Here is a 57,671-nt window from a genome sequence, read left to right on the forward strand (position 1 = left end):
GGGCCTGCGCGAACTGATCAGCGGTATCGGTGATGGCGTCACGCAGATCGCCAGTGCTGCCGAGGAGCTGTCGGCGGTGACCGAGCAGACCAGTGCCGGAGTCAACAACCAGAAGGTCGAGACCGATCAGGTGGCAACCGCCATGAACCAGATGACCGCCACCGTGCATGAGGTGGCGCGCAATGCCGAGCAGGCCTCGGAAGCTGCGTTGATGGCCGACCAGCAAGCCCGCGAAGGCGACCGTGTGGTGGGCGAGGCGGTGGCGCAGATCGAGCGCCTGGCCGGCGAAGTGGTCAATTCCAGCGAAGCGATGAACCAGCTCAAGGCCGAAAGCGACAAGATCGGCAGCGTGCTCGACGTGATCAAGTCGGTGGCCCAGCAGACCAACCTGCTGGCCCTCAACGCGGCGATCGAGGCGGCCCGGGCCGGCGAGGCCGGGCGTGGCTTTGCTGTGGTGGCCGATGAGGTGCGCAGCCTGGCGCAGCGCACCCAGCAATCGACCGAAGAGATCGAAGAGCTGATTGCCGGCCTGCAGAGCGGCACCCAGCGTGTGGCCAGCGTGATGGACAGCAGCCGCCAGTTGACCGACAGCAGCGTCGAACTGACCCGCCGAGCCGGCAGTTCGCTGGAGACCATCACCCGTACCGTGTCTTCGATCCAGGCCATGAACCAGCAGATTGCCACGGCAGCGGAAGAACAGACGGCTGTTGCTGAGGAGATCAACCGCAGCGTGATGAACGTGCGGGATATTTCTGACCAGACCTCGGCGGCCAGTGAAGAGACGGCCAGTTCCAGCGTGGAGCTGGCGCGGTTGGGTACCCACCTGCAAGGGTTGGTGGGGCGGTTCAGGCTCTAGGCTGATGTGTAGGTCACCTGTACTGGCCTCTTCGCGGGTAAACCCGCTCCCACAGGTACCGCACAGTTCTCAAAATCTGTGCAGTACCTGTGGGAGCGGGTTTACCCGCGAAGAGGCCGGCGCAGGTGGAGTATTCCTACCTGTTGAAGTGAAATTTCCTACCTGATTATCAGGTCAAGTCCTACAGCTCCGCTGCCGATTGGCAAAGGTGTGATGCCAGCAATGCGCCTGCATCCTCGCCCCCAATCGCACGGAGATTCCTCATGCTCGGCTACCTCAACCGCAAGCTCGGCAACATCAGTGTCGCAGCCAAGCTCGCCCTCGGCTTTGCCGTAGTCCTGCTGCTTACCCTGGCCACTACCGTCAGTGGCTGGCGTGCACTGGATGACGCCATTGTGCGCTCGCAGCAACTCAGCGAAATCGGCCTGATCAACGACCTGACCAAAGACTTGCGCGCAGAGCGCATCACTTACCGCGTACTCAACGACAATGCCAGCAGAACGCGGATAGCCAACATTCTCGACCAGCTCAACAGCATGCTGAGCACCTTGCAACAACGTAGCAGCGTGGATGAATCCCGGCAGATGCTGACCGAAAAGCTGGCGTTGCTGCAGCGCCTGCGCGGCGATTTCAGCGCGCTGGAGAATACTGTCGCCAAGCGTATCGCCCTGCGCCAGGCCATGCAGGCCCATGAGCAGAAGCTCACCGAAGTAATCGACGATCTCCAGACCCAGGCCTTGCTGAGGATGCCTGCCGACAGCCAGCAAAGCGGTGTGCTGGGGCTGATGGACACGCTTGGCCGACATATCGACGGTGCCAACCAGCAGAGCCTGATTCCGGCCTATACCTTCTCCCCTGTGGAAAGCTTCGCCAAGGTCGGCGACACCTCCCTGGATGCCGCCGCCAGCAGCCTTGCGCAACTGCTCAAAGGCCTTGCTCCACTTGGCTTGCCCCATGCGCTCACCCAGCAGCCCGGAGAGCAGCTGGCCAAGTACCGCGCCAGCCTGGATGAGTATCGTCGGGCTGCGGTGCGTGTCGAACAGCTGCAAAACAACATGGAGAACATGGGCAACGAGCTGCGCGCGGTAAGCCTGGAACTTGGCAAACGCAAGATCGAGCAGCGCGACAGGGAAGCCCTTGAGGCCCGCTCGCTGCTGACCACTGTAGCCCTGCTGGCGTTGGTCGTAGGCGTCGTGGCCGGCTGGCTGATCACCCTGCAGATCACCCAACCTTTGCGCCAGACCCTGGCCGTGGCCGGGCGCATCGCCAAGGGCGACCTGAGCCAGGTCGAACCGGTGCAACGCCGCGACGAGATGGGCCAGTTGCAAACCAGCATGCGCGAAATGACCTTGAGCCTGCGCGAGCTGATCGGTGGCATCGACCAGGGCGTCAGCCACCTGTCACAGGCCGCCACACAGCTGGCGGCCAGCAGCGAAGACACCAAGCTGCGCATCAACCAGCAACGCGAGGAAACCGACCAGGTGGCCACGGCCATGAACCAGATGAGCGCCACCGTGCAGGAAGTGGCGCAGAACGCTGAACAGGCCTCGCTGGCGGCGACCAACGCCGACCAGCAGGCGCAGATCGGCGACCAGGTGGTGGCCGAAGCCATTGGCCGTATCGAACAGCTGGCCGGGCAGATGGACCATTGTCTGGCGGCCATGCAGCACCTGGCGGGCGAGAGCCAGCGCATTGGCAGCATCCTCGATGTGATCAAGTCAGTGTCCGAGCAGACCAACCTGCTGGCCCTGAACGCGGCGATCGAAGCGGCACGGGCGGGTGAAGCCGGGCGTGGTTTTGCCGTGGTGGCCGATGAAGTGCGCGGTCTGGCCCAGCGTACCTCGACGGCGACCGAGGAAATCGGCCAACTGATCGACAGCCTGCACAACGGCACCGACGAAGTGACCCGCCTGCTGGACAACAGCAAGAGCCTGACCGAGCAGAGCGTGGAGCTGAGTCGCAAGGCAGGCCAGGCCCTGAGCCAGATAACTGACACCGTGTCGAACATCCAGGGCATGAACCAGCAGATCGCCACGGCCAGCGAAGAGCAGAGCGTGGTCGCCGAGCAGATCAATCGCAGTGTGCTGAATGTGCGCGATGTGTCGGATCAGACCAGTGCGGCCAGTGAGCAGACGGCGGCGTCGAGCGGGGAACTGGAGCAATTGGGGCAGCAGTTGCGGGGGATGGTGGGGCGGTTCAGCATTTGAGATTGCGGGGGGCTGCTTTGCGGCCCATTCGCCGGCAAGCCAGCTTGCTCCCACAGGGACCGTACAGTTCTCAGTACCTGTGGCACTCCTGTGGGAGCCGGCTTGCCGGCGATTGGGGCGCAAAGCGCCCCCCTTCGGTTAAAGCACCTGGCGCAGGAACGCCTGCGCACGCGGGTCTTTCGGCGAGGCGAAGAACGCGGCCGGGGCCGAATCTTCCAGCAACTTGCCATGGTCGAAGAACAGCACGCGGTCCGCCACTTCACGGGCAAAGCCCATTTCGTGGGTAACGCAGACCATGGTCATGCCTTCCTGGGCCAAGGTCTTCATCACGTCCAGCACCTCGCCGACCATTTCCGGGTCAAGCGCCGAGGTTGGCTCGTCGAACAGCATCACTTTCGGGTCCATGGCCAGGGCCCGGGCGATCGCCACCCGCTGCTGCTGGCCACCGGACAGGCGCGACGGGTATTCGTTGGCTTTCTGCGCAATGCCTACCTTCTCCAGCAGCGCCCGGGCCTTGGCTTCGCGGTCGGCCTTGTTGCGCTTGCGCACCACCTTCTGTGCCAGGCACAGGTTCTCCAGCACGGTCATGTGCGGGAACAGGTTGAAGTGCTGGAACACCATGCCGACTTCGCGGCGGTAGGCGTTGATGTCGGTCTTCGGGTCGGCCAGTTGCAGGCCGTCGATGGCCACATGGCCTTCGTCGAAATGCTCCAGGCCGTTGAGGCAGCGCAGGAAGGTCGATTTGCCCGAGCCCGACGGGCCGAGCACCACCACCACCTCGCCCTTGGCGACCTGGGTGGTGACGTTATCCACAGCCCGTACCACGTGGCCACGGGTGTCGAAGACTTTCAGCAAGTCACGGACTTCAATCACTTTGCGCAAGCCTCCGCTCGAGCCGGCTGGCCAGGTGCGACAGCGGCAGGTTGATCAGCAGGTACAGGCCTGCCACGCAGAACCAGATCTCGAACGTCGAGAACGAGGTGGTAATGGCCTCGCGGCCGCTCTTGGTCAGTTCGGTGATGGCGATCACCGACACCAGCGAGGTGTCCTTGACCAGGCTGATGAACTGGCCGGCCAAAGGCGGCAGCACGCGCTTGAAGGCCTGCGGCAGGATGACGTGGCGCATCGACTGGCCTGCGTTCAGGCCCAGCGAGCGGGCCGCTTCGTTCTGGCCCTTGGCAATGGACTGCACGCCGGCACGAACGATTTCGGCCACGTAGGCGCCAGTGAACAGCGCCAGTGCAGCCACCCCGGCAAACTCACGGGACAGGTTGAGCACGGTACCGATGAAGAAGTAGAAGATGAAGATCTGTACCAGCAGCGGTGTACCGCGCACCAGCTCGACGTACACCGTCGACAGGTCCCGCAGCGTAGGGTTGCTGGACAGGCGGCAAAGGCCGGCGAACAGGCCGATCAACAGGCCCAGGGCACCGGATACCACCGAAATCCAAAGCGTGGTCCACAGGCCCCAGGCCAGCGGGCCGGCCGACCAGTGGCGGGTGACGCCAACCTGGTCGCCTTCGGAAACATCGTCGCCACGGGCCAGCTGCAGGCTGTCCTTGTCTACATCGAGCACCTGCTCGGCACCGCTCTCATCTTTCAGCGTGACACGGGCATTGTCGCCAGAGATGACGATGTCCTGCACGGTGCCGTAACCGGCGGCGCGCTGTGCTTCCTCGGCCTTGTAGGCGAAGTACTGCGGTACGCGGTTCCAGCGCCACTCGTAGGAAATCATCGAGGTGGCCATGTACAGGCTGAACGCCAGGCCAACCAGGACCAGGGCAGTCAAACCGTGCCAGGGCCACTGGGCTTTCTTGTGTTTGATCACGTGGGGTACTTCCGTAAATGCGAACGCGCAGGGTTTGCCTGCGCGTCGGGGTCATAAAGCCGGCTTGTGGCCTGGGCCTTATTCCATTTCCTTCAGCCAGTCCTTGTTCTTGAACCACTTGTCGTGAATACGATCGTAGGTCCCGTCATGCTTGATCTGGTGCAGGAAGTTGTTGATGAAGTTGATGCTGTCGTAGTCGCCTTTCTTCAGGCCGAAGGCCAGCGGCTCGTAGGTGAAGGGTTCTTCGAGGAACAGCAGCTTGCCGGCACCGGCCTTGTCCACTGCCACCACGTTGTACGGCGCGTCGTAGACGAAGGCGTCAGCCTTGCCGTTGACCACGTCCATCACCGCTTCCTGCTCGTTGTCGTAGCCGTGGTACTTGGCCTTGGCGATCAGCTTCTTGGAAACCATTTCGCCGGTGGTGCCGAGCTTGGAGGTGATGCGGTACTTCTCGTTGTTCAGGTCCTTGTACGACTTGATCTCGCCCGCCAGTTCCTTGCGGATCAGCAGGGTCTGGCCGACCACGATGAAGGGTTCGCTGAAGTTCAGGCGCAGGTTGCGTTCCTGGGTCAGGGTCATGCCGCTGCCGATCATGTCGAACTTGTCGGTCAGCAGGGCCGGGATGATGCCGTCATAGGCCGTGGATACCGGCTCGAACTTGACGCCCATGGACTTGGCCATTGCCTTGAGGATATCGACTTCGAAGCCGATGATCTCGCCACGCTTGTTGGTCATCTGGAACGGCATGTAGGTCGGGTCCATGCCCACCCGCAGGGTGCCGCGCTTGACCGCGTCATCGATCGCGCCCGCCTGGGCGGCCGTCACGGCGACCAGGGCGGTGACACCGACCAGCAGTCGCGAAAGGTATTTCTTGATCATCACCAAGTCCCCTAGCAAGAAAAGTAGCGAATCTTATTGTTGGCATGGCCGTCGTAGCCAATGCGTCATATCGGAGAGGGATGCTAACGCATGGCGGCTCGGGGACCTAGAGCCGGGGGGGACTTTGTTGGCCAAAATCGAGGGAGGGCCCTAAAAGCTTCGCGGGTGAACCCGCTCCCACAGGTACGGCGCACACCTTGAAGGCTGTGCTGTACCTGTGGGAGCGGATTCATCGGGGCGCCGAACCGCCGCGAATAGGCCCGATCAGGCGCCGACGAGTGCCGGTTGGCCTTCATTCTCCGGATGCAACGGCAACAGCGGCGAATGCGGGTCGTTCTTGATCGACGCACGCCACACGTCGATCCACGCCGCATTGTGCTCGGCCCAGACCTGCTCGTGCAGGCGGGTCAGCGCCACCGGGTCGCTGAGCAGGGCCAGGCGGGTATTGAGGTCCAGTCCTTTCGGCCCTACCTCCATCGCCTTGGCCACACGCTCGGCGCGCAGTGCCTCGATCGGCGCTGCCTGACCATGACGGGCAGTGGCCATGGCACAGGCCAGGGCGTTCTGCCGCGGGTCGACCACAGCCCGTACGAAGCCGTCATGCAGGGCATGCCAGCGGTTTTCGTGGGTGTACTGGTCGGTGGCCAGCAGCTCTTGCGGGGTGGCATATTCCTCGGGGATGAGGAACAGCTTCTCGTCCTTGGCGGCAAGGCCCAGGCGGGTACGGCTGGAGATCACCGAAACCGGGATCGACAGCACCAGCGAACCAACGATTGGCGCCAGCCACCACAGGAAGCTCGGGTTCAGCCAGGCGACCAGCGCCGCCCAGGCGATGCCCAGCAGGGTCTGCGGGCCGTGGCGGCGCACCGCTTCACTCCACGGCGTGGAGTCGTCGTCACGCTGCGGCGAGTTCCAGGTGGCGGCCCAGCCGAGGAACGCGGCCAGCACGAAGCGGGTGTGGAAGATCATGCGCACCGGCGCCAGCAGCATGGAGAACAGCATCTCCATCAGCATCGACAGGGTGACCTTGATGCGCCCGCCAAACTCGGTCGCGCCCTTGGCCCAGATCAGAATGACGCTGAGCAGCTTGGGCAGGAACAGCAGCACGATGGTGGTGGAGAACAGCGCCACGGCCTTCTCCGGGTGCCACTGCGGCCACAGCGGGTAGAGCTGGTACGGCTCGATGAAGTACTGCGGCTCCATCAGCGTGTTGGTGGCCAGCAGCGCGGTCGACAGCACCAGGAACAGGAACCACAGCGGTGCCGACAGGTACGACATCACCCCGGTGAGGAACACCGCACGGTGCACCGGGTGCATGCCCTTGACCAGGAACAGGCGGAAGTTCATCAGGTTGCCGTGGCACCAGCGGCGGTCGCGCTTGAGCTCATCGAGCAGGTTCGGCGGCAGTTCTTCGTAGCTGCCCGGCAGGTCGTAGGCAATCCACACGCCCCAGCCGGCACGGCGCATCAGCGCGGCTTCGACGAAGTCGTGGGAGAGGATTGCACCGGCGAACGCACCCTTGCCCGGCAACGGCGCCAGGGCGCAGTGCTCGATGAACGGCTTCATGCGGATGATCGCGTTGTGGCCCCAGTAGTGCGACTCGCCCAGCTGCCAGAAGTGCAGGCCAGCGGTGAACAGCGGGCCGTACACGCGGGTGGCGAACTGCTGCAGGCGCGCATACAGGGTGTCCATGCCCGAGGCCTTCGGCCCGGTCTGGATGATACCGGCGTCCGGGTTGGCCTCCATCAGGCGCACCAGGCTGCTCAGGCACTCGCCGCTCATGACGCTGTCGGCGTCGAGTACGACCATGTACTTGTATTCGCCGCCCCAACGACGGCAGAAGTCGTCGAGGTTGCCGCTCTTGCGCTTCACCCGGCGCCGACGGCGGCGGTAGAAGATGCGGCCGAAGCCTTTGGTTTCGCGGCACACGTCCAGCCAGGCCTGTTGCTCGGCCACGGCTATGTCGGTGTCGTTGGTGTCGCTGAGCACGAAGAAGTCGAAGCGATCGAGGTTGCCGCTGGCGGCCACCGACTCGAACGTTGCGCGCAGGCCGGCGAACACGCGCGGCACGTCTTCGTTGCAGATCGGCATCACCAGCGCGGTACGCGCCTCGGGCGCGATCGGCTCGTTGCCTGCACTGCTACCCGAAATCTTGTACTTGTCACGCCCGGTGAGCAGCTCGAGGAAGCCCATCAGCGCGGTCCAGAAGCCCGCCGATACCCAGCAGAACAGGATGCCGAAGAGAACCAGGATGGACGTCTGCAAGGCATACGGCCAAACCTGCACCACGGTGTCCCACAGCGGCTGGTTGACGACTTCGTCAAAGTCCACGAACGACCAGCCCTGGTACGGCAGGATGCCCTTCATGTACCAGCCGGCAACGATGGTCTGGCCAATCATCAGCGCCAGCAGGATGTAACGGCGGATCGAACCGACCGTACGCCAGCGGGCTGGCGGCAGCTCGCGCTTGGGCGGCTGCGGGGCGTTGGTGCGGCCAGTCATGCGCCGCCACATGCGGATCAGCACGTTGGTACGCCATGGCTCGGGCACGACCTTGGTGCGCTTGATCGGCGGGGCGATCTTCAGGCACAAGCGGCCGCTGCCGTCGACGCCAAGCATTTCGGCGTCTTCCAGCTCGGCGGCGCTGCCTACGGTCAGGCGCGGGCCCACCGAGGCCTGTACGGCCTCGGTAGAGCTGGCGGCCGAGTTGGCCGCCAGGCGTTGGTGCAGCTCACTGAATGACGTGCAGCTGGCGAGTTCCGCCCGTTGCTCGTCGCTCAGTGGTAGGTGGGCCAGGTACTCGCGAAGCGATTCCGGCCTTGCGCTTGAGTTACTCATCGGCAGGCAACTGATAGCTCCAGGTCTCGGTCAGCACCTTCTCGGTGGTGGCCGGGGTCCCGTTGGTGGGCGCCGCATCGGCGGCAGGTTGTTCGGCCTTGGCGGCTTTCTCGGCCTTGGCTTGCTTGGCTGCAGCCTTGTCCTGCTTGGCGTCCTTGGCAGGCTTGGCGGCTTCGACCGGCACGTCACGCACCAGCGCGGCACGCATTTCGGTCGATTTGTTGGCTTCCTTGACCTTCAAACGCAGGGTCAGGCGCCAGCCCTTGGTCTCAGGGTTATAGCGCAGGTTGTTCTCGACCACCTCGGCGTTGTCGCCCACGCTGATCTGGCTGCGCACGGCGGTGTCTTCCGGCAGGGCGGCCAGCGCCGGGCCAGCGAAGTCGACCAGGAAGGCCACGCTGCCGTCTGGCTGGCGGATCAGGTTGGACTGCTTGACGTCGCCGGTGGAACGCAGGGTCTGCTTGACCCAGCCCAGCTCGGGAGCCTGGAACTTCGGCTCGTCGATGGTCCAGTGCAGGCGGTAGGCGTACTCGAATGGCTTGCCTGGCTCAGGCAGCTTTTCCGGGCTCCAGAAGGCCACGATGTTGTCATTGGTCTCGTCGGCAGTCGGGATTTCGACCAGGTCGACGGTGCCCTTGCCCCAGTCCCCTTTCGGCTCGATCCAGGCGCTCGGGCGCTTCTGGTAGTTGTCGTCGAGGTCTTCGTAGTCGCTGAAGGCGCGCTGGCGCTGCATCAGGCCGAAACCACGCGGGTTCTCGACGCTGAAGTTGCTCACGGCCAGGTGTTTCGGGTTGTTCAGCGGGCGCCACAGCCATTCACCGTTGCCGGCATGGATCGACAGGCCTTCGGAGTCGTGCAGGGCCGGGCGGTAGTTGAGGACCTTGGACGGCTGGTTGGGGCCGAACAGGTACATGCTGGTCAGCGGGGCAATGCCCAGGCGGCTGACATGGTCACGCAGGAACACGCGGGACTGCACGTCGACCACGGTATCGTTGCCTGGGCGCAGGGTCAGCTTGTAGGCGCCGGTGGAACGCGGCGAGTCCAGCAGGGCGTAGATGACCAGGTGCTTGTCGGCCGGCTTTGGCTTCTCGACCCAGAACTCGGTGAAGCGCGGGAACTCCTCGCCCGACGGCAGTGCGGTGTCGATGGCCAGGCCACGGGCCGACAGGCCATATACATGGCCCTTGCCGACCACGCGGAAGTAGCTGGCGCCAAGCAGGGTCATGATCTCGTCCTGCTTGTCGGCCTTGTTGATCGGGTACAACACGCGGAAACCGGCGTAACCCAGGTTCTTGGTGGTTTCCGGGTCGTGTGGCACGTCACCGAACTCGAAACGGCTCGGGTCGTACTTGATTTCCTCGACCTTGGTGGCGGTGACCTCGTTGATCTTCACCGGGGTATCGAAGTGCATGCCCTGGTGATAGAACGACAGCTTGAACGGGGTCTTGTCCTTGGCCCACTCGGCCTTTTCCTGCAGGAAATGAATCTTCTGGTAGTCCGCGAACTTCATGTCGCGGAATACGGCCGGCAGGTTGCTTTTCGGTGCTTCGTACTTCTGGCCGGCCAGATCCTTTGCCTTGGCTGCAACATCGTCAAGATTGAATGCCCACAGCTGGCCCGCGCTCATCAGGCCGACCAGTGCAACACTGGCCATCAGGGCCTTGCGCAGCCCGGTACCGGGGATTCTTGATGCTTTTTGGGGACTAACAATCACGAGCAACCCTCGCCGAAAACAGATCATGAAACCAACGGCCAGCGACAAATGCCGGGTTGGCGAGCACTGTTCGGACCCCGTGAGGGCGTAATGATTCCCCAAACGGATCCAGACAATACTCGAGTCAGAGTGAAACGAACCTGCGAACGCAGGTCCATGCAGCGCGCGATTATCCAGCAGGTCGCGTGACAACGCATCAGGCTGGAACAACTATTTATCGTACAAAACCCCTTGTTTTCCTGTGAACAAGGGGTTTTTTACACTCACATTTGTAACATAAATGTTACGGGGCCATCATTGACCAGGTGCACCTGCATGTCTGCACCGAATTGCCCGCTTGCCACATCGGCGTGCCGGGCCTTCGCCTGCTGCAAAAGATAGTCGAACAACTCGGCGCCGAGGGCCGGTGGCGCTGCCGTCGAGAAGCTCGGGCGCATGCCGTTGCGGGTGTCTGCCGCCAGGGTGAACTGCGACACCAGCAACAAACCTCCCCCCACATCCTTGAGCGACAGGTTCATCTTGCCCTGCTCGTCGCTGAACACCCGGTAGTTCAACAGCTTGTGCAACAACTTGTCGGCCTGCTCACGGGAATCTTCAGGCTCGACGGCCACCAGCACCAGCAAACCCTGGTCGATGGCACCTACCACCTCCCCCGCTACTTCCACCCGCGCACCACGCACGCGCTGCAGCAGGCCCCTCATGCTTCTTCCAGGGGCAGATCGAGCAGGCGCCGGGCCATCTGGTCGGCGGCACGCACCAGGGCATCGGTGATGCCCGGCTCGGAAGCCGCGTGGCCAGCGTCACGGATCACCTTCAGTTCGCTGTTCGGCCAGGCCTGGTGCAGCGCCCAGGCGTTATCCAACGGGCAGATCACGTCATAGCGGCCATGCACGATCACGGCCGGCAGGTGGGCGATCTTTGGCAGATCGCGGATCAGCTGGTCCGGCTCGAGGAAGGCGTTGTTCATGAAGTAGTGGCATTCGATACGGGCGATCGACAGTGCACGCTGCGGCTCGGAGAAGCGGTCGACCACCAGCGGGTTGGGACGCAGGGTGGCGGTACGGCCTTCCCAGGTGGACCAGGCCTTGGCCGCGTGCATCTGGGCGATTTGGTCGTTGCCGGTCAGGCGCTTGTGGAAGGCCGTGACCAGGTCACCGCGCTCCTCCGGCGGGATCGGCGCGATGTAGTCCTGCCAGTAATCGGGGAACAGGCGGCTGGCGCCTTCCTGGTAGAACCATTGTATTTCCTGGGGCCTGCACAGGAAGATGCCGCGCAGGATCAGGCCATGCACCCGCTCGGGGTGGGTCTGGGCGTAGGCCAGGGCCAGGGTGGAGCCCCACGAGCCGCCGAACAGCACCCACTTGTCGATGCCAAGGTGCTCGCGGATGCGCTCGAGGTCCTCGACCAGGTGCCAGGTGGTGTTGTTCTCCAGGCTTGCGTGCGGCGTGGAGCGGCCACAGCCGCGCTGGTCGAAGGTGATGATGCGGTACAGGGTCGGGTCGAAGTAGCAGCGGCTCTGGGCGTCGCATCCGGCGCCCGGGCCGCCGTGGATGAATACCACCGGCAGACCTTCTGGCGAGCCGCTTTCGTCGACATACAGCACATGCGGCGCTTCCACGGCCAGATCGTGCCGGGCGTAGGGTTTGATCTGCGGGTACAGGGTCTGCATTGCGCACTCCGTGTGAGGATTATTCGGCCGTGGGCCATCATAAACCTGAATTGCGCTTTGAGCACTGCCCGCGCTGATGCCGCCGCACCTCAAGGGCACATATATCTACCTCCAGCAGCTCAGGCAGGCCCGCGATAGTCCCTCGCCCCAAATCAAGCAAGGGCCTCGCCATGCCAACTGCAGTCACTGCCGTGCCTAGTGTTCATTACGCCACCATCGAGCGCAGAATCCCCACCTGGCTCAAGCAGGCTCCACCAGAAACCCGACTTGCGATGCGCAACTGGCATCAACCCCCTGCCTGGCTGGTGACGGCACTCCAGCAACAACCGGAAGTCGCCAAGGCATGGCAGGAAGAGCACGCACGCCACCGCGAGCACCAGGTGCAGGTGCACAAGCTGTTCGAACAGCTTCCAACCCTGGAAACCTACGCCACCAAGGCACTCACCGAAGCCATCAAGCAGCGATTCAGGCTTGACCTGGATGTGCGCAACACCTACCTCGTCGATGCCCGCCTGATCGAAACGACCGACGCCATCGACAGCCGCCAGGCTGTCGACCGGGCTACACGCTCGCTGCTGCACTGCGCCTTGCACAACTTCGACCAGGCCGCCGCTGCCGAACATGGCATGGACGCGCCCGCCTCCCTGCTCAAGAGGTCGGTCATAGTCGATCACCGGCGCTTCATGGGCACCGTGCCGATCAACAATGCACTGGATATCGCCGCCGAAGATTTCGCCGACTTGTGTCGTACGCTGGATATCGGCGGCAAATACCATCAACAGGTACATGCCATCTACTATCCAGCGGCCACGCCGCCACTCGGCGCGGATGAAGCCGCACTGGCCGTTTATGAAACACTGGGGCGTGCAGAGGTCTCGGCATTCCGGCAATCACTGCATTTCGCCCGCCTCAAGGGGGATATCAGCGAGGCGCTATATTCCGCCGCTCTTGCCACGCCACTTGACCAGGCGCCATCGCCCTCTTCGCCGGTGACGTTCAGCCTGCTCGACTTGTGGGAAACCGAGCTGACCGGCGTTGTGCTCATCACCCTGCAAGCTGAAGAGCATCGGGCAGTGGCGCTGTACATCCCCGAAGACAGCACCACGCCCCTCAAGGAATTCGCCAGCCAGGAAGCCATGAACGAAGAGTTGCGCGACAGGCTCCAGGCCGATATCGGCTACCTGGACAGGCACCTCGCCGACCGTGACAAGGCGCTGATAACCACCCGTCTGAAGGACCGGCTAATGCCCCTGGCCTGGAGTGTCCGCGGCCTGCATGAGCGTGTTCCGGACCCGCACGCCACCCTGTATCCGGTCAAAAAGCCTTTCAGCCACGCCTTCCAGGGCGTGATGACGTTCCAGAAGACCCAGCGCCATGAGAAGGATGTGCTGTTCCACGCCACGCCAACCGAAATCGTCGATCGGCGCACCGCCCAAGCCCACCGAGAGCTGATTGCCGGCCGTGTGCTCACGACCTTGAACATCGCCGGCTTCTTCGTGCCGGGACTTGGCGAGGCAATGCTTGCTGTTTGCCTGGCCCAGCTGGCCCATGAGGTGTATGAAGGGATCGACGCCTGGAAAAACGACGAGCGTGATACTGCCTATGGCTATCTGGTCGATGTGATCGAAAACGTGGCCGTCATGGCCGCCCTCAGCGCAGCAGCCAAAGCTTTGAGAGGCTTGCACGGCAGCGAAACCGGCACCTCGCTGGAAGGGCCGGAGATTGAAGAGTCAGAGGATGAGGAGCCAGGGATAACCCGTATTCCGGTAGAAACGCCTTCATTCATCGAAGAACTGGAAGACGTGGAAACATCCGATGGTCAGACGCGGTTGTGGAAACCCGACCTCACGCCCTACCAGAGTCACGAGACGCTGCCCCATGACCTGGTACCGGACGAACTGGGCCTACGGCATCACCAAGGCAAACGCTGGCTGGTACTGCAGGGCAATCAGTACATCGTCAGCCAAACGCCAACGACTGGCGAATATCGTTTGCAACACCCTGCAAGCCCTCGCCGTTACCAGCCGCCAGTGCGGCACAACGGTGCCGGAGCATGGTTGCACGTTACGGATAAGCCACTGAGTTGGTCGGGCATGACACTCCTGCGCCGCATCGGCCACTTGAGTGGGCACTTCGACGAGCCGACGCTGCAACGGATTATCGCCGTCAGCGGCGTACACGAAGACGAGCTGCGCCGGGCCCTGGCCGACAGCCAGCGGCTGCCGGCCTTGCTGGAAGACACCCTGCAACGCTTCAAGCTGGACGAAACGGTCCGCCGGCTGGCGGACGAGAGCACTCGGCCCGCTGAGTTCGCCAGGGCCTACGCCAGCCTTTCGCGCGACCTGGCGCCGGGTGCCGAGGCCATCCAGAGGGCGTATCCGAAATTGCCGTCAGCAGTCGCCGATGAGCTGGCGCGCGAGGCCAGTGCCAACGAACTGCAGATACTCGACAACGGCAAGGTACCACTGCGCCTTGCCAAAGAGGCCCGCATCTACCAGCAACAAATTCGCCTTGCCCGCGCCTGCGAAGGGCTGTACCTGTCCAGCGTGCCGAGCTGGGATGGCGACCTGTTGATCATGCATACGCTCGAACACCTGCCAGGCTGGCCTGCACAGACCAGGCTCCGGCTGCTCCAGCGCATGTCCTGGCCGACCCAGGATCATGCCATAGGCACGCCGGGCACCCGCCCATACACGACCATCACCCATGCCCCGGCAGGGTACATCGTCCACGATGAAAGCCTGTCCAGTGCCGTGGTCAAGGTGTACCCAAGCCTTTACGCTGCATTGTACGAGGCACTGCCCGCGGCGATGGCGAGCATGGACGTCACCGATCAGCAAGCGCTGCAGCGCCTTGTACAGGAAAGCCCGTTACTACCCCGCCCGGCGCTGAGGGTGCTGCTGGGCATGCAGCCCGTACGCCCCGGCTACCGTTCTCCCATGCGCCTGGCCGATGGCCGCCTGGGCTACCGGCTCAGTGGCGGCGGCCCGGCCACCCACGGCATCACCCGTCAGCGCCTGCTCGAAGCTATCGAAGCCACAGGGCTCGCCACACGCACCGGCCGCTCGGCAGATCATATTCTGCTGGCACTTGCCAGCCGCGGCCGTACACAACTGCAGATATTCGAGCATTTGCAGACGCTGGTGGAGCAACGCAACGAGCTGCAAAGCAGCCTGGACGATTGGAGCGAAGCCATTTCGCCGGCAAGCGACCAGGCAGCCCACGACTACGACAGCCTGCGTGACTCGATCATGCAACATTGGTACGAGACTGCGCTGGAGGAGAGCGCAGAGCCCACGACCGAACTGCGTATCGCCCGCGTCCCACTTGCCGACGTACCCCTCACCTTGCCCGCTTTTTTCAACGCACGCGTGCGCAGCCTGAGCCTGATCGACTTACCGTCAGGGTCCTTGGCGGGCTGGGCGCAAAACGAGCGCCTGCTGCAACGCCTGCTCAGGCAGATGCCGCAGATCGAGTCGCTGGAAATCAGCCGTCCGTTTGACCCCAGGGCAACGCCCTCGCCCTTCCTGTTCAGCGTGCCCACCATCACCGAGTGCCTGCCAGGGTTGCAACGACTGGTGCTCACCAACCAGAACATGACGCTCTCCGAAAGCGACCTGAACCTGCTGTCAGGGCTTCGCCAATTGAGATACCTCGACCTGAGTGGTAACCGGCTGGCGCAGAGCAACAGGCCAAGCTTCCATGAATTGACCCTGGATTACCTGGGCCTGGACCAGATGCAATTGGCCCAATGGCCGATCGGGATTGGCAGCGACGCCCTGGCGCGCATTGCCCACCTGTCATTGCGCCACAACAATCTCAGGTCGTTGCCCACGTTCCTGCTTCATGAAGCGGACATGCTGACCACGCCACCGGTGATCTCGCTGGAAGGCAACAGCATCAATGAATCCCACCTGCAGCGCTTGTTGCTGAACGAGCACGTCGACACCTCGGGTATCACCACGGACCAGCCAGCAGCACTTTCCGAACAGCTCGCACGCATTCGCGATGAGCGACGGCAGATGCGCGATGCGATCGATGGCTGGGCCCAGGCATCCAGTTCGAGCAACCCATTGACCCAGGCCGCACTGGCGGACAGGCAACGTATCGCGTCAGCGATCGATCAATTCTGGGAACAGCAGGAGCAGGGCCAGTCATACCTGCGCCTGCAACTCGAGGACGTGGCCATCGAGCATTTCCCCAGGCGGCTTCCAGCGTTCTTCGGCGCCCGCGTACGTGCACTCAGCCTGACGCGGTTGCGAGGCAGCACCTCACAGCTCGATGAATTACTCAGCCGGTTCCCTAACATCAGCCGGCTGACCATCGATGCACACCAGGCCGCCATGCCCTCGCTGGCATCCGCCCTGGCTCGCCTTCCCCAACTCACCTACCTGGAGTTTCGCAACATGGGTCTGGAGGTCGACCAGGCCATGATGGACATTTTCGCAGGGCTGCGAAACCTGACCTCGCTGGACCTGTCGGGCAACCGGGCAGGCAGCATCGACCATGTGCCCGCATCGCTGGCCGGCAACCTGCAGTCACTCGCATTGACCAACATGAACCTGCAAGCCTGGCCCAGCTGGTGTGACAGTTTGCTGCCACTGGAACTTCTGGACCTGAGCTCGAACAACATCACCCAGTTGCCCGAGCACATCCTGACGAACCTGAACAATCCCATGCCAATCTCGTCGATCGCCTTGTTCGACAACCCACTGCCTCTTGAAACCATCCTGCGGGTACGCACCTTCTCGGACAGCCAGCACAGCTATTCCTTTGCCCTGGATATCCCCGACGACCTGATGTTCTTCGATTCTTCCAGCGAAGGGTCTCTCGACCACCCTCACTTCCCACTGCTGGGCGATGATACGCCCAGGCTGGAGGACTGGATGCTGGGTAGCGAAGCACAGAATGCCGCATTGCAGGACTGCTGGGAGCGACTCGAAGGCAGTGATCTGTTGCGTCTGGCGGGCCGTCTGCACAATGCCGCCCCATACGTTGACCCGAATACGCGAGCCACCTTCTGCGAACGGGTGCGCTTGATGCTGGTGGTGGCTGCAAGCAACGAAAGCGAACGCCCGATCATGGAGAGCATCGCCGCAGCGGCATTGCCAGACCCGGTAACCGGCTCGCAGACCTGCCATGACGGAGCGCTGCAGGAGTTCAACAATATTGAACTGTACCTGATGAGCCAACGCCTGTTGGTCGACGCCGGCGATTCCCTGCAAGCACTGCGTCGTCGCCTGTTGCAGCTTTTCCGGATCGAACAGCTGGAGCTGCTGGCCAACCAACGGACCGGCTCGGGTGACCTGGTCTCGGTACGCCTGGCCTACCGCCGGGAACTGGCCAGGGAACTGGACCTGCCGATCGCCGACAGCATGCGTTTTCGAGGTGCTGCGAACCTGGCGCGCGATGAGCTATCCAGTGTGCTGGAAAAGGTCCGGAAAAGTGAACTGAGCGATGCACTGGTCGACTACATGCTGGCGAATACGGACTGGACCACGCGCCTGCGCGCCGAGTGTGCCGACCGCTTCGCCGAAATAGACGCACGCTTCCGCCTGCGGGTGCTCGAGCTGGCCAGCAAGGACCACTCGCTTCAGGACGAGTTGAACTTGCAGCAAGGCCTGCAAGATGACAAGGACCAGGAAGAGAAGGAGCTACTGCGCGAACTTACCATCAAGCAGATCAACAACAACTGACCCGTAGTGACTGGCGACGCGCATGGCCTGCATCGCGTCGCCATTCTTACTGGCGAACTTCACCGCCCGTAATGCGCCTTGCCCCAGTCCAGCACTGCCTGCAGAAGCTGCTTCAACACCTCCTGTGTCGGCCGTGCCAGGTCTTCGCGGTAAGCGAACGGCTCGGCTTCTTCCATGTAGGTGCTCTGCGCCAGCTCCAGCTGCACCGCATGGATGTGGTTGGCCGGATCGCCGTAATGCCGGGTGATATGCCCGCCCTTGAAGCGGCCATTGAGCACATGGCTGTAGCCTTGGGCCTGGGCGCACACCTCTTTCAGCCGTTCGGCCAGAGCCGGGTCGCAGCTGGCGCCGTTGAAAGTACCCAGGTTGAAGTCCGGCAGCTTGCCGTCGAACAGGTGCGGGATCAGCGAACGGATCGAATGGGCGTCCCACAGCAGGGCGTAGCCGAACTGCTCGCGCAGCCGCGCCAGCTCGCGACGAATCGTGTCGTGGTAGGGGCGCCAGATCTGCTCCAGATACTGCTTGCGCTCCTCGCCTGTCGGCACCAGCCCGTCCTTGAACAATGGCTCGCCATCGAACAGCGTGGCCGGGTACAGGCCGGTGGTGGCACCAACGTACAGTGGCTTGTCGTCATCCGGCCGGTTCAGGTCGATGACGAAGCGGGAATACTCCGCCGCCACCACGCTGGCGCCCATGTCACGGGCAAAGACATACAACTGTGGAATATGCCAGTCGGTGTCCGGCAGGCTGCGCGCCTGGTCGACCAGGCCGTCTCGTACCGCCGGCGATAGTTGCAGGCCGGCATGGGGCATGCTGATCAGCAGCGGCAGGCGCCCCTGGTGAAAACTCAGTACCTTGTCCATCGTGCCTCACTCAGTTGGAAATCTCGTGGCCCTTGCGCACCACGCGCTTGGGCAGGTCGCCGCCCAGCCAGTAGGCCAGGTCGGCGGGGCGTTCGATCTGCCAGGCGACGAAGTCGGCGACCTTGCCCACTTCCAGCGAGCCGTGGCTGTCGCCCAGGCCCAACGCCGTGGCGGCGTGCACGGTGACACCGGCCAGGGCTTCTTCCGGGGTCATGCGGAAGCAGGTGCAGCCCATGTTCAGCATCAGCCGCAGCGACAACCCTGGCGAGGTGCCGGGGTTGAGGTCGCTGGCCAGGGCAATCTTCACGCCGTGGCGGCGCAAGGCGTCCATCGGCGGCAGCTGGGTTTCGCGCAGGAAGTAGAACGCGCCCGGCAGCAGCACGGCGACCGTGCCGGCTTTTGCCATGGCAATGGCGTCTTCCTCGGTCATGAATTCCAGATGGTCAGCCGACAGCGCCTGGTAGCGCGCCGCCAGGCTGGAGCCGTGCAGCGACGACAACTGTTCGGCGTGCAGCTTGACCGGCAGGCCCAGCTCGCGCGCCTTGATGAACAGCCGCTCGACCTGGGCCGGGGAGAACGCCAGGTGTTCGCAGAAGGCATCCACTGCGTCCACCAGGCCTTCGGCGGCCAGGGCCGGCAGCATTTCATCGCAGATGTGCGCGATGTAGTCGTCAGCCCGGCCGACGTATTCCGGCGGCAAGGCATGGGCTGCCAGGCAGGTGGCGCGCACCGCCAGCGGCAACTCGTCGGCCAGGCGCCGAGCCACGCGCAGCATCTTGCGCTCGTTGGCCAGGTCCAGGCCGTAGCCGGACTTGACCTCGATGGTGGTCACGCCATCGCGCATCAGCGCCTGGACCCGCTGGCGAGCACTGGCGAACAGCTCGTCTTCGCTGGCCGCGCGGGTGGCCCGCACGGTGCTGGCGATGCCACCGCCCTGTGCGGCGATTTCGGCATAGCTCACACCCTGCAGGCGCTGCTCGAACTCACCGCTGCGGTTGCCACCGAACACCGCGTGGGTGTGGCAGTCGATCAGCCCCGGGGTGACCCAGGCGCCGCCCAGGTCCACCGTATGCTCGGCATCGACCGACGCCAGCTCGACGCGTGGGCCGATCCACTCGATCAGCCCGGCGTTGGTGACGATGGCCGCGTCCTCGATGGCCGAGTAACGGCCCTCGGCCATGGTTGCCACATGGCAGTGCTGCCAGACGGTTCTCATACATTGACTCCTGTACTTAGCGGTGCAGTTCGGCCGGTTCCGCTACCGGGTTGCCCTGCCCTGCGCGCGGCTTGCACCACAGCAGGTAGGACGCCACCAGGAACACCACCCAGACCACGCCGACAAGCAGTGCCGCCTGGGTATCCGGGAAGTAACCGAGCACGCCAAAGATGAACACCATGAACGCAATGGCCATGGCCGGGCCGTAAGGCCAGAACGGTACCGGGAACTGTAATTGGGCCACTTGCTCACGGCTCATGCTGCGGCGCATGGCCACCTGGGTGAGCAGGATCATCAGCCACACCCACACGGTGGCGAAGGTAGCGATCGAGGCGATCAGCAGGAACACGTTCTCCGGGATCAGGTAGTTGAGCAGCACGCCGATCAGCAGCGCAGCCCCCATCACCACCACGGTCATCCACGGCACGCCGTGCTTCGACAGCTTGCTGAAGCCGCGCGGCGCGTGGCCTTGCTGGGCCAGGCCGTACATCATGCGGCCGGCGCCGAAGATGTCGCTGTTGATGGCCGAGATCGCGGCAGAAATCACCACGATGTTCAGCACCGCGGCGGCAGAGCCGATGCCCAGGTTACTGAAAATCTGCACGAACGGGCTGCCCTGGCTGCCGATTTGCGGCCATGGGAACAGGCACATCAGCACGAACAGGGTGAGCACGTAGAACAGCAGGATGCGCAGCGGCACGGCGTTGATCGCCTTGGGGATGACCCGCTGCGGGTCCTTGGCCTCACCGGCGGTGACGCCGATGATCTCGATGCCGCCGAACGCGAACATCACCACGGCAAAGGAAGCGATCAGGCCACCCACGCCATTGGGCATTAAGCCGCCGTGGTCGAACAGGTTGCTGACACCCACGGCCTGCCCGGTGCCTACCTGGCTGAAGCCGAAGGCCATGATACCGAGGCCGGCCAGGATCATCGCCACGATGGCGCCGACCTTGAGCAGCGACAGCCAGAATTCCATTTCGCCAAAGACCTTGACGTTGCACAGGTTGAGGCCGCCGATCAGGAAGACGATGCCCAGCACCCAGATCCAGCGGGCCACTTCCGGGAACCAGAAGCCCATGTAGATACCGAAGGCGGTGACGTCGGCGATGGCGACGATGACCATCTCGAAGGCGTAGGTCCAGCCAAGGATGAAGCCGGCCATGGGGCCGAGGTAGGTGCTGGCGTAGTGGCCGAACGAGCCGGCGACCGGGTTGTGCACAGCCATTTCGCCGAGGGCGCGCATGACCATGAACACGGCAGCGCCGCCGATCAGGTAGGCCAGCAGCACCGCCGGGCCGGCCATCTGGATGGCCGAGGCGGAGCCGTAGAACAGGCCGGTGCCGATGGCGGAACCGAGGGCCATGAAACGGATGTGGCGGGCACTTAGCCCGCGCTTTAGACCTTGAGCTTGTTGCATGTCACGTCCTTAAATTGTTTTTGTGGTCGTGAGATCGAAGGGGGCTGCCTTGCAGCCCTTTCGCAGCACAAGGCTGCTCCTACAAGGGAGCGCGTCGCCTTTGTAGGAGCAGCCTTGTGCTGCGAATGGGCCGCACAGCGGCCCCTGGGGGCATTACAGGCTTGGCAGCACACCAGCCGGCAGCAGGCCGGTCAGGCGACCCTTGGCCAACAGTTCCACGGCCTTTTCGATGTCGGGCGCGAAGAAACGGTCACGGTCGTAGTGCGGCACTTCGCTGCGCAGCGCCTGGCGCGCCTGCTCCAGCTTGGCCGAGGTCTTCAGGCCCTTGCGCAGGTCCAGGCCCTGGCAGGCGCCCAGCCATTCGATGGCCAGCACGCCACGGGTGTTTTCGGCCATCTCCCACAGGCGCTTGCCGGCAGCCGGGGCCATCGACACGTGGTCTTCCTGGTTGGCCGAGGTCGGCAGGCTGTCGACGCTGTGCGGGTGCGACAGGGCCTTGTTCTCGCTGGCCAGGGCAGCAGCGGTGACCTGGGCGATCATGAAGCCCGAGTTGACCCCGCCGTTTTCCACCAGGAACGGCGGCAGCTGGGACATGTGCTTGTCCATCATCAGCGAGATACGGCGCTCGCTGAGCGAACCGATTTCAGCGATGGCCAGGGCGATGTTGTCGGCGGCCATGGCCACCGGCTCGGCGTGGAAGTTACCGCCGGAAATCACGTCACCTTCGGCAGCGAACACCAGCGGGTTGTCCGACACGGCGTTGGCTTCGATGCCCAGTACCTCGGCGGCCTGGCGCAGCTGGGTCAGGCAGGCGCCCATGACCTGCGGCTGGCAGCGCAGCGAGTACGGGTCCTGGACCTTGTCGCAGTTCTTGTGCGACAGCGACACTTCGCTGGAGTCGCCCAGCAGGTCACGGAAACAGGCAGCAGTGTCGATCTGACCGCGCTGGCCACGCACTTCGTGGATGCGCGCATCGAACGGCGAGCGCGAGCCCAGCGCGGCTTCGACGCTCAGACCGCCGCAGGCGATGGCAGCGGCGTACAGGTCTTCGCCCTGGAACAGGCCACGCAGGGCATAGGCGGTGGACGCCTGGGTGCCGTTGAGCAGGGCCAGGCCCTCCTTGGCGGCCAAGGTCAGCGGCTCGAGGCCGGCCACGGCCAGGGCTTCGGTAGCTGGCAGCCACTGGCCCTTGTAGCGGGCCTTGCCTTCACCCAGCAGCACCAGCGACATGTGCGCCAGCGGGGCGAGGTCGCCGGAGGCGCCCACCGAGCCCTTCAGCGGGATGTGCGGATAGACTTCGGCGTTGACCAGGGCGATCAGCGCGTCGATGACTTTGCGACGGATGCCGGAGAAACCACGGCTGAGGCTGTTGATCTTCAGCACCATGATCAGCCGCACCAGGTCGTCATCCAGCGGCGCGCCGACACCGGCGGCGTGGGACAGCACCAGCGAGCGCTGCAGGTTTTCCAGGTCGTGGCTGGCGATGCGGGTCGAGGCCAGCAGGCCGAAACCGGTGTTGATGCCGTAGGCGGTACGGTCTTCGGCAATGATCTGCTCGACGCAGGCAACGCTGGCGTCGATGGCCGGCGCGGCGCTGGCGTCCAGTTGCAGGCGCACGGGCGCGGCATGGATGGCGCGCAGCTGGGCCAGGGTCAGGGTGCCGGGCTTGAGGGTCAATTCGGTCACTTCACTACTCCAATCGCGTGGAGCCGCAGGCCCGTTTGTGAGCCTGCGTGCTCCTTCTTGTTGTTCAGTATCACCCCTCGTGGGGTGCGATCCAAAGCGTGGCGATCAGCCAGTGATCATCGGCAGGTCCAGGCCCTGCTCCTTGGCGCACTCGATGGCGATGTCGTATCCGGCATCGGCATGACGCATCACACCGGTCCCTGGGTCGTTGGTCAGCACGCGAGCGATACGCTCGGCGGCTTCGTCGGTACCGTCGCAGACGATGACCATGCCAGAGTGCTGGGAGAAGCCCATGCCTACGCCACCACCGTGGTGCAGCGAAACCCAGGTAGCACCGCCGGCGGTGTTCAGCAGGGCGTTGAGCAGCGGCCAGTCGGAGACAGCGTCGGAACCGTCGCGCATGGCTTCGGTTTCACGGTTGGGGCTGGACACCGAACCGGAGTCCAGGTGGTCACGGCCGATCACGATCGGTGCCGACAGCTCGCCGCTGCGTACCATTTCGTTGAACGCCAGGCCCAGCTTGGCACGCAGGCCCAGGCCAACCCAGCAGATACGTGCCGGCAGGCCCTGGAAGCTGATGCGCTCACGAGCCATGTCCAGCCAGCGGTGCAGGTGGGCGTCGTCGGGGATCAGTTCCTTGACCTTGGCGTCGGTCTTGTAGATGTCTTCGGCATCACCGGACAGCGCCGCCCAGCGGAACGGGCCGATGCCACGGCAGAACAGCGGGCGGATGTAGGCCGGCACGAAGCCAGGGAAGTCGAAGGCATTGGCCACGCCTTCTTCCTTGGCCATCTGGCGGATGTTGTTGCCGTAGTCGAAGGTCGGAACACCCTGCTTCTGGAAATCGAGCATGGCTTGCACGTGCACGGCCATCGACTGCTTGGCGGCCTTGACCACTGCAGCCGGCTCGGTCTGCGCGCGGTCGCGGTACTGTTCCCAGGTCCAGCCGGCTGGCAGGTAACCGTTCAGCGGGTCGTGGGCGCTGGTCTGGTCGGTGACCATGTCCGGGCGCACGCCACGCTTGACCAGCTCTGGCAGGATTTCAGCAGCGTTGCCGTGCAGGGCGATGGAGATGGCCTTGCCTTCGGCGGTGTACTTGGCAATGCGTGCCAGGGCGTCGTCGAGGTCAGTGGCCTGCTCGTCGACGTAGCGGGTTTCCAGACGGAAGTCGATGCGGCTCTGCTGGCATTCGATGTTCAGCGAGCAGGCACCGGCCAGGGTGGCAGCCAGTGGCTGGGCGCCGCCCATGCCGCCCAGGCCGGCGGTCAGTACCCACTTGCCTTTCAGGCTGCCGCCGTAATGCTGGCGACCGGCTTCGACGAAGGTTTCGTAGGTGCCCTGGACGATGCCCTGGCTGCCGATGTAGATCCAGCTGCCGGCGGTCATCTGGCCGTACATGGCCAGGCCCTTGGCGTCCAGTTCGTTGAAGTGTTCCCAGTTGGCCCAGTGCGGCACCAGGTTGGAGTTGGCGATCAGTACGCGCGGGGCGTTGCTGTGGGTCTTGAACACGCCGACCGGCTTGCCCGACTGCACCAGCAGGGTTTCGTCGTCTTCCAGGCGGGTCAGGGTCTCGACGATCTTGTCGTAGCACGCCCAGTTACGGGCAGCGCGGCCGATACCGCCGTACACCACCAGTTCTTTCGGGTTTTCCGCGACCTGTGGATCGAGGTTGTTCATCAGCATGCGCAGTGGCGCTTCGGTCAGCCAGCTTTTGGCAGTCAGCTTGTTGCCACGTGGGGCACGGATTTCAACGTCACGGTATTTGTTGTTGTCGGTCACGGGAAAGGTCCTCTGCGGTCGTCCGCGGGCGGGTATGTCGTGGTAGATATACAAACACACCTTTACTTGTATGTACAAGCATGGACAACCAAAATAATTGGACTTTTCCGCTGAGCGGCCAAAAAACGCGGGGCCGCTGCGCGGCCCTTTCGCGACACAAGGCCGCTCCTACAGGGGACCGCGCCAGCCAAAGCATGCACGGTGCGTGTAGGAGCGGCCTTGCGTCGCGAAAGGGCTGCGCAGCAGCCCCCCGGCTATCTCAACGTGAAACGAGTTCGATCAGGCAGAACCGCCCCTGCACATCCAACCCCAGCAACTGGTCATTGCCCTCCAGCCGCAGGCAGTCATACAACCCCAACCGCTGCGTCTCGCGCCCGGCAATGCCAACCTCGACCTGGCTGCTGGCAGCGAACAGCAACACCGTCGTCGCTGAACTGTACAAACGGGCTGGTGCCATCGAACCACTGCAACCGTGCCCGGTAGCGCTGCGGTGCGTAGATCAGGTTGAAATCGCGGATCGCCCCGCCCAGCAGCTTGCAGCTGACCTGGCTCTCGCCACTGAAGGCGAAGGCATCGAACGGCAGCAACGGCCTGCTGGCCTGGCCGTCGACCAGCAGGCGCATGCCGTCACCCTGCAGCACGGTGATGATCCGCTGGTAGCCGGCGAAGGTGGAAAACCCGCCGGACTCCTCGATATCGGCAATCGACAGGCGCCAGCCAAAGCCGTCCAGGCCTTCGCCACTGTCGCGGGTAATCTCTTCGGTGAAACCGCCACCGTTCTTCCACGGCATGCGCGGGTAGCCCTGCGCACGCAACAACTGCAGCTGACTCATTTACTGAAACGTCCTTCCAGGCGATGACGGGAACCGGGGTGGATCAGCCGCGCGGCGGTCACCGGCTGGCGGCCGGACCAGGTGCGACGGCGGATCAGCAGGCAGGGCTCGCCCCGCTCGATCTGCAACAGGCGGCATTCTTCCGGCTCGGCCAGGATTGCCTCGACCACGTGCTCACCCTCGGTCAGCGGCGCCACCTGCGACAGGTAGGCGTAAGGCGTCTGCCGGGTGAAGTCCTGCTTGAGGTAGTCGGGGGCAATCGCCGCATTGACGTAGCGGTCCTCGATCTGCACCGGCACGCCGTTCTCGAAATGCACGATCAGCGAGTGGAACACCCGTTGGCCTTCGCGCATGTCCAGGGCCAGGGCCCGCTCGGAACCGGCCGTTTCCTCGGTGAGGGTGATCACCTGGCAGCTATGCTGGTGGCCACGCGCGGCAATTTCGTCGGCGATGTTGTTGACCTCGAACAGCGCCGAACGCCCCTTGGGCTCGGCCACGAAGGTACCGACCCCTTGCATGCGCACCAGCAGGCCTTCGGCAGTGAGCTCGCGCAGGGCGCGATTGATGGTCATGCGGCTGAAGCCCAGCTCGCTGACCAGTTCGCTCTCCGAGGGTACCCGGTGATGCGGTGGCCAGCTGCCGTTGTCGATCTGCTGGATGATCATCTGTTTGACCCGGGCGTACAGCGGAGCCGGGCCCTCGCCCATCTGGGCAACCAGCGCGGAGACAGGAGGTGTCGGCACGGCGTTGGATCCTTGTGCAAATGAAATGAGCGGTAGCTTGCCGCAGTTTACCCGGCAGGCAAACACCTGTATATGTATATACAAGTTAACAATAACAGGATTTTTACCGATGTCCGCCTACTTCGCCGAACGCGCCCTGCTGCCCACGGGCTGGGCCAGCCATGTCCGCATCGAGGTCACCAGTGATGGCCATGTGGCCCGCATCGAGTCGGGCGCCTCGGCCGAAGGCGCCGAGCGGCTGGCCGGCCCGCTGCTGCCCGGCATGCCCAATCTGCACTCGCATGCTTTCCAGCGCGCAATGGCAGGGCTGGCGGAAGTCGCCGGCAACCCCAACGACAGTTTCTGGACCTGGCGCGACCTGATGTACCGCCTGGTCGGCCAGATCAGTCCGGAGCAGCTTCAGGTCATTGCCCGCCAGCTGTACATCGAAATGCTCAAGGCCGGCTATACCTCGGTCGCCGAGTTCCACTACGTGCACCATGACCAGGCCGGCAGGGCCTACGCCGACCCGGCCGAACTGTCCCACCGCATCAGTGCGGCTGCAGCCGACAGCGGCATTGGCCTGACCTTGCTGCCGGTGCTTTACAGCCACGCAGGCTTCGGCGGCCAAGCCCCGAATGACGGGCAACGGCGCTTCATAAATTCCACTGAACAGTACCTGCAACTGCAAGCGCAGCTGGCCCCGCTGCTGGCCGCGCAACCCGCGCAGCAACTGGGTCTGTGCTTCCATTCGCTGCGCGCGGTGACGCCCGGGCAGATCGCCGAAGTGCTGGCAGCCAGCGACAAACAGTGCCCGGTGCATATCCATATCGCCGAGCAGCAGAAGGAAGTCGACGACTGCCTGGCCTGGAGCGGACTGCGCCCGTTGCAGTGGTTGTACGAGCATGTGGATGTGGACCCGCGCTGGTGCCTGGTGCACGCAACCCACGCAGAGCCGGATGAAGTCACCGCCATGGCCCGTAGCGGCGCGGTAGCCGGGCTTTGCCTGACCACCGAGGCCAACCTGGGCGACGGGATTTTCCCGGCAGTGGACTATCTGGCACAGGGTGGGCGCATGGGCATTGGTTCGGACAGCCATGTGTCGCTGAGCGTGGTGGAAGAACTGCGCTGGCTGGAATACGGCCAGCGGCTGCGCGACCAGCGGCGTAACCGCCTGTATCGCGGCGACCAGCCGATGGTCGGGCGGACGTTGTATGACGCGGCTCTGGCGGGCGGTGCGCAGGCGCTGGGCCAGGCGATCGGGGAACTGGCCGTGGGCAAGCGCGCCGACTGGCTGGTGCTCGATGGGCAGGACCCTTACATCGCCATGGCCGATGGGGATGCGATTCTCAACCGCTGGCTGTTTGCCGGCGGCGATCGCCAGGTGCGGGATGTGATGGTGAATGGGCAATGGGTGGTGCGCCAGGGGCGGCATGCGCAGGAAGAGCAAAGCGCGCTGGCGTTTGCCGAGGTGTTGCGACAGCTGTTGGGGTGAGTGTATTGGGGCCGCTTTGCGGCCCATCGCGACACAAGGCCGCTCCTACAGGAATGTGCGTTCCCCTGTAGGAGCGGCCTTGTGTCGCGATGGGCTGCAAAGCAGCCCCCAGAAATTCAGTGCATCTTGACGATCTGCTGGTCCGACGCGCGCCAGATCAGCCGGCTGGTGTCATAACCCTGCTGCCGGGCCTTGGACATCAGGTTCTCGCGCTCCCAGGCCGGTAGCGTCGGCGTACGCGACAGGATCCACAAGTGCTTGCGGTCCGGGCTGCCGACCACCGCCGTGCGGTAGCGATCATCCACATACAGAATCCAGTACTCGCCCCTCGCCACCCCTGGCACCAGCTTGGTGAACCAGTTGTCGAACTCGACCCACAACTTGTCGGTGTGCCCCGGCTCCTGGATGTTCGCATGCCCTTCGGCGCGCAGCCATTCGTCACCCATGGTGCGGCATCGGTTGAGCACGCCGAGGCTACCATCGAGCCGGAGGTTGTAGTGCGCTTCGGACTGCTCGCAGCCGGTCTGGTAGCGCATCGGCAGGCGCGCCAGCTCGTACCACTTGCCCTGGTAGCGCTTGAGGTCGATGTTGCCCGCGGTTTTCGGCGCCAGCGGGTCATGCACGGAGCCGGCACAACCGCCCAGCAGCAACGCCAGGCATACCCCCATCAGCAGATACAGGTGCCTCATTTGAGACCCTGCCCTGAATACATGAGCACCTTGTCAGCCGCGTACTGCACACTGATGAAGCTCTTCTCGTCCCCCCAGGTGCAGCTGCTCATCCCCAGCGCACCAGAGCACTCGGTCGGCGTGCCGAGCAACTGCTCGACCTCGGCCTTGTTCATACCGGCCTTGATCTTGGAATAGTTTTCCTGATTGATCTTGCTGCAGGCAGTCAGAACGACGCACAGCGACAACAGGGCGAGGGAACGCAACGACATGAAGGACACTCCTGGAGAGGGGATACAGGCGAGTGGCCTGCAGTGACCTTCGACGGTAAAAACCCTCCCAGGTTCCCTGCTCCCCCTCCTCTACCCCTACGCCATTGGTCGGATGGCCACTACTGTGCGATTAATCACAAAGAATTATCCCGCCCAAACAAAAAGGCCGCCCCTACGTACTGTAGGAGCAGCCTTGTGCTGCGAAAGGGCCGGTAAGGCCAACAGGGATGCATGGGCAGCGAGGGACACTTCGCAGCACAAGGCTGCTCCTACAATGATCCCGACAACCCTGGAATCAGAACCTGGACCCAGGCTCCAGCAAAAAGTCCATCTCTTCGCTGGTACTCGGCCGCTCCAGCACCAGATTGCGGTGCGGGAAGCGCCCGAAACGGGCAATTACCCGCTGGTGCTGCTCGGCATAGTCGAGAAAGCCTTCGAACAACCGGCGGTTGGCTTCGGGTTGCTCGTCCAGCAGCACCTGGTAGCGCTCGACGCACAGGTTCTGCCAGTCCAGCACTTCGGCATGTTCCAGAACCAGCAACACGAACACCCGCTGTATCGGCAGCAGTTGGTAATCCCAGTTCTTCTGCAAACCCTGCATCGCCACCACCTGGGCACGCCGGTCGCCCTCGAAGGCACGCGGCGTGTCGCGGTAGATCATGCGCGGCAACTGGTCCAGCAGGATCAGCAGGCCCAGCCAGCCCTGCGGGCTTTGCTGCCACTCGTCGAGCCCACCCGCCAGGGCATGCTCGACCAGATCGCCAAACAGCGCACGGGCGTCGGCGTCATGATGCTTGCCGAACCACAGCGTGCTCTTCTCGTCAGCCACGGCCTGGGGACTGGTGCCCCAACCGAACCACCACTCCAGCAACGGCTGCCAAGGTGCGAGCATGACTTACTCCTTGTGGTAGGCGGTGACGCGCTCGACCTCTTCCTTCGAGCCGAGGATTACCGACACACGCTGGTGCAGGCTTTCTGGCTGGATGTCGAGGATGCGATCGTAACCGTTGGTGGAGGCGCCGCCGGCCTGTTCGATGATGAAGGACATCGGGTTGGCTTCGTACATCAGGCGCAGCTTGCCCGGCTTGCTCGGTTCGCGGGCGTCACGTGGGTACATGAACAGGCCGCCACGGGTCAGGATGCGGTGTACGTCGGCCACCATCGAGGCGATCCAGCGCATGTTGTAGTTTTTCTTCAGCGGGCCGGTCTCGCCTGCCAGCAGTTCGCCCACGTAACGGTGAACCGGGGCTTCCCAGTGGCGCTGGTTGGACATGTTGATGGCGAATTCTGCGGTAGTTTCCGGCACGCGGATGTTTTCGTGGGTGAGGACGAAGCTGCCCAGTTCGCGGTCCAGGGTGAAGCCCTTGACGCCGTTGCCCAGGGTCAGGATCAGCATGGTCTGCGGGCCGTAGATGGCGTAACCGGCGGCAACCTGCTGGGTGCCTGGTTGCAGGAAGGCTTTTTCGTTCAGGGTTTCGTTCTGGCTCAGGTATTCGTTAGGGCAACGCAGTACCGAGAAGATGGTGCCGACCGAAACGTTGACGTCGATGTTGGACGAGCCGTCCAGCGGGTCGAAGACCAGCAGGTAGGCGCCTTTCGGGTACTTGCCCGGGATCTGGTAGGCGTTGTCCATTTCTTCGGAAGCCATGCCGGCCAGGTGGCCGCCCCACTCGTTGGCTTCCAGCAGGATATCGTTGGAAATCACGTCCAGTTTCTTCTGGACTTCGCCCTGCACGTTTTCAGTGCCCATGCTGCCCAGCACGCCACCGAGGGCGCCTTTGGACACGTGATGGCTGATTTCCTTGCACGCACGCGCCACCACTTCGATCAGGAAGCGCAGATCGGCAGGGGTATTGTTGCTGCGGGTCTGCTCAATCAGATAGCGACTAAGGGTAACGCGGGACATGTATGGCTCCGAAAGGATTGGGGATAAAAACCCCCGCAGTTTACAGGGAGAGTTGCGGGCTAGCGAGTGATGAGACTCGCCACGGCTCTCAGACGGCACAATAGGTTGGTAGTTCAGCGCGCGCCAGGCCGGTGGTCTGGTTGTGGACCCATTCGCGGGCACGCCCGCTCGCACAGGAGTTGCACAACCTTGGAAACCTTGTGCAGTCCATGTGGGAGCGGGCGTGCCCGCGAAGAGGCCGGCACAGGCCTACCTCAATCCAGCGCCTTCCAGATCTCGCTGGCATATTCCCGAATGGTCCGGTCCGAGGAAAACCAGCCCATCCGCGCGGTATTCAGCACCGCCATGCGCCACCATTCCTGCGGCGTGTGCCAAAGCTCCTCGACCCGTCGCTGGGCATCCCAGTAGGCATCGAAATCGGCACACACCAGGAAGCGGTCATGAGCCACCAGCCCGTCGATCAGCGCGCTGTAGCGCGACGGGTCGTCCGGTGAGAACACCCCGCTGCGAACAGCCTGCAACACATCGTTCAGGCGGCTGGACGCGGCAATCGCCGCACTGGCGCCAAAGTCCCCGTCGCGCCGTCTGGCCTCCACCTGCTGCGCGGTAAGGCCGAAGATGAACATGTTTTCGGTACCCACCTGCTCGCTCATCTCGACATTGGCACCATCCAGGGTACCGATGGTCAACGCGCCGTTCAGGCCGAACTTCATGTTGCTGGTGCCGGACGCTTCGTAACCGGCGGTGGAAATCTGCTCGGAAAGGTCCGCCGCCGGGATGATGCTTTCAGCCAGACTGACGTTGTAGTTGGGCAGGAACACCACCTTCAGCAGGCCGCGCACGGTGGGGTCGTTGTTCACCACCCGGGCGATGTCGTTGGCCAGCTTGATGATCAGCTTGGCCTGGTGATAGCTGGCCGCGGCCTTGCCGGCGAAGATCTTCACCCGCGGCACCCAGTCGGTACCGGGGTCGTTGCGCATGGCCTGGTACAACGCCACGGTGTGCAGCAGGTTGAGCAACTGGCGCTTGTATTCGTGGATGCGCTTGACCTGCACGTCGAACAACGCCTCGGGGTTCACCGTAACGCCCAGACGGTCCTGGATGATGCTGGCCAGGGCACGCTTGCTGTGCAGGCGCTGCGCGGCGAACTGCTTGCGGAAACCGCTCTTGTCGGCGAACGGTACCAGATTGGCCAGGCGTCCTTCGGGGTCGTCCAGCAGCTCAGGGCCCAGCGCCTCGATCAGCATCGCGGTCAGCTGCGGGTTGGACTGGTACAGCCAGCGGCGGAAAGTAATGCCGTTGGTCTTGTTGTTGATCCGTTGCGGGTAGAGCTTGTGCAGCTCGGCGAACACCGTGCTTTTCATCAGCTTGCTGTGCAGCGCCGACACACCGTTGACGCTATGCGAGCCGAGGAACGCCAGGTTGCCCATGCGCACCCGGCGGCCATTGTCTTCCTCGATCAACGACACAGCCCGCAACACGTCGAAGTCGTGCAGGCCTTTCGCCCGCAGCGCGTCGATGTGGTAGGCGTTGATCAGGTAGATGATCTGCATGTGCCGCGGCAGCATGCGTTCCATCAGCGCCACCGGCCAGGTTTCCAGGGCTTCGGGCAGCAAGGTGTGGTTGGTGTAGGCCAGGGTGCCGACGGTCAGCTCCCAGGCGGTATCCCAAGGGATCTCATGCTGGTCGACCAGCAGGCGCATCAGCTCGGCGACGGCGATCGACGGGTGGGTGTCGTTGAGCTGGATGGCCGCCGCATCCGGCAGGTTGAGCAGGTTGTCGTGCATGTTCAGGTGGCGGCGTAGCAGGTCCTGCAACGAAGCCGAGACGAAGAAGTATTCCTGCCGCAGGCGCAGTTCCTGGCCCGCCTCGGTGCTGTCGGCCGGGTACAGCACCCGCGAAATGCTTTCGGCCCGCGCCACCTCGGCCACCGCGCCCAGGTGGTCGCCGGCATTGAAACGTTCCAGGTGCAGCTCTTCCAGCGCCCGCGCACGCCACAGGCGCAGGGTATTGACGCTGGCCCCGCGCCAACCGACCACCGGGGTATCGTAGGCCACCGCCCGCACGGTCTCGCCCGGCCACCATACCTGGCGCTGCTGGCCGTGGGTGTCGTGCACCGTTTCGACGCTGCCGCCAAAGCTGATCGGGTAGATCACCTCGGCGCGCTCGAACTCCCAAGGGTTGCCGAAGTCGAGCCAGTTCTCGGTCTGCTCCTGCTGCCAGCCATCGACCATGGCCTGACGGAACAGCCCGTGCTCATAGCGGATGCCATAACCGTGAGCAGCGATGCCCAGGGTCGACATGCTCTCCATGAAGCACGCCGCCAGGCGGCCCAGGCCACCGTTGCCCAGCGCAGCATCGGGCTCGAGCAGGCGAATGCGCTCCAGGTCCACGTTCAGCCCTTCCAATGCGTCGCGGGCAATGTCGAGCAGGCCCAGGTTGCTCAGGCTGTCATACAGCAGCCGGCCGATGAGGAATTCGAGAGAAAGGTAATAGACCCGCTTCTGGCTGCGGCGATACGCCTGGCGGGTGTGGTCCATCCAGTGATCGACCATGTGATCGCGCGCGGCCAGGGCGATGGCCTCGAACCAGTCGTGGTCGAAGGCGTGCTCTGGGTCCTTGCCAACCGCGTAGGTCAGCTTGTCCAGTACAGCGGCGCGAAATTCGGCCACCTCGGCGTCACGAGCTTTGGGTTCCTGGGACATGCGGCATCCTCGGGCAAGTTGACGAAAACGGAGGGAGACTGTTGAGCCTAGACCCTTCGACAGGGAGTGACAGTTAGCGTTCGCAGTTTTCATGCCCACTTTGCGATTCCGGCAAAAGGTTGTTCATAAATTGAACAATTCCGGTATCATCGCGCGCCCCAAGACCGTGATACACCCCATAAAGATGAAAACGACCCTGATCGCCGCAGCCGAAGTCGACCGCCTGGAGACCTGGCAGCGCTACACCAGCAACATGTGCCATGGCTGCCATTCGACCTGCTGCACCCTGCCGGTGGAGGTGAAGATCAAGGATCTGATCCGTATCGGTGTGGTCGACGAGTTCGAGAAAGACGAACCGCCGAAGAACATCGCCAAGCGCCTGCAGAAGGACGGCATCATCGAACGCTTCAACCAGAAGTCGGGGATCTTCACCCTGACCCGGATGAGCAATGATGACTGCCTGTATCTGGATCGTAAAAGCCGGCTGTGCACCATTTATGACAAGCGGCCGGATACCTGCCGCAACCACCCCAAGGTCGGGCCGCGGCCAGGTTATTGTGCGTACAAGCCCAAGGTGGTCGGGCGCTGATCGCTAGCCTTCAAGGGCCTCTTCGCGGGCTTGCCCGCTCCCACAAGGGGCGCGCAAATCATGGGTTCAGCGACACACCTGTGGGAGCGGGCAAGCCCGCGAAGGGCCGCAAAGCGGCCACTGCTGGCCAATCATGTGCCAAGCCAGATTTCTACTTTCCGCCAGAGGGAAAGCTCCTGCACGCACCACCCTGCTCCGCCGGTGGATGTTCGGGATAGGTCTGCGGCAGCACGCTGACCGGGCTGGTCGCGATAAAGCCATCAGCAAACTTCGCTTCGACGAACTGCGCCTGCCATCCCACCGCCGGCGGCGTGCGCTGCAGGGTGAAGTTCTGCATGGGAGCGAGCGTCTCGGATTGGTAGCGCACCCCGCAGGCAAAACGGAAGTCGCGGTCCTGGCTGTTGCTCGCCGTCCACACCTTCACCGTCACTGGCGGCTCAGAGAAGTCGACGCTCATCTGCCCGGCATGCCCGCTGGCCGACACCTGCACGCTTGGCAAAGGTGTGCCATCGCGCAGGCGCGTCACCGCAGGTACCAAGGTACTGACTATCGCTTGACGCACCCCGCCATGGTCAGAGTTCGGCAATACCCTGAGGCTGGTCTGGCCCGGCAGGCGCTGCTGATAATCGGTGACCGGGTCAGGGGCGAAGAAATCGTCACCACTGGCGGACACCAGGTACTTGGGAATGGCCAGACGCTGCCTTTTCTCGTTCAGGTACTGCATCGGGTCCATCATCGCCATCAGCCGCTCGAATGCCGGGGTACCCAGCTGCTGCAGGACACCAGCCAGCTGGTAGGAACCCAGCGCCAAGGGCCAGTGACCACCATAACGCTTGCGCAATCCGGCCAGCATGTCCGAAGTATCCGCGACGTCGATCACACTGGGCACGATGGCCATCACCCGCTCATCGGCCAATGCCGTGAGCCATGCGCTCCAGCCGCGCTTGGAGGCGCCCGTGATAATGAAGCGGTCCACAGTGAGCCCTTGCCCTGCCAGCTCTTGCTCGGCCAGATCCATCGCCCGGCTTGCCGCCGCGGCCATCGGCACGTGCAGTGGCAATTCCGGCGCGGCGCCGCGAAGCGCATGAGCCCAGGTATGGGCCACGGCGTCATCCTCGCGCAAGGGCTTCTCGTTATCGTTGAAGGTCACGTACTGATTGGGCACATCGCTGATCATGACCACGGCCATCCGTGCCTTGAGGGCGACTTCGCGCAATGCCTCGCGGGTATAGTCCGGGGTTTGCGCCGGTCCGAACCGTACACCGTTGTTCACCACCAGCAAGGCTTTGCCGGGCACGGCATTGTGCGGGATATGCAGCTCGACATCATGCTCCCAGCGGCGCGGCTCAACCACCGGCGCTGGTTCCCAAACCTGCGAAACCATCTGCAAGCGACGGAACGCATACCCAGGCTCGGAGGCTTGCTCGAGCAATACGGCTTCCAAGGGTGCCTGACGCACCTTGCCAATATGGCACTGGACAACATCCTGCGGACGCAGGCTGGCACAATCCTGCAGGGTGCAAGCCTGCAAGCCAGCCATCAGGCAGGGGATGGCCAGCGCTAAACGGTAATTCATGTGCATGCTTCCTGCTTCGAGAAAGCACTTCACGCTAGGCATCACAACAAGCGCGCACAAGTCGCAAAAGGTTGTGAAAGATGCCACCTACATCAGCTTGAGATATCACCTACAAAAAACCTGCGTCATACAAACAAAAACGCCCCCGGCCTTTCGACCGGGGGCGTTTTCGTTTCAGCTCAAGCTAGACGATCAAGCCTTGGCTTTCTTGGCAGCGCGGGTACGCTCGCCTTCGTCCAGGATCTTCTTGCGCAGGCGGATCGACTTCGGAGTCACTTCGCACAGCTCATCGTCCTGGATGAATTCCAGGGCCTGTTCCAGGGTGTGGCGAACCGGCGGTACCAGGGCGATGACTTCGTCTTTGCCCGAAGCACGCATGTTGTCGAGCTTCTTGCCTTTGGTCGGGTTCACGCCCAGGTCGTTGTCACGGCTGTTCAGGCCGATGATCTGACCGTTGTAGATGTCCTGGCCGTGCTCGATGAACAGCTTGCCGCGAGCCTGCAGGGTTTCCAGCGAGTAGGTCAGCGCCTTGCCGGTCTCGATCGAAACCAGTACACCGTTCAGACGACCGGACATCTGGCCGGCTTTCATGGTGTCGTAGCGATCGAAGATCGAGGTCAGGATGCCGGCACCGTTGGTCAGGGTCAGGAACTGGTTACGGAAACCGATCAGACCACGAGCAGGTACGTTGTACTCCAGACGTACACGGCCCTTGCCATCCGGCGCCATGTTGGTCAGGTCGCCCTTACGCAGGCCCATTTCTTCCATGACCTTGCCCTGGGATTCTTCAGGGATGTCGATGGTGACGTTCTCGAACGGCTCCTGCTTCACGCCGTTGACTTCGCGGATGATCACTTCAGGGCGGCCTACAGCCATCTCGAAGCCTTCACGACGCATGGTTTCGATCAGAACCGACAGGTGCAGCTCACCACGGCCGGAAACCTTGAACTTGTCAGCCGAGTCGCCTTCTTCAACGCGCAGTGCAACGTTGTACAGCAGCTCTTTGTCCAGACGTTCCTTGATGTTACGGCTGGTGACGAACTTGCCTTCCTTGCCGCAGAACGGCGAGTCGTTGACCTGGAAGGTCATCGAAACGGTCGGCTCGTCAACGGTCAGTGGCTTCATCGCCTCGACGTTGTTCATGTCGCACAGGGTGTCGGAGATGAACAGCTCGTCGAAACCGCTGATGCAGACGATGTCGCCAGCCTGGGCTTCTTCAACGTCGACGCGGTGCAGGCCGTGGTGGCCCATCAGCTTGAGGATACGGCCGTTACGCTTCTTGCCTTCGGTGTCGATGGCAACAACCGGGGTGTTCGGCTTGATACGACCACGGGCGATACGGCCAACGCCGATAACACCGAGGAAGCTGTTGTAGTCCAGAGCGGAGATCTGCATCTGGAACGGGCCATCGACGTCAACGTTCGGCGCCGGTACGTTGTCGACGATCGACTGGTACAGCGGGGTCATGTCTTCGGCCATGTCGGTGTGGTCCAGACCGGCGATGCCGTTCAGGGCCGAGGCGTAGACAACCTGGAAGTCCAGCTGATCATCGGTGGCACCGAGGTTGTCGAACAGGTCGAAGATCTGGTCCAGAACCCAGTCAGGACGCGCACCCGGGCGGTCAACCTTGTTGATCACGACGATCGGCTTCAGGCCAGCTTCGAAAGCCTTCTTGGTCACGAAGCGGGTTTGCGGCATCGGGCCGTCCTGGGCATCGACCAGCAGCAGCACGGAGTCGACCATCGACATTACACGCTCAACCTCGCCACCGAAGTCGGCGTGGCCGGGGGTGTCGACGATGTTGATGTGGTAGCCGTTCCAGTTGATGGCGGTGTTTTTCGCCAGGATGGTAATGCCGCGCTCTTTTTCCTGGTCGTTGGAGTCCATCACGCGCTCGTCGTTGAGCTCGTTACGCTCCAGGGTGCCGGACTGGCGCAGGAGTTTGTCGACCAGGGTGGTTTTACCATGGTCAACGTGGGCGATGATGGCGATGTTACGCAGATTTTCGATCACAACTGTATCTCGATCAGAGGATTCGGTTGCCGCCAGTGTAGGCGGCGAATATGTACGGTTTGAGGCTCAGCGGGCCCGGTGGTCGGGAGGGCGATGGCGGATGCTGCCGCCATACAGCCCTGGCGTCTTATGCCGGACGATAAACACGCACATTGGCATGTCCCTCACTGAGCAGGTGGTGTGCGTGCAGACGGCTCATCACACCTTTGTCGCAATACAGCAAGTACTGGCGGTTGGCATCCAGCTGCTTGAACTTGCTGTTGATGGCATAGAACGGCATGGCCTGGACTTCGATACCGTCCAGCACCAGAGGTTCGTCTTCCTGGGCATCGGGGTGACGAATGTCGATGACGATCTGGCCGGGCAGCGCCTCGGTCACTTCCTCGATTTCGATGTCCTTGCCCAGTTCGTCGATCACATGGTCGATGGAGATCAACCGGGCGCGTTCCAGGGCGCGCTCCAGCACGGCCATGTCGAACTGCTTCTCTTCATGCTCCATGCGGTGGCGCTTGGCGTGGGTGGTCGGGTTTACCGAGATCACGCCGCAGTATTCTGGCATGTGCTTGGCGAAGTCGGCAGTGCCGATCGCGTAGGCCTGGTCGATGATGTCCTGCTTGTGGCTGGCCAGCAGGGGGCGCAGCACCAGCTTGTCGGTGGCCGAGTCGATGATCGACAGGTTCGGCAAGGTCTGGCTGGACACCTGGGAAATCGCTTCGCCGGTGACCAGGGCATCGATCTCCAGGCGGTCGGCCATGTGCGCGGCACCACGCAGCATCATGCGTTTGAGGGTCACGCCCATGTAGCTGTTGTCGACCTTGTTCAGAATCTCGCCGACCACTTCCTCGAACGGCACGCTGATGAACAGCACGCGCTGGCTGCTGCCGAACTTCTTCCACAGGTAGTGAGCCACTTCCATCACGCCCAGCTCGTGGGCACGGCCACCGAGGTTGAAGAAGCAGAAGTGGGTCATCAGGCCGCGGCGCATCATCTGATAAGCCGCCACGGTGGAGTCGAAGCCACCGGACATCAGTACCAGTGTCTGCTCCAGGGCGCCCAGCGGGTAGCCGCCGATGCCCTGGTGCTGGTTATGGATCACGTACAGGCGCTGGTCGCGGATTTCGATGCGCACCAGGACTTCCGGGTTCTTCAGCTCGATGCCGGCGGCGCCGCACTGCTGGCGCAGCTGGCTGCCGACGTAACGGTCGACGTCCATCGAGGTGAAGTCGTGGTGACCACCGCGCTTGCAGCGCACGGCGAAGTGCTTGCCGGCCAGCAGGTGGCCGAAGTGCTGCTTGCACTTGGCGACGATGTCATCGAAGTCGCCGAGCGGGTATTCCTCTACCTGCAGGAAGTGGGTGATACCCGGGGTGCAGGTGAGGCGCTCGATCATCTCGCGCTGGACCTTTTCGTCCTCGACGCGGGTGACCACTTCGAGATTGTCCCAGACACCATCGACCACGAGCTCAGGATCGAGGTCCTTGAGCACGTTGCGGATGTTCTTGCCGAGCTGGCGGATGAAGCGCTTGCGCACCGGCCGGCTCTTGATGGTGATTTCTGGGAAGACTTTGACGATAAGTTTCATTGGTTAACAGCGCGCGCAGGGCCTGCCGAAAATGAGGGGCGCGAATTATAGCGGAAATTGCTCAGGATTTGACCAACTTTTGTACAGAAGGTCGGATTTATATTGCCTGCACCGGCCTCATCGCCGGCAAGCCAGCTCCCACAGGCTATCCACAGTCCTCAAGATCTGCGCCCTGCCTGTGGGAGCTGGCTTGCCGGCGATGAGGCCCTCAAAGAAAGGACATAACTCAAGCAATGCACACTATTGGTGCACTGCTACCAAAATTCGCATCTTAAGGGTGCACTTTTCCCCAGCAACCCACCCCCAGATGCCCGCAAACGCCCCCTTTTATCCCGCCCTCGCCATTTTCGGGCACTGGCATGCAATTTGCTCCCTTGTGAGGCAGGTAAGCTTGGCCGACTATCCGCGCCCGGCAACACCCTTTTTCCAGGGCAGCGGCCCACCGCGCTCTAGACCATCCGGAGGACAACATGTCGAAGTCGGTTCAACTCATCAAAGATCACGACGTCAAGTGGATTGATCTGCGTTTCACGGACACCAAAGGCACTCAGCACCACGTGACCATGCCGGCGCGTGATGCACTGGAAGACGACTTCTTCGAAGTCGGCAAGATGTTCGACGGTTCCTCCATCGCTGGCTGGAAAGGCATCGAAGCCTCCGACATGATCCTGATGCCGGTCGACGAAACTGCCGTACTGGACCCGTTCACCGAAGAGCCGACCCTGATCCTCACCTGCGACATCGTCGACCCGTCGAGCATGCAGGGCTACGATCGCGACCCTCGCGCCATCGCCAAGCGCGCCGAAGAGTACCTGAAGAGCACCGGCATCGGTGACACCGTATTCGCAGGCCCGGAGCCAGAGTTCTTCATTTTCGACGAAGTGAAGTTCCAGTCGGACATCTCCGGCTCGATGTTCAAGATTTTCTCCGAGCAAGGCTCGTGGATGACCGGCGCTGACGTGGAAGGCGGCAACAAAGGCCACCGTCCAGGCGTGAAGGGCGGCTACTTCCCGGTTCCGCCGTTCGACCACGACCACGAAATCCGTACTGCCATGTGCAACGCACTGGAAGAAATGGGCCAGACCGTCGAAGTTCACCACCACGAAGTGGCGACTGCCGGCCAGAACGAAATCGGCGTCAAGTTCAACACCCTGGTGAAGAAGGCTGACGAAGTACAGGCGCTGAAGTACGTCGTGCACAACGTTGCCGACGCCTACGGCCGCACCGCCACCTTCATGCCGAAGCCACTGTACGGCGACAACGGCTCGGGCATGCACGTGCACATGTCGATCTGGAAAGACGGCAAGAACACCTTCTCGGGTGAAGGCTATGCCGGCCTGTCCGACACCGCCCTGTACTTCATCGGCGGTATCATCAAGCACGGTAAGGCCCTGAACGGCTTCACCAACCCGTCGACCAACTCCTACAAGCGTCTGGTCCCAGGCTTCGAAGCCCCGGTAATGCTGGCCTACTCGGCTCGCAACCGTTCCGCCTCGATCCGTATTCCTTACGTCGGCAGCCCGAAAGCCCGCCGTATCGAAGCTCGCTTCCCGGACCCATCGGCCAACCCATACCTGGCCTTCGCGGCCCTGCTGATGGCCGGCCTGGACGGTATCCAGAACAAGATCCACCCAGGCGATGCTGCCGACAAGAACCTGTACGACCTGCCGCCTGAAGAGGCCAAGGACATCCCGCAGGTTTGCGGCAGCCTGAAGGAAGCTCTGGAAGAGCTGGACAAGGGCCGTGCGTTCCTGACCAAGGGCGGCGTGTTCTCCGACGACTTCATCGATGCCTTCATCGAGCTGAAGAGCGAAGAAGAAATCAAGGTCCGCACCTTCGTTCACCCGCTGGAATACGAGCTGTACTACAGCTGCTGATCTGATCGGCGCCTCACGCCGATGACATGATCACGAACGGCCTCCTTCGGGAGGCCGTTTTCGTTTCCGTGGCTGCCTCATCGATTTCATACAGAACCGGCAGATGCCGCTGACATTTCGCCGCCCCCTCAGCACGCAGGGTAGGCGTCCCTTCAGTCAAAGGACATCACGCCATGCGCAAACTTCTACCTGCAATGATTACCGTATCCGCCCTCCTCACCGGCTGCGCCAGCAATGGCACCGCGCCAGGCCAGGCAACGTCACAGGTGCTTCACCGCGCCACCGGCAGTTGGGACGGTACTCCCTATCTCGATTACCCCGAAGGACGACCAGTGCTGTCGCTTGTGAAAGTCAGCATTCCTGCCCACACCACCCTTGGCTGGCACTGTCACCAGGCACTCAATCTAGGCTATCTGACCGAGGGGCGACTCGAGGTGGAAACCCGTGACGGCAAGCGCACAAGCCTGGTTGCAGGCCAGACGCTGGCCGAACTTCAAGGGGAAGTGCACCGCGGGCACACCACTGCGCAACCCGCCACTGTCATGGTGTTCCACGCAAGCAATGAAGACCTGGGGTTTTCAACGCCAGAAGCCGAATGCCCGCCAACTGTGCGATAAACCCTGAAACCACCTATGCTCCATATTGGTGCATGCTGTGGACTAACGCCCCCGAATGCATCCCAAAAGCGATCACATGAACCGTTTAATCAGTTCATTCTGGTGCGATTTTTCCCGTTTCCAGGGCTTTATCGGCAAATTCCGCTTCTTTTCGGAGCCTTGGTTTGGTTCTTGCATTTTTTGCCCAAAGACTGGAATCAGCGGATCCACCGCGCGCCCGACCATGGCCGCGCCCATGCCCGACACGCGCCAAAAGAGGTCGACGACGCCCTATGACCATCAGCGATGCCCAGCACCGTCTACTTCTGGACAACCTGACCACCGCCACGCTGCTGCTCAACGCCGAGCTGCGCCTGGAGTACATGAACCCGGCCGCGGAAATGCTTCTGGCAGTGAGTGGCCAGCGCAGCCATGGGCAGTTCATCAGCGAGCTGTTCACCGAGTCGACCGAAGCGCTCAGCTCGCTGCGCCAGGCGGTCGAGCAGGCGCACCCGTTTACCAAGCGCGAAGCGCAGCTCACCTCGCTGACCGGGCAGACCATCACCGTCGACTACGCGGTTACGCCGATCCTGCACCAGGGCCAGACCCTGCTGCTGCTCGAGGTGCACCCGCGCGACCGGCTGCTGCGCATCACCAAGGAAGAAGCCCAGCTGAGCAAGCAGGAAACCACAAAGATGCTGGTGCGCGGCCTGGCCCACGAAATCAAGAACCCCCTTGGCGGCATCCGCGGCGCAGCCCAGCTGCTGGCCCGCGAGCTGCCTGAAGAAGGCCTGCGCGACTACACCAACGTGATCATCGAGGAAGCCGACCGCCTGCGTAACCTGGTCGACCGCATGCTCGGCTCGAACAAGCTGCCGTCGCTGGCCATGACCAACATCCACGAAGTGCTTGAGCGGGTTTGCAGCCTGGTCGAGGCCGAAAGCCAGGGCTGCATCACTTTGGTGCGCGATTATGACCCCAGCCTGCCTGACGTATTGGTCGACCGCGAGCAGATGATCCAGGCCGTACTCAACATCGTGCGCAATGCCATGCAGGCGATCAGTTCGCAGAACGAACTGCGCCTGGGCCGCATCACCCTGCGCAGCCGTGCCCTGCGCCAGTTCACCATCGGCCATGTGCGCCATCGCCTTGTGGCGAGGGTGGAGATCATCGACAACGGCCCGGGCATCCCGCCGGAACTGCAGGACACCCTTTTCTATCCCATGGTCAGCGGTCGCCCGGACGGTACCGGGCTGGGCCTGGCCATTACCCAGAACATCATCAGCCAGCACCAGGGCCTGATCGAGTGTGAAAGCCATGCAGGCCACACCGCATTCTCGATCTACCTGCCCCTGGAACAAGGAGCCACCGCCTCATGAGCCGAAGTGAAACCGTATGGATCGTCGACGATGATCGCTCCATCCGCTGGGTCCTGGAAAAAGCCCTGCAACAGGAAGGCATGACCACCCAGAGCTTCGATAGCGCCGATGGCGTGATGGGCCGCCTGGCACGCCAGCAACCTGACGTGATCATTTCCGACATCCGCATGCCGGGTACCAGCGGCCTCGACCTGCTGGCACAGATCCGTGAGCAGCACCCGCGCCTGCCGGTCATCATCATGACCGCCCACTCCGACCTGGACAGCGCCGTTGCGTCGTACCAGGGCGGTGCATTCGAGTACCTGCCCAAGCCATTCGATGTGGACGAGGCGGTCTCGCTGGTCAAGCGCGCCAACCAGCACGCCCAGGAGCAACAAGGGCTGGATGTGCCGCAGAGCCTGGCGCGCACCCCGGAAATCATCGGTGAAGCACCGGCAATGCAGGAGGTGTTCCGCGCCATCGGCCGCCTCAGCCACTCCAACATCACCGTGCTGATCAACGGTGAGTCCGGTACCGGCAAGGAGCTGGTGGCCCACGCCCTGCACCGCCACAGCCCGCGTGCGGCCTCACCGTTCATCGCCCTGAACATGGCAGCCATCCCCAAGGACCTGATGGAGTCCGAGCTGTTCGGCCATGAAAAGGGCGCCTTCACCGGCGCCGCCAACCTGCGCCGAGGGCGCTTCGAGCAGGCCGACGGCGGCACCCTGTTCCTCGACGAGATCGGCGACATGCCCGCCGACACACAGACCCGCCTGCTGCGAGTGCTGGCCGATGGCGAGTTCTACCGCGTGGGCGGCCACGTACCGGTCAAGGTCGATGTGCGCATCATCGCCGCCACTCACCAGAACCTGGAGTCGCTGGTGCAGGCCGGCAAGTTCCGCGAGGACTTGTTCCACCGCCTGAACGTGATCCGCATCCACATTCCACGGCTGGCCGACCGCCGCGAGGATATCCCCGCCCTCGCCCGCCACTTCCTCGCCCGCGCCGCCCAGGAACTGGCGGTCGAGCCGAAGATCCTCAAGCCGGAAACCGAGGAATTCATTCGCAATCTGCCGTGGCCGGGCAACGTACGGCAGATGGAGAACACCTGCCGCTGGATCACCGTGATGGCCTCCAGCCGCGAAGTGCTGATCGGCGACCTGCCGCCGGAGCTGCTGAACCTGCCACAGGACGCCGCACCAGTAACCAACTGGGAGCAGGCCCTGCGCCAGTGGGCCGACCAGGCGTTGGCGCGTGGGCAGACCAGCCTGCTGGACAGCGCAGTGCCGAGCTTCGAGCGGATCATGATCGAGACGGCGCTCAAGCACACCGCTGGCCGTCGGCGCGATGCGGCACTGTTGCTGGGTTGGGGACGCAACACCCTGACGCGCAAGATCAAGGAGCTGGGGATGAATGTGGCGGGGGGCGATGATGAGGAAGGTGACGAGCACTGAGTTCCAGGTAAACCCATAGTTCTCTGGGGCTGCTGCGCAGCCCATCGCGACACAAGGCCGCTCCTACAGGAGAACGCGATCCCCTGTAGGAGCGGCCTTGTGTCGCGATGGGCCGCAAAGCGGCCCCAAACATTTCAGCCCTTCGATGCACCGATCCTGTGCCCGATGCACCTCACTAAGGCACAAATCCCCTCAAAAAACGGCCAATTCACCCTGAAAGCCCAGATTCACGGGCTTTTCAAAACTGGCACGCCCCCTGCAATAAACAATACATATCCAGTTTCGGGGGCCCTGGTACAGGCAGGCCGGGTGAACCCCTCTTTTATTCGCAACATCGCCAGTTTTGGGGACCTCGGTACAGGCAGGCCGGGCCATCCCCCCTTTATACGCAGTACCCCTTTCGGGGACCCTGGTACAGGCAGGCCGGGATATCCCCTCTTTTATTCGTGCAGTTTCACCTGCAACCGCCAGCGCCCAGCGTCCTCTGCACCGGCCCACTCGCCGTGAAGGGGGCGCGCGGCCACCACCGTCAGCAACAGCCCTTCCTTGCTATTCTGCACCCGCCAACTCACAGGCTTGCCCTGCAGGCTCAGTTGCCCTTGCCGGGCCTTGCCTTGGGCCTGGAACAACAGTGCTACGGTACCGTCCACATTCTCGCCATGCAGCTGAGGCTCTTCGTTGAACCACAGCTCCAGGCCATCCTGCACCACCTCCACCTGCTGCAACTCGCGCTCGTCGGGTGTAGTCAGGCGGCCGATCATCAGCCCTACCATCAAGCCGACGATCGCCAGCGACAGCATCACCCGCGGGAACGCCTTCGAACGCACGTCCGGTTCGGGGGTAGAATGCCCGTCATCTTCACGCTTGGAGCCGTGCATGTTTCACGTCATCCTTTTTCAACCAGAAATTCCGCCGAATACCGGCAACATCATTCGCCTCTGCGCCAACAGCGGCTGCGACCTGCACCTGATCGAGCCCATCAGCTTCGAACTGGACGACAAGCGCCTGCGGCGCGCGGGGCTGGATTACCACGAGTATGCCACGCTCAAGCGCCACGAGAGCCTGGCCGGATGCCTGGAAAGCCTGGGCAACCCACGGCTGTTCGCCTTCACCACCAAGGGCTCGCACCCGTTCCACGAAGTGGCTTACCAGCCGGGTGATGCCTTCCTGTTCGGGCCAGAAAGCCGCGGCCTGCCGGCCGAAGTACTGGACAGCCTGCCGGCCGAACAACGCCTGCGCCTGCCGATGCGGCCGGGGTGCCGCAGCCTGAATCTGTCCAATACCGTGGCTGTGACAGTGTATGAGGCGTGGCGGCAAAATGGGTTTGCCGGCAGTTGATGCGCTGCCGGCGATAGGGCCGGAACAGGCCAACAAAAAAGGCGACCGAAGTCGCCTTTTTTCAAACGCAGCTATTACTGCACAGTCGGCGCTTCGCCGGCTTCCTGCATGCGCTGCATTTCTTGCGCGTACAGGGCGTCGAAGTTGACCGGCGACAGCATCAGGGCCGGGAACGAACCGCGGGTCACCAGGCTGTCCAGGGTCTCGCGGGCGTACGGGAACAGGATGTTCGGGCAGAATGCACCCAGGGTGTGGCTCATCGAAGCCGCGTCCAGGTTCTTGATGAGGAAGATACCGGCCTGCTGCACTTCCGCGATGAAGGCCACTTCGTCACCGTTCTTGACGGTAACCGACAGGGTCAGTACCACCTCGTGGAAGTCGCCTTCCAGGGCTTTCTGCTTGGTGTTCAGGTCCAGGGCAACGCTCGGCTCCCAGGTCTGGCGGAAGATCTGCGGGCTTTTCGGGGCTTCGAACGACAGGTCGCGCACATAGATGCGCTGCATGGAGAACTGAGGGCTGTTGTCTTCTGCAGCAGCGCCGTTGGTCTGTTGGTCAGTCATGGCAGATCCTTATCCTAATGTTTTTGAATGCAGTGTAAATCAGGCCGCCAGCAGCGCGTCGAGCTTGCCGGCGCGCTCCAGGGCATAAAGGTCATCGCATCCACCGACGTGGGTGCTGCCGATCCAGATCTGCGGCACAGATGTACGGCCGGCCTTCTGGCTCATCTCGGCACGAACCTGTGGCTTGCCGTCGACCTTGATTTCCTCGAAGGCCACGCCCTTGCTCTCGAGCAGGTACTTGGCGCGCATGCAGTAGGGGCAGTAGTCGCTGGAATAGACGATGACGGGCTTCATATCACTTCACCAGGGGCAGGTTATCGGCTTTCCAGCTGGAAACGCCACCGCTCAGTTTGGCGGCGTTGTAACCAGCCTTGAGCAGCTCGCGGCAGATGGTGCCGGACTGCTGGCCCATCGAGTCGACGACGATCAGGGTCTTCTCTTTGTGCTTGTCCAGCTCGCTCATGCGGTTGACCAGCTTGTCCTGCGGGATGTTCACCGCACCGACGATGTGACCGGCGGAGTATTCCTTGGTCGGGCGGATGTCGATGACCAGGGCTTTCTCGGCATTGACCAGGGCAGTCAGCTGGCCGTTGCTCAGGCTCTGGCCGCCGCGACGGATTTCGTTGACCAGCAGCGCGACCAGCAAAACAACGAAGATCGCCACCAGGATGTAGTGGTTTGTCGCAAATTGAATCAGGTTAGCAACCATCTGGGGTGTTCCACGCGATTGAAAATGCCGGCCAGTATACACAGGCCCTTATTGCCACCAAAGCCCGACGGGCCGGCCGGAAAGGTACCTTCATGTTGCCACATTGGCCACGCTGGTCAGGGAACAGGACGAATATTCGCCGCCGGTGGCGCATTTGCCCTAAAATGCGTGTCTTTATCATCTTTGAACAACCGTGAGTTTGATTGATGACGAGTACGCCCAAACCCCTGGTCCTGATCATCCTGGATGGCTTCGGCCACAGCGAAAGCCCCGAATACAACGCCATCTACGCCGCCAACACACCGGTCTATGACCGCCTGCGCGCCAGCCAGCCGCATGGCCTCATTTCCGGCTCGGGCATGGATGTCGGCCTGCCGGACGGGCAGATGGGCAACTCCGAAGTCGGTCACATGAACCTCGGTGCCGGCCGCGTGGTGTATCAGGATTTCACCCGGGTGACCAAAGCCATCCGCGACGGCGAGTTCTTCGAGAACCCTGTACTGACCGGCGCCGTGGACAAGGCAGCCAGTGCCGGCAAGGCTGTGCACATTCTCGGCCTGCTGTCCGATGGCGGCGTACACAGCCACCAGGACCACCTGGTAGCCATGGCCGAACTGGCCGCGCAGCGCGGCGCGCAGAAGATCTACCTGCACGCCTTCCTCGATGGTCGCGACACGCCACCACGCAGCGCGCAGTCGTCCATCGAGCTGCTCGACGCCACCTTCGCCAAGCTGGGCAAGGGCCGCATCGCCAGCCTGATCGGCCGCTACTACGCCATGGATCGCGACAACCGCTGGGACCGCGTCAGCGCCGCCTACAACCTGATCGTCGACAGCGCTGCCGAATACACCGCCGACACCGCCCTGGCCGGCCTGGAAGCGGCCTACGCCCGCGACGAGAGCGACGAGTTCGTCAAGGCCACGCGCATTGGTGAAGCCGTCAAGGTCGAAGACGGCGACGCGGTGATCTTCATGAACTTCCGCGCCGACCGCGCCCGCGAGCTGTCGCGCGTGTTCGTCGAAGCCGACTTCAACGAATTTCCGCGTGCCCGCCTGCCAAAACTGGCCGCCTACATCGGCCTGACCCAGTACTCGGCAAAAATCCCGGCCCCCGCCGCCTTCGCCCCGGCCAGCCTGAACAACGTGCTGGGCGAGTACCTGGCGAAGAACGGCAAGACCCAGCTGCGCATCGCCGAGACCGAGAAGTACGCCCATGTCACCTTCTTTTTCTCCGGTGGCCGCGAAGAGCCGTTCGAAGGCGAAGAGCGCATTCTGATCCCGTCGCCGAAGGTCGCCACCTACGACCTGCAGCCGGAAATGAGCGCACCGGAAGTTACCGACCGCATCGTCGAGGCTATCGAGCAACAGCGTTATGACGTGATCGTGGTCAACTACGCCAACGGCGACATGGTCGGCCATACCGGCGTGTTCGAGGCTGCGGTGAAGGCCGTCGAGGCCTTGGATGGCTGCGTCGGGCGCATCGTCGAAGCTCTGGACAAGGTTGGCGGCGAAGCGCTGATCACCGCCGACCATGGCAACGTCGAGCAAATGGAAGACGAGTGCACCGGCCAGGCGCACACCGCGCATACCACCGAGCCGGTACCGTTCATCTATGTGGGCAAGCGCAACGTCAAGGTGCGTGACGGCGGCGTGCTGGCCGATGTGGCGCCGACCATGCTGAAGCTGCTGGGGCTGGAAAAGCCGGTAGAAATGACCGGCACCTCGATCCTGGTCGACGCCTGACTCGGTGCCAAAGGGGGCCGCTTTGCGGCCCATTCGCAGCACAAGGCTGCTCCTACAAAGGGCTCATGCAATGCCTGTAGGAGCAGCCTTGAGCTGCGAATGGGCTGCACAGCAGCCCCAATAACACATGAATTCCAGACAAACGCCCCTCTGCACCCGCAGCGAGGCGTTTTTTTTGCCCGCCCGCGCGGGCATACTAGGCCAGTCTCCATCCTTGGTACGCCAAACCCCATGCTTCGCGCCCTGATCCTCCTAGCCCTGTCTTGCCTGCTCAGCCCGGCCTTTGCCGATGAGCGTGCGCAGACCCAGCAGCAACTGGACGCCACCCGCCAGGACATTGCCGAGCTCAAGAAGACGCTGGGCAAGCTCCAGGAAGAAAAGGCCGGTGTGCAAAAGGACCTCAAAGCCACCGAGACCGATATCGGCAACCTCGAAAAGCAGGTGGAGGCCCTGCAGCAAGAACTAAAAAAGACCGAGGGCGAGCTGGAGCGCCTTGATACCGAGAAAAAAAAACTCCAGAGCGCCCGCGTTGAACAACAGCGACTGATCGCCATCCAGGCCCGTTCGGCCTACCAGAACGGCCGCGAGGAATACCTCAAGCTGCTGCTCAACCAGCAGAACCCCGAGAAGTTCGCCCGCACCCTCACCTACTACGACTACCTGAGCAAGGCGCGCCTGGAGCAACTGCGCACCTTCAACGAGACCCTGCGCCAGCTGGCCAACGTCGAACAGGAAATCGCTACCCAGCAGCAACAGCTGCTGGCCCAGCGCGCCGACCTCGACAGCCGCCGCCAGGCCCTGGAAACCGAGCGTGGCAAGCGCCAGCAGGTGCTGGCCAAGCTCAACAGCGACATGAAGGACCGTGGCCAGAAGCTGCAATCGCGCGAGCAGGATCAGGCCGACCTGTCCAAGGTACTCAAGACCATCGAGGAAACCCTCGCTCGCCAGGCCCGCGAGGCCGAAGAAGCGCGCAAGAAGGCCTTGCTGGCCCAGCAGGAAGCGGAAAAACGCCGCCAGCAGGAAGCCCTCGCTGCCGCTGCCGCCCGCGAACAGGCCCGCGAACCGGTGGAGCCACCGAAAAAGGCCCGCACTACCCTGGGCCCGCTGGTTTCCAGCGACGGCGCGAACTACGGCGGCGCATTTTCTGCCGCACGGGGAAAACTTCCCTGGCCAGTCAATGGTCGATTGCTGGCACGTTTCGGTGATGCCCGCGGCAGCGATGCCCGTGCCAAGTGGGACGGGGTGATGATCAGCGCCAACCCGGGCACCCAGGTACGTGCCGTGCACGGCGGGCGCGTGGTGTTCGCCGACTGGTTGCGCGGTGCCGGGCTTCTGGTCATTCTCGACCATGGCAACGGTTACCTGAGCCTGTACGGCCATAACCAGAGCCTGCTCAAGAGCGCCGGTGATATCGTCAAGGCCGGCGAGGCCATTTCCACCGTTGGCGACAGCGGCGGCCAGGACGCTGCCGGCTTGTACTTCGCCATCCGCCAGCAGGGCCGGCCTACCGACCCTTCGCAGTGGTGCCGGGGCTAGTCAAATTTCTACGGGGTAGCCCACGGGCTGCGCCGATGCTCCCCAGGGAGCGCTTACAGGATCAGGAGTTCGTTCGACATGCTGCACTCGCCTCGTCTCACCCAGCTGGCCCTGTCCATCGCCCTGGCGGTCGGCGCGCCCCTGGCCACTGCCGCGGAACCGGCCAAGCCGGCTGCAGTACCGGCCACCGAGGTGACCGCCAAGGCGCCACTGCCGCTTGAAGAGCTGCGCACCTTCGCCGAGGTCATGGACCGCATCAAGGCGGCCTATGTGGAGCCGGTGGATGACAAGACCCTGCTGGAAAATGCCATCAAGGGCATGCTCAGCAACCTCGACCCGCACTCGGCCTACCTCGGCCCAGAGGACTTCCAGGAGCTGCAGGAAAGCACCAGCGGCGAGTTCGGCGGGCTGGGCATCGAAGTAGGCCAGGAAGACGGCTTCATCAAGGTGGTCTCGCCGATCGACGACACCCCGGCCTCGCGTGCCGGCGTGCAGGCCGGCGACCTGATCGTCAAGATCAACGGCGCCCCGACCCGTGGCCAGACCATGACCGAAGCGGTCGACAAGATGCGTGGCAAGGTGGGCGAGAAAATCACCCTGACCCTGGTGCGCGACGGCGGCAATCCCTTCGACGTGACCCTGGCCCGCGCGGTCATCCAGGTCAAGAGCGTGAAGAGCCAGCTGCTGGAGAACGACTACGGCTACATACGTATCACCCAGTTCCAGGTCAAGACCGGCGACGAAGTAGGCAAGGCCCTGGCCAAGCTGCGCAAGGACAACGGCAAGAAGCTGCGCGGCGTGGTGCTGGACCTGCGCAACAACCCGGGCGGCGTGCTGCAGTCGGCGGTGGAAGTCGCCGACCACTTCCTGACCAAGGGCCTGATCGTCTACACCAAGGGCCGCATCGCCAACTCCGAGCTGCGCTTCTCGGCCGACCCGGCCGACGCCAGCGACGGCGTGCCACTGGTGGTGCTGATCAACGGCGGCAGTGCCTCGGCCTCGGAAATTGTCGCCGGCGCCCTGCAAGACCAGAAACGCGCCGTGCTGATGGGCACCGACAGCTTCGGCAAAGGCTCGGTGCAGACCGTGCTGCCACTGGCCAACGACCGTGCGCTGAAGCTCACCACCGCGCTGTACTTCACCCCCAACGGCCGCTCGATCCAGGCCCAGGGCATCGTCCCCGACATCGAAGTGCGCCCGGCCAAGCTCACCGCCGAAGCCGACACCGACAACTTCAAGGAAGCCGACCTGCAGGGCCACCTGGGCAACGGCAACGGCGGTGCCGACCGCCCGACCGGCAGCGGCAAGCGCAAGGAGCGCCCGCAGGATGACGACTTCCAGCTGAGCCAGGCCCTGAGCCTGCTCAAAGGCCTGAACATCACCAAGGGCGACTGACCCACCCCATGCGTTATCTGCTGTGTCTGCTGTTCTGCCTGATGGCCGGGGTCGCGCAAGCGGCGCCGGCCGGCAAGGCCTACATGAGCATCATCATCGACGACCTCGGCCAGAGCAGCGAACGCGACAGCCGCACCTTGGCCCTGCCCGGCCCGGTAACCCTGGCGATCATGCCGGACACTCCGCATGCCACCACGCTTGCCCGGCAGGCGCACAAGGCCGGCAAGACAGTTATCCTGCACATGCCCATGGACCCGGCCACCGGCCCTTACGCCTGGCACCCGGGCACGCCCCTGCCGGAGCTTGCCCACCGCCTGGACACCGCCCTGGCGCAGGTGCCTTACGCAGTCGGTATCAACAACCACATGGGCAGCCGCATGACCGCCCAACCCGAAGCGATGGCCATGCTGATGGCCGACCTGCAACGCCGACACCTGTTTTTTGTCGACAGCCGCACTAGCGCTGCCACGGTGGCTGCATTCCAGGCTCAGGCCCAGGGCCTGGCACAGGTATCCCGCGATGTCTTTCTGGACAACGTACGTACGGTCGAGGCCATCGGCAGCGAATTGCAGCTCGGGGTCGAACTGGCTCGCAAACAAGGCTCAGCCGTGCTGATCGGCCACCCTTATCCGCAAACCCTCGAAGTGCTCGAACGCGAACTGCCCCGGCTGAAGCGCCAGGGCGTAGAGCTGATCGGCCTGGAACAGATGATTGCCGAGCGGGGCAATCAGACGATGCCAGCGCATGCCAAGCACCATTCCACCGCCCCCGTTGGCCGACTCAATGGAAAGGAATGATTCCTCGGGCCTGTGCCAGAGTAAGGGCTCCCCTGTGCAATCGCTGTTTCGAGTCTGCAGCGGCCTTGCTACTCAAACGACGCTGGCTCCAGGTCTTGAGGTGACCCACCGTGAAATCCTCTGCAAACGCATCTGGCGAGCTGAAATGAAAGTGCGCAGCCCAGAGGTTCCGCTTGCTCGGTAGACGAACGATCCGGTATTCGTCAAAAGCGCTGCCATCCTGCATGGTGCGCCGTTCCACATATTCGACCTGTATCAGGTGCTTTCCGTGGAGATACTGCAAACCTTCGGCCGACGGATACTTGGTGTCGGTATAGAGCCTGGTCATCTGAAATGTTTTATCCGCCTCCAACTTGTCCAGATCCACTTCCAGCGTCCTGATCAGCTTGTCGTTTCCTCCGGCATCACGCACCACACTGAGTGCCTGATTCAGCTTTTCCAGATGCTGATCGAACAACTGCTTGAGCAACGCCCCTTTGATGTCGTGCTTGACATAGTCCTTGGCCTGCTCCCTGACTGCATCGCTCTCGTCCAGAAGCGCCTGTACCCACATGGGCAGGTCAGTTGGAGCAGCTTCGTCCGCCAATGAAGGGCGCTTGCTTTCACGCTGTCGCCATTCCCCATCCACCAGGTCGAAGGTTGCCAGTACTTCTTCACTGAACGTCTCCCGCACTTCAACGATCTGGCTTTCGTCTATCGTCCTTTCCACCCCGATCATCAACTGCCCAGCAAGGTTGCGCACCACTCGCTGCTCTTCGGTAGACACCTTGTAGGGTCTGCGCTTTTGCGCGACCGTTCCACCCTCCTGCTCCGAGATCGCGGCAACCAGCCGCTGTCCTGCATCTTCCTTCAGTTGCTTTACATGGTTGCGATACCGCTCGAGCATCACGGGTTCGATCAGTTCGCCACCTTCACGGAGAATGCGGGCACTGTTGAGTAATGCGGCAGAGTACTCATCCCATGCCTCTTGCAGGATCACGATGCGGTCGTCTGCCGACAGATTGGCGAAGTCAAGCTCCCCATGAGTCTCTGCGGCATTGCGCAAGGCCATGCTGACCAGTTCGTCCCGGTAGCGGGCGACTGTCTGGAGGCCGCCGGGAGCATTGAGGTGCAAGGCCAGGTCTGCCAGGTTCTGCACCTGATGGAAGCGCATCTGCACGGTCGAAAACGGTCTTTCGTCGATCAGATGCCCCACTGTGCGATGGTCACCAGGGGGGTTGGAAGGTATGACAAGCTCAACCGGCGACTCGGCCAGCAAATTGTCCAGGTGCACTCGTATGGCAAGCATGCGGTCCTGATACTCAGCCACATGCTCCAGCTTGATACGAAACGCAGCATATTGTTCGCCGACTTCAGCCAATGGCTTACCATCAATAGCCCGTTGCAGCGCGGCAAGTTGCGGATAGTCCGTCAGGCTCCAGAGCTCGTTGTAAACGAAGACACAATCGCGAATCAGCTCTGTGCGAGCATTCTCTTCATGCTTGGCAACAGGCTTATCCAACCCATCTTTTTGGCGTTGCCCGGCATATTTGGGTTCCGCCATCGTGATCAACAGCTTTAGCTGTTCGTCTTCCTTGCCAATGGCCTCTTCAAGCAGCGAAACGATTTGCTCACGCTGCTGGGCGATACTTTCCCGCGCATCCATCGCTCGTTGTTCATACTGCGCGGTCAGTGACCGGAGAGCTGTCGTATCGGTACCTGCCGAGGCCGAATTCACATCCTCCTGCGCCTTTGCCTTCAACGCGTCCATTTTGACGAGGCTCTGGTGCAAAGCCATCATCTGCTGACTCGCTGCCTGAACCGTCGACTTCAACTTCGGGATTTCCGCATCCAACTGGACGACGCGGTCGTAAAGTTTCTTGAATCGGACCGATACCGAAGTTCTGGGGCTGGGAGCCCCTCCTGCAAGGCGCAATTTCGTATCCACCCGCCAAGCCCCGTCGACAAATGCCAGCCAGGGCCCGTAACCGCCAGTCGCATCGACTACCCGAACTCCCTCAGCCAGCAACTCCACGCTATAGAGGTCACCAGCCATGGCCGCGTAGTAGTTCTTATCGATCTGGTACAGGCCTTCACCATCGCCCGCTGTCAAAGGCTTCAACCCATTGACAGAGACGCTGGAGCGCATGGCTTGCAACCTTTGCCGCTGTTGCGCGGGCAGCCAGTTGAACCCATGCTGGCCGCGCCAGGAAAAGTCCAGCACCTGGCTGCCCAGTTCGCCCAGCGTGCCTTCCGGTTCTTCACGCGCCTCGATAGCTAGTTCGGCAAACGCGCCATTTTGCCGGTCAGGTCCTTCGAACAGTGAAACATCAGGCAGCCGCCTTGTGGGCACTGTCTCCTGCTTCGGTTGATGGGCATGCAGCAGCGTCATCCCGAGGTTGAGCAACAAGTCGGCCACTGCAGCAGACCGATCGAACTCACCACCCTGCTCCAACGCGGTCAAGTCGTTTTGCAGCGAAGCCAGAAACTGTACCAACCAGGCCACAGACGCGACCGGACCGCGTATCGCCTGAGTCACCACATCGAACAACAGCCAGGCGCCTTCGCACAGGAGCTGCCAGCGGCTCTCGGCGTCAGATACCGATTCCAGCCCTGCCAGCTCGACCAGCAGATCTCGATTGGCCTGGTAGATTTTCTCGTCAACCTTGTTGCGCCACAGCTTCAGGTCGAGCATCGCCGGCTCCGGCTTGGCCGGGAGCGTATAAGGGTCGATACCAATACTCACAATGTGCGGCTCGCTGAAACCACCCTCTGCATATACGTCGCGCGCGGTCGGGTCGATCCAGTCAAGAATGCTCTCTTGGAAGAGAGCCGACTCACGAATATGTGCAAGCAAGGCCTCAAGGCTTGCGTACTCGCGAACCGTGTCCTGTCGATATAGCGGGCGGTACACCAGAACCTTTGCCGGCTCGGCGCAGAACAGCAAGTACATGCCGCGCACAGTGTCTTTCTTGCGCGAATGGCGGCTGCGCCTGAAAGCCAAGGGGATCAGTGACATGCGCGGAACCAAGGGGTCCTGATGACCTGCGCAAAAATCGACCACGCACTGTAAACCCACCTCGGAGACTTTAGCGTCGAGCCTGGCCGAAATGGCGCTGGAAAGAAACGCGCTTCGCCACTCCCTGCCCAAAAGCTCGACGCGCTCGGCACGCATGGCCTGATCATCCAACTGTCCGGCAACATAGGCCGGGTAGCGGCCACCAATGTCTACCTGGGTGACCAATCGCTTCGCTGCATCGGCATTCAGCCACTTCGGAAGCTTGATGCTCTTCTGATGGCGGACCTGCTTGATGTACGCGCCCTTGAGCGAAGCAAGGTTACCAATGGCGAATTCGGTAAGCGACTTGGTGCCCACGAACGCCAGTGGCTCGCCACCGCCGGCTCCAGTCGCAGCGCCACCAGGCACACCCCGGGCGATGTACAGGTCAAGAAGCACCTGATCTGGAGAAATTTCGTCCCCGTGCTCGCTTTTTATCTGCTCGGTCAGTTGCTGCGCGGTATACGCCGTCAATGACTGGATGCCGTCCAGCACCGAAACACCTCCGGCATCCAGTTGGTCGAGGGTGAGTTGCAACAACGCGGCGCGACAGGCAAAGCTGTCCTGCGGGGCGCTGGCCCTGAGCCCCGGCGGGGCTACGGTGGCTGGCGTGTCGTCTTCGTAGCGCACGAACCAGGCCGCCGGGTCGCTCAGCTCGGCAAAACGTTGCTCCAGCGAAGCCACATCCGCCAAGCCACTGAAGCGCATCTGGTCGAAAGCCAGGAACATGGACTCAAGCAACAGCGAAACCTGTTGGGCAAAGACGTTGCCCTCGACCGGCTGACGCGTCCACGACAGGCTTTGGAAGCTGTAGTGCCGCGCCAGTTCGTTGCGCAGCGCGTTACCGAAATCGATCAACGAGGCGAAGCTGCGCGTGATACCGGACGGGGCGCACCAGAGCACCACTTGCCGCTCATCGTAATCGCCAGTGACCAGCAGGTGACTGAGCATCTGGTCGTATTGAATCGACCCACAAGTCAGGCTGGCTTTGACGAAATAGACCGAGGGCTGGGCAGCGCCACCGCGGATCAACCCGCGGATGCAGGCCTGCTCCTGAACATCCAGCCCTTGCAGTGGCAGGCCGCGCAAAAGCGTAGTCTTGAGCAGTAATTGCAGCCACTGGTCACGGCTCACTCCCGCACTGCCCTTGTCACTCCAGTACTTGAGCTGTGCCTCGCAGAACAGCCGTGGCAACCGTTGCACCAGTTCGTCGAGTGCATCGGACAGGCCGCTCAGTTGACGGGTGTCGAACGCGCTGTCCGAGCCAGGAAAACGGTATGAGGAGGTCAATGCAAGATTGTGATGCCGCTCACCGACAGGCTCGATGTCCAGCGGCTGTGCTTCGAGCAATGCCTGGAGCACACGGTCGACCAGCGGTTGCGTGGTCCAGTAAGGCGTGCTGGGGTCGGGACTATCCAGCATGAGAGGGTCGGCGTTGGACAACGCCGGCTTCACAAAGGCAAGCCAGGACAGCTTCTCCTGCAGCACGGTCCACAGCTGCTCGCTGGTCACCTGCCGCAATGTTGGCCGATCACTGAACTGACTGGCTGCAGCGTACTGAAAATCGAATGTGGGAATAACGGAACGTTTCATGAAGCATGCCTCCGGAAGAAAACCGGCAGGCTGAAGCAAACTTGTCCGTTACCCGGGCTAATTATTGCTTGCCCATGAAAAAGGCCCTGCGTCCTGCAGGGCCTCCTCACCGCTCAAGAATCAGCTGTACACACGCCCCAGCAACTGGCGGTGGCTTTCGAACTGGTCCAGCACATCACGCACGATCTGCTCCGGCGCAAAGCCCATCAGGTCGTACTCCTGGCTGCCATCGTGCAGGTATACCTCGGCGCGGTAGAAGCGCTGGCGCACCTCCGGCTCACCTTCCACCGGCGCTTCGCTCGGCGCGGCCAGGTAGCCATCCAGGCTCACTTCATAGACGAACGGGTTGCCCTCTTCCATCATCACCCGCAGGCCCATCATGTTGCGCGACTGGCCAACCCGGGTTTCCACCTCGAAGCCCAGGGTCTGCAACTGCGCGGCAGCTTCTTTCAGCGCCGGGCTGACCTGCTTGTCCATGAAGCGCTGTACAACGGCCTGGGTCGGCTGCAGCTCCAGCTGGGTCAGGCGCTCGCTGAAGCCACGACGGCCACGTGCGGCCAGCTCGGCACGCTCCTGCTCCACCGCCACGTCCTGCTTCATGGCCTTGTACAGGCCGAACATGAACAGCACCAGCACCACCGAGAACGGCAGACCCGCCAGCACCACC

41 protein-coding genes and 2 pseudogenes (2 of these 43 cut by a window edge) are annotated in these 57,671 nt (G+C 62.7%); 15 read left to right on the forward strand and 28 right to left on the reverse strand.

The annotated features are described in order from the left end of the window. The 3 genes and pseudogenes from WM94_RS03500 to WM94_RS31050 form a co-directional block, all read left to right on the forward strand. Positions 1 to 856, forward strand: partial view of a methyl-accepting chemotaxis protein gene (locus WM94_RS03500; protein WP_015272095.1) — the 3' portion only. Its footprint begins 1,061 nt before the window's first position; 856 of the gene's 1,917 nt are visible here — the last part of the coding sequence; its start codon lies beyond the left edge, outside the window; its stop codon occupies positions 854 to 856. A gap of 263 nt (positions 857 to 1,119) precedes the next feature. After that, positions 1,120 to 2,160 (forward strand): annotated as a pseudogene (locus WM94_RS31045) (methyl-accepting chemotaxis protein); the annotation flags it as partial. A gap of 198 nt (positions 2,161 to 2,358) precedes the next feature. Further along, positions 2,359 to 3,063 (forward strand): methyl-accepting chemotaxis protein, encoded by a 705-nt coding sequence (locus WM94_RS31050; RefSeq protein ID WP_371035199.1) that lies wholly within the window; start codon positions 2,359 to 2,361, stop codon positions 3,061 to 3,063. A gap of 138 nt (positions 3,064 to 3,201) precedes the next feature. Here the strand turns inward: WM94_RS31050 and WM94_RS03510 are convergent, their stop codons facing one another. The 7 genes from WM94_RS03510 to pip all read right to left on the reverse strand — a co-directional run bounded on the left by WM94_RS03510 (position 3,202) and on the right by pip (position 11,991). Further along, complete coding sequence (locus tag WM94_RS03510) at positions 3,202 to 3,936, reverse strand: amino acid ABC transporter ATP-binding protein (protein WP_013974550.1); 735 nt, start codon at positions 3,934 to 3,936, stop codon at positions 3,202 to 3,204. Further along, positions 3,929 to 4,891 (reverse strand): amino acid ABC transporter permease, encoded by a 963-nt coding sequence (locus WM94_RS03515; RefSeq protein ID WP_061550447.1) that lies wholly within the window; start codon positions 4,889 to 4,891, stop codon positions 3,929 to 3,931. Before WM94_RS03515 ends, WM94_RS03510 begins: the two co-directional genes overlap by 8 nt. A gap of 78 nt (positions 4,892 to 4,969) precedes the next feature. Next, positions 4,970 to 5,767 (reverse strand): transporter substrate-binding domain-containing protein, encoded by a 798-nt coding sequence (locus WM94_RS03520; protein WP_024087841.1) that lies wholly within the window; start codon positions 5,765 to 5,767, stop codon positions 4,970 to 4,972. Positions 5,768 to 6,034: 267 nt separating this feature from the next. Next, complete coding sequence (mdoH, locus tag WM94_RS03525; RefSeq protein ID WP_061550448.1) at positions 6,035 to 8,608, reverse strand: glucans biosynthesis glucosyltransferase MdoH; 2,574 nt, start codon at positions 8,606 to 8,608, stop codon at positions 6,035 to 6,037. Continuing rightward, a complete protein-coding gene (locus tag WM94_RS03530) occupies positions 8,601 to 10,322 on the reverse strand; it encodes a glucan biosynthesis protein G (RefSeq protein ID WP_015272100.1) in 1,722 nt (573 codons plus the stop codon). The genes mdoH and WM94_RS03530 overlap by 8 nt, the downstream gene beginning before the upstream one ends. A gap of 263 nt (positions 10,323 to 10,585) precedes the next feature. Then, positions 10,586 to 11,023, reverse strand: coding sequence for a D-aminoacyl-tRNA deacylase (gene dtd, locus WM94_RS03535; RefSeq protein ID WP_025340925.1), 438 nt, complete (start codon positions 11,021 to 11,023; stop codon positions 10,586 to 10,588). Continuing rightward, positions 11,020 to 11,991, reverse strand: a complete 972-nt coding sequence (gene pip / locus WM94_RS03540; RefSeq protein ID WP_013974556.1) for a prolyl aminopeptidase — start codon at positions 11,989 to 11,991, stop codon at positions 11,020 to 11,022. The genes dtd and pip overlap by 4 nt, the downstream gene beginning before the upstream one ends. 170 nt (positions 11,992 to 12,161) lie before the next feature. Here pip and WM94_RS03545 point away from each other — a divergent pair, with 170 nt between their 5' ends. Next, a complete protein-coding gene (locus WM94_RS03545; protein WP_256206991.1) occupies positions 12,162 to 17,687 on the forward strand; it encodes a dermonecrotic toxin domain-containing protein in 5,526 nt (1,841 codons plus the stop codon). A 59-nt stretch (positions 17,688 to 17,746) separates the two neighbouring features. On the opposite strand, the gene hutG is transcribed toward WM94_RS03545, so the two are convergent. From hutG to hutC, 7 genes and pseudogenes are all read right to left on the reverse strand, one after another. Further along, entirely contained in the window at positions 17,747 to 18,550 is an 804-nt protein-coding gene (hutG, locus tag WM94_RS03550) for an N-formylglutamate deformylase (RefSeq protein ID WP_061550450.1), read from the reverse strand. A gap of 10 nt (positions 18,551 to 18,560) precedes the next feature. Then, the gene (gene hutI, locus WM94_RS03555; protein WP_061550451.1) at positions 18,561 to 19,766 is read right to left on the reverse strand and encodes an imidazolonepropionase; all 1,206 of its coding nucleotides are present in this window, start codon (positions 19,764 to 19,766) and stop codon (positions 18,561 to 18,563) included. Positions 19,767 to 19,782: 16 nt separating this feature from the next. Beyond that, positions 19,783 to 21,186: an amino acid permease gene (locus tag WM94_RS03560; protein WP_061550452.1), complete on the reverse strand. Its 1,404-nt coding sequence runs from the start codon at positions 21,184 to 21,186 to the stop codon at positions 19,783 to 19,785. A gap of 153 nt (positions 21,187 to 21,339) precedes the next feature. Continuing rightward, positions 21,340 to 22,872 carry a histidine ammonia-lyase gene (gene hutH / locus WM94_RS03565; RefSeq protein WP_003259868.1) on the reverse strand — a complete coding sequence of 511 codons (1,533 nt, stop codon included), beginning with the start codon at positions 22,870 to 22,872 and terminating at the stop codon, positions 21,340 to 21,342. Positions 22,873 to 22,977: 105 nt separating this feature from the next. Beyond that, a complete protein-coding gene (hutU, locus tag WM94_RS03570) occupies positions 22,978 to 24,651 on the reverse strand; it encodes a urocanate hydratase (protein WP_013974561.1) in 1,674 nt (557 codons plus the stop codon). Between the two features lie 259 nt (positions 24,652 to 24,910). Then, positions 24,911 to 25,484, reverse strand: a pseudogene (locus WM94_RS03575) (HutD family protein). Continuing rightward, on the reverse strand, positions 25,481 to 26,191 hold the full coding sequence (gene hutC / locus WM94_RS03580) for a histidine utilization repressor (protein ID WP_013974563.1): 711 nt from the start codon (positions 26,189 to 26,191) through the stop codon (positions 25,481 to 25,483). The pseudogene WM94_RS03575 and the gene hutC overlap by 4 nt, the downstream one beginning before the upstream one ends. Positions 26,192 to 26,336: 145 nt before the next feature. Here hutC and WM94_RS03585 point away from each other — a divergent pair, with 145 nt between their 5' ends. Continuing rightward, positions 26,337 to 27,701 (forward strand): formimidoylglutamate deiminase, encoded by a 1,365-nt coding sequence (locus tag WM94_RS03585; protein WP_061550453.1) that lies wholly within the window; start codon positions 26,337 to 26,339, stop codon positions 27,699 to 27,701. Between the two features lie 116 nt (positions 27,702 to 27,817). Here the strand turns inward: WM94_RS03585 and WM94_RS03590 are convergent, their stop codons facing one another. The 5 genes from WM94_RS03590 to WM94_RS03610 form a co-directional block, all read right to left on the reverse strand. Further along, positions 27,818 to 28,390 (reverse strand): lipocalin family protein, encoded by a 573-nt coding sequence (locus WM94_RS03590; protein ID WP_061550454.1) that lies wholly within the window; start codon positions 28,388 to 28,390, stop codon positions 27,818 to 27,820. Continuing rightward, on the reverse strand, positions 28,387 to 28,641 hold the full coding sequence (bamE, locus tag WM94_RS03595) for an outer membrane protein assembly factor BamE (RefSeq protein WP_003249234.1): 255 nt from the start codon (positions 28,639 to 28,641) through the stop codon (positions 28,387 to 28,389). Before bamE ends, WM94_RS03590 begins: the two co-directional genes overlap by 4 nt. A gap of 295 nt (positions 28,642 to 28,936) precedes the next feature. Further along, positions 28,937 to 29,533, reverse strand: a complete 597-nt coding sequence (locus WM94_RS03600) for a DUF924 family protein (RefSeq protein ID WP_061550455.1) — start codon at positions 29,531 to 29,533, stop codon at positions 28,937 to 28,939. 3 nt (positions 29,534 to 29,536) lie between these two features. Then, positions 29,537 to 30,547, reverse strand: a complete 1,011-nt coding sequence (locus WM94_RS03605; RefSeq protein ID WP_061550456.1) for a class 1 fructose-bisphosphatase — start codon at positions 30,545 to 30,547, stop codon at positions 29,537 to 29,539. Positions 30,548 to 30,801: 254 nt separating this feature from the next. Then, complete coding sequence (locus WM94_RS03610; protein ID WP_038410198.1) at positions 30,802 to 33,252, reverse strand: glycogen/starch/alpha-glucan phosphorylase; 2,451 nt, start codon at positions 33,250 to 33,252, stop codon at positions 30,802 to 30,804. Between the two features lie 184 nt (positions 33,253 to 33,436). Between WM94_RS03610 and WM94_RS03615 the strand changes: the two genes are divergently transcribed. Next, positions 33,437 to 33,841 (forward strand): YkgJ family cysteine cluster protein, encoded by a 405-nt coding sequence (locus tag WM94_RS03615; RefSeq protein ID WP_003259873.1) that lies wholly within the window; start codon positions 33,437 to 33,439, stop codon positions 33,839 to 33,841. A 151-nt stretch (positions 33,842 to 33,992) separates the two neighbouring features. On the opposite strand, the gene WM94_RS03620 is transcribed toward WM94_RS03615, so the two are convergent. From WM94_RS03620 to thiI, 3 genes are all read right to left on the reverse strand, one after another. Beyond that, positions 33,993 to 35,417 (reverse strand): PhoPQ-activated pathogenicity-related family protein, encoded by a 1,425-nt coding sequence (locus WM94_RS03620; protein ID WP_061550457.1) that lies wholly within the window; start codon positions 35,415 to 35,417, stop codon positions 33,993 to 33,995. Positions 35,418 to 35,609: 192 nt separating this feature from the next. Further along, entirely contained in the window at positions 35,610 to 37,430 is a 1,821-nt protein-coding gene (gene typA, locus WM94_RS03625) for a translational GTPase TypA (protein ID WP_003259874.1), read from the reverse strand. Positions 37,431 to 37,557: 127 nt separating this feature from the next. Then, positions 37,558 to 39,012 carry a tRNA uracil 4-sulfurtransferase ThiI gene (thiI, locus tag WM94_RS03630; RefSeq protein WP_013974574.1) on the reverse strand — a complete coding sequence of 485 codons (1,455 nt, stop codon included), beginning with the start codon at positions 39,010 to 39,012 and terminating at the stop codon, positions 37,558 to 37,560. A gap of 470 nt (positions 39,013 to 39,482) precedes the next feature. On the opposite strand from thiI, the gene glnA reads away from it, so the two are divergent. From glnA to ntrC, 4 genes are all read left to right on the forward strand, one after another. Then, entirely contained in the window at positions 39,483 to 40,889 is a 1,407-nt protein-coding gene (gene glnA, locus WM94_RS03635; RefSeq protein ID WP_013974575.1) for a type I glutamate--ammonia ligase, read from the forward strand. Between the two features lie 173 nt (positions 40,890 to 41,062). Next, positions 41,063 to 41,506: a cupin domain-containing protein gene (locus WM94_RS03640; protein ID WP_052261023.1), complete on the forward strand. Its 444-nt coding sequence runs from the start codon at positions 41,063 to 41,065 to the stop codon at positions 41,504 to 41,506. Between the two features lie 272 nt (positions 41,507 to 41,778). Continuing rightward, positions 41,779 to 42,864 carry a nitrogen regulation protein NR(II) gene (glnL, locus tag WM94_RS03645; RefSeq protein ID WP_013974577.1) on the forward strand — a complete coding sequence of 362 codons (1,086 nt, stop codon included), beginning with the start codon at positions 41,779 to 41,781 and terminating at the stop codon, positions 42,862 to 42,864. Continuing rightward, the gene (ntrC, locus tag WM94_RS03650) at positions 42,861 to 44,297 is read left to right on the forward strand and encodes a nitrogen regulation protein NR(I) (protein ID WP_013974578.1); all 1,437 of its coding nucleotides are present in this window, start codon (positions 42,861 to 42,863) and stop codon (positions 44,295 to 44,297) included. Before glnL ends, ntrC begins: the two co-directional genes overlap by 4 nt. Positions 44,298 to 44,737: 440 nt before the next feature. Here ntrC and WM94_RS03655 read toward each other — a convergent pair whose 3' ends face one another. After that, positions 44,738 to 45,175 carry a hypothetical protein gene (locus tag WM94_RS03655; protein WP_015272117.1) on the reverse strand — a complete coding sequence of 146 codons (438 nt, stop codon included), beginning with the start codon at positions 45,173 to 45,175 and terminating at the stop codon, positions 44,738 to 44,740. Between WM94_RS03655 and trmL the strand changes: the two genes are divergently transcribed. Beyond that, positions 45,174 to 45,635, forward strand: coding sequence for a tRNA (uridine(34)/cytosine(34)/5-carboxymethylaminomethyluridine(34)-2'-O)-methyltransferase TrmL (gene trmL, locus WM94_RS03660; protein WP_013974580.1), 462 nt, complete (start codon positions 45,174 to 45,176; stop codon positions 45,633 to 45,635). The two genes, WM94_RS03655 and trmL, sit on opposite strands and share 2 nt — an antisense overlap. A gap of 74 nt (positions 45,636 to 45,709) precedes the next feature. Here trmL and secB read toward each other — a convergent pair whose 3' ends face one another. Genes secB through WM94_RS03675 form a run of 3 tightly spaced genes read right to left on the reverse strand, consistent with a single transcriptional unit; the run spans position 45,710 to position 46,904 of the window. Next, positions 45,710 to 46,195, reverse strand: a complete 486-nt coding sequence (gene secB, locus WM94_RS03665) for a protein-export chaperone SecB (protein WP_013974581.1) — start codon at positions 46,193 to 46,195, stop codon at positions 45,710 to 45,712. Between the two features lie 39 nt (positions 46,196 to 46,234). Further along, the gene (grxC, locus tag WM94_RS03670; protein WP_003249204.1) at positions 46,235 to 46,489 is read right to left on the reverse strand and encodes a glutaredoxin 3; all 255 of its coding nucleotides are present in this window, start codon (positions 46,487 to 46,489) and stop codon (positions 46,235 to 46,237) included. A 1-nt stretch (position 46,490) separates the two neighbouring features. Next, on the reverse strand, positions 46,491 to 46,904 hold the full coding sequence (locus WM94_RS03675) for a rhodanese-like domain-containing protein (protein ID WP_003259887.1): 414 nt from the start codon (positions 46,902 to 46,904) through the stop codon (positions 46,491 to 46,493). A gap of 206 nt (positions 46,905 to 47,110) precedes the next feature. Between WM94_RS03675 and gpmI the strand changes: the two genes are divergently transcribed. The 4 genes from gpmI (at position 47,111) to WM94_RS03695 (ending at position 52,374) form a co-directional block, all read left to right on the forward strand. Continuing rightward, a complete protein-coding gene (gpmI, locus tag WM94_RS03680) occupies positions 47,111 to 48,646 on the forward strand; it encodes a 2,3-bisphosphoglycerate-independent phosphoglycerate mutase (RefSeq protein WP_054572194.1) in 1,536 nt (511 codons plus the stop codon). Between the two features lie 231 nt (positions 48,647 to 48,877). Beyond that, a complete protein-coding gene (locus WM94_RS03685; RefSeq protein ID WP_061550458.1) occupies positions 48,878 to 50,182 on the forward strand; it encodes a murein hydrolase activator EnvC in 1,305 nt (434 codons plus the stop codon). A gap of 78 nt (positions 50,183 to 50,260) precedes the next feature. Further along, the gene (locus tag WM94_RS03690) at positions 50,261 to 51,577 is read left to right on the forward strand and encodes a S41 family peptidase (RefSeq protein WP_023660970.1); all 1,317 of its coding nucleotides are present in this window, start codon (positions 50,261 to 50,263) and stop codon (positions 51,575 to 51,577) included. A gap of 8 nt (positions 51,578 to 51,585) precedes the next feature. Continuing rightward, on the forward strand, positions 51,586 to 52,374 hold the full coding sequence (locus WM94_RS03695; RefSeq protein WP_061550459.1) for a divergent polysaccharide deacetylase family protein: 789 nt from the start codon (positions 51,586 to 51,588) through the stop codon (positions 52,372 to 52,374). Here WM94_RS03695 and WM94_RS03700 read toward each other — a convergent pair. Both WM94_RS03700 and WM94_RS03705 read right to left on the reverse strand, forming a co-directional pair. Continuing rightward, the gene (locus WM94_RS03700; RefSeq protein ID WP_061550460.1) at positions 52,358 to 57,004 is read right to left on the reverse strand and encodes a dermonecrotic toxin domain-containing protein; all 4,647 of its coding nucleotides are present in this window, start codon (positions 57,002 to 57,004) and stop codon (positions 52,358 to 52,360) included. The genes WM94_RS03695 and WM94_RS03700 overlap by 17 nt on opposite strands. A gap of 120 nt (positions 57,005 to 57,124) precedes the next feature. Then, positions 57,125 to 57,671: the final stretch of a BCCT family transporter gene (locus WM94_RS03705; RefSeq protein ID WP_223998156.1), read on the reverse strand. 1,400 nt of this gene lie beyond the right edge of the window; the window shows 547 of its 1,947 coding nt (coding positions 1,401-1,947); the start codon falls outside the window, past its right edge — the gene reads right to left on this strand; the stop codon is at positions 57,125 to 57,127.

The organism is Pseudomonas sp. ABFPK (genome assembly GCF_001586765.1).
Classification (GTDB): domain Bacteria; phylum Pseudomonadota; class Gammaproteobacteria; order Pseudomonadales; family Pseudomonadaceae; genus Aquipseudomonas; species Aquipseudomonas asiatica.

Excerpts from the sequence above, each read along its gene's own strand:
- WM94_RS31050 (WP_371035199.1), top strand. The coding sequence starts at position 2,359 with ATGAGCGCCACCGTGCAGGAAGTGGCGCAGAACGCTGAACAGGCCTCG.
- mdoH (WP_061550448.1), bottom strand. The coding sequence starts at position 8,608 with ATGAGTAACTCAAGCGCAAGGCCGGAATCGCTTCGCGAGTACCTGGCC.
- dtd (WP_025340925.1), bottom strand. The coding sequence starts at position 11,023 with ATGAGGGGCCTGCTGCAGCGCGTGCGTGGTGCGCGGGTGGAAGTAGCG.
- pip (WP_013974556.1), bottom strand. The coding sequence starts at position 11,991 with ATGCAGACCCTGTACCCGCAGATCAAACCCTACGCCCGGCACGATCTG.
- WM94_RS03545 (WP_256206991.1), top strand. The coding sequence starts at position 12,162 with ATGCCAACTGCAGTCACTGCCGTGCCTAGTGTTCATTACGCCACCATC.
- hutG (WP_061550450.1), bottom strand. The coding sequence starts at position 18,550 with ATGGACAAGGTACTGAGTTTTCACCAGGGGCGCCTGCCGCTGCTGATC.
- hutI (WP_061550451.1), bottom strand. The coding sequence starts at position 19,766 with ATGAGAACCGTCTGGCAGCACTGCCATGTGGCAACCATGGCCGAGGGC.
- WM94_RS03560 (WP_061550452.1), bottom strand. The coding sequence starts at position 21,186 with ATGCAACAAGCTCAAGGTCTAAAGCGCGGGCTAAGTGCCCGCCACATC.
- hutC (WP_013974563.1), bottom strand. The coding sequence starts at position 26,191 with ATGGGCGAGGGCCCGGCTCCGCTGTACGCCCGGGTCAAACAGATGATC.
- WM94_RS03585 (WP_061550453.1), top strand. The coding sequence starts at position 26,337 with ATGTCCGCCTACTTCGCCGAACGCGCCCTGCTGCCCACGGGCTGGGCC.
- WM94_RS03590 (WP_061550454.1), bottom strand. The coding sequence starts at position 28,390 with ATGAGGCACCTGTATCTGCTGATGGGGGTATGCCTGGCGTTGCTGCTG.
- bamE (WP_003249234.1), bottom strand. The coding sequence starts at position 28,641 with ATGTCGTTGCGTTCCCTCGCCCTGTTGTCGCTGTGCGTCGTTCTGACT.
- WM94_RS03600 (WP_061550455.1), bottom strand. The coding sequence starts at position 29,533 with ATGCTCGCACCTTGGCAGCCGTTGCTGGAGTGGTGGTTCGGTTGGGGC.
- WM94_RS03605 (WP_061550456.1), bottom strand. The coding sequence starts at position 30,547 with ATGTCCCGCGTTACCCTTAGTCGCTATCTGATTGAGCAGACCCGCAGC.
- WM94_RS03610 (WP_038410198.1), bottom strand. The coding sequence starts at position 33,252 with ATGTCCCAGGAACCCAAAGCTCGTGACGCCGAGGTGGCCGAATTTCGC.
- WM94_RS03615 (WP_003259873.1), top strand. The coding sequence starts at position 33,437 with ATGAAAACGACCCTGATCGCCGCAGCCGAAGTCGACCGCCTGGAGACC.
- WM94_RS03620 (WP_061550457.1), bottom strand. The coding sequence starts at position 35,417 with ATGAATTACCGTTTAGCGCTGGCCATCCCCTGCCTGATGGCTGGCTTG.
- thiI (WP_013974574.1), bottom strand. The coding sequence starts at position 39,012 with ATGAAACTTATCGTCAAAGTCTTCCCAGAAATCACCATCAAGAGCCGG.
- glnA (WP_013974575.1), top strand. The coding sequence starts at position 39,483 with ATGTCGAAGTCGGTTCAACTCATCAAAGATCACGACGTCAAGTGGATT.
- WM94_RS03640 (WP_052261023.1), top strand. The coding sequence starts at position 41,063 with ATGCGCAAACTTCTACCTGCAATGATTACCGTATCCGCCCTCCTCACC.
- glnL (WP_013974577.1), top strand. The coding sequence starts at position 41,779 with ATGACCATCAGCGATGCCCAGCACCGTCTACTTCTGGACAACCTGACC.
- ntrC (WP_013974578.1), top strand. The coding sequence starts at position 42,861 with ATGAGCCGAAGTGAAACCGTATGGATCGTCGACGATGATCGCTCCATC.
- trmL (WP_013974580.1), top strand. The coding sequence starts at position 45,174 with ATGTTTCACGTCATCCTTTTTCAACCAGAAATTCCGCCGAATACCGGC.
- WM94_RS03655 (WP_015272117.1), bottom strand. The coding sequence starts at position 45,175 with ATGCACGGCTCCAAGCGTGAAGATGACGGGCATTCTACCCCCGAACCG.
- secB (WP_013974581.1), bottom strand. The coding sequence starts at position 46,195 with ATGACTGACCAACAGACCAACGGCGCTGCTGCAGAAGACAACAGCCCT.
- grxC (WP_003249204.1), bottom strand. The coding sequence starts at position 46,489 with ATGAAGCCCGTCATCGTCTATTCCAGCGACTACTGCCCCTACTGCATG.
- WM94_RS03675 (WP_003259887.1), bottom strand. The coding sequence starts at position 46,904 with ATGGTTGCTAACCTGATTCAATTTGCGACAAACCACTACATCCTGGTG.
- gpmI (WP_054572194.1), top strand. The coding sequence starts at position 47,111 with ATGACGAGTACGCCCAAACCCCTGGTCCTGATCATCCTGGATGGCTTC.
- WM94_RS03685 (WP_061550458.1), top strand. The coding sequence starts at position 48,878 with ATGCTTCGCGCCCTGATCCTCCTAGCCCTGTCTTGCCTGCTCAGCCCG.
- WM94_RS03690 (WP_023660970.1), top strand. The coding sequence starts at position 50,261 with ATGCTGCACTCGCCTCGTCTCACCCAGCTGGCCCTGTCCATCGCCCTG.
- WM94_RS03695 (WP_061550459.1), top strand. The coding sequence starts at position 51,586 with ATGCGTTATCTGCTGTGTCTGCTGTTCTGCCTGATGGCCGGGGTCGCG.
- WM94_RS03700 (WP_061550460.1), bottom strand. The coding sequence starts at position 57,004 with ATGAAACGTTCCGTTATTCCCACATTCGATTTTCAGTACGCTGCAGCC.